Source organism: Desulfobacterales bacterium (assembly GCA_021647905.1).
Lineage (GTDB): Bacteria > Desulfobacterota > Desulfobulbia > Desulfobulbales > BM004 > JAKITW01.
This window is the reverse complement of sequence record JAKITW010000009.1, coordinates 1-55,669: the sequence shown is the minus strand read 5'-3', so window position 1 is coordinate 55,669 and position 55,669 is coordinate 1. Positions and strand designations below refer to the sequence as shown.

Here is a 55,669-nt window from a genome sequence, read left to right as displayed (position 1 = left end):
ACGAGGAGACGGTACCCCCCTATGCTTTATCTAAAGGCATTACTGGTTTTTATCACCCTTCACCCTACACTGGCCTACGGGGCGATTTTCCTGATCTCCCTTGCCGAATCCCTGGCCCTGGTCGGCTTGATTGTTCCCGGCACGGTTATAATGTTCGGCGTCGGCGCGATTGTGGCCACGGGCAGCCTGGGGCTGAAGCCCGTCCTGTTGCTGGCCGTGGCCGGGGCCATTGCCGGAGACGGCATCAGCTACTGGCTGGGCCACCACTTTCAGGAAGAGTTGCGGCGGATATGGCCTTTTTCCCGCTATCCCGGCATGCTGCAAAAGGGAGAGGCCTTTTTCCATCAACATGGCGGCAAAAGCATCCTGTTCGGCCGTTTTGTCGGCCCGGTACGGCCGCTAATCCCGGTTGTGGCTGGAATGCTGGGCATGGCTCCGCTCCATTTCGGCGTTGTCAACGTGTTATCGGCCATCGGCTGGGCCCTTGTCTATATACTGCCGGGGGTCTTTTTCGGGACCTCGCTGGCAGTGGCCGGCGCGGTCAGCACCCGCCTGGCCGTGCTCATTTTCATTCTCCTCGCCGCCATCTGGGGCTTTATCTGGCTCAGCCGTAAGCTGGTATTACTGGCCGGACATCAAGGGCCGATCCAACTGGCCGCGCTCAAGGACTGGGTTGCCGCGGACAGGCCCGTCCATGGAGTGGCGCTTCCCGTAAAACGGCTCCTCTCTTATCTGTTCCTCCGTCAGCAGGGAGAGGAGTTGTTTCTCGGGTTTCTGCTCCTGATGCTTTTTGTCGCAGGGTGGGGATTCCTGGGCGTTTTGCAGGATGTCCTGGCCAGGGACCCGCTGGTGATCGCGGATCAGGCGGTTTACCATTTTTTTCAATCTCTGCGAACCCCCTGGGCGGATCATATACTGGTGGCGGTCACGGAACTAGGCGATTCTTTTGTCAACATTTGCCTGTCCGGCGCGGTGTTGCTCGTTCTCCTTGTCAAACGTTGCCACCGCACCGCCGGCTTCTGGGTCTTGACCATACTCGGCGGTTCACTGGGCGTTCAATTGCTGAAATGGCTGATCCATTTGCCGCGGCCCGTGGCCCTTTACCATGGGGCCTCGGCCTATGGATTTCCCAGCGGCCATACAACCATGAGTGTTATTATTTATGGCTTTCTCGCTATTTTGATTTCCCGGGGGCTTTTCAGCAGACTGCGCTGGGGATTTTTCGTCACCGTCTTTGTGCTTTCCTTTATTATCGCGATCTCCCGCCTTTACCTGGGCGCCCACTGGCTCTCCGATGTCCTGGGCGGCTTTCTGATCGGCACAAGCTGGATTGCCCTGCTTGGAATCGCCTACCTGAAGGGGCCTGCTGAAACCGTTCCCCGGCGTTTACTGGGGCTTGCGGCCCTGCTCGTTATCGTGATCGCCGGTGGTTGGCATGTGGCCCAACGCCACGAAAAGGACCTTGCCTTTTACGCCCCCCGCCACAACGTACAATCCATGCCGCTGAAAAAATGGCTGGCCGATGGCTGGCGCGAACTGCCCGCCTGGCGGATTGACCTGGCCGGCGAACGGGAACAGCCCCTCACCATCCAATTGGCCGGCTCCACCGAAGACATGGCAAAAGACCTTTTGCTAAAAGACTGGCGCCGCCCGTTGTTGTTGAACCTGAAAAATTTCCTGGGGATGTTCTCCCCGGACACGCCGATTGAAGAATTGCCTGTTTTGCCGCGTCTTCACGATGGCCGGGTTGACATCCTGCGCCTTGTCCGCCAGGTCAATGGCCAACGCTGGGTGCTGCGCCTGTGGCCCGCGGATGTCAAGATCGCTGGAAATAATATACCCCTTTTCGTGGGAACAACAGAGGTGCAGCATCGCCGTCACCTGACCGGGTTGATCACCGAGGCAAGGGACACGGGCGAGTACGACCGTCCCCTGGGGGCACTGGAGCAGGAGTTCGATAATCGATTCGCCGTAAAAATGGTCAGCCGGACAAGCAATGAGATTCAAGTCAACCACGAGCAGCGCCGGTTACGCTGGCAGGGCGGGGTGTTGCTGGCATGGGAAAACATCGTTGGCCGATGAACATTTTTGTCGGTCTCGCAACAACCGCTCAACGGACGTGATTCGTCTTGTAACTGGTACTGTTCGAGCAGGCCAGGTAAGCGAGGCACGAGCCTCCGAAATTGGCGAAGATGAGATGCTGGTGAACGTCCCTTAAAAGAGCATTGCCTGGATAAACTGCCGGTCAAACTCGGGGTGGGAGACGAGATCCACGGTCAGGACCGAGCGTCCCAGCCCTGCCGCCTCGTCCCGGAGCCGCCGGTTCAAAAGCACCAGCATGGCCCCCACCTTGGCGGTGTTGCCGACAAAGACGATGCGATCATGCCATTCCCGGGGCAGGAGGCCGATCCTGGTCAGGGAGGCGGGCTTGAGGTGATAACCAAAGGCCCCGGCCACCCAGACCCTCTTGACCGCCTCCGGTCCGATGGCCGCCTCCTTGAGCAACAGGTTGATCCCGGCCCGGCAGGCCCCCTTGGCCAGTTGGACCTGGCGGATATCCTGCTGGGAGATGTAGACCTGCCGGCCGCGGTCTCTAAAGAGCAGGAAGGACCTCTTGCCGTTCCGGTCCCGGAGGTATGGCCGCAGGGAGGGGGCCGCACAGTCGGCGGCGATTCGTCCCCTAGGGTTGATCAGCTCCTTTTCCCGGAGCTGGGCCACCACATCAATCAGGCCGCTGCCGCAGATGCCCTGGGGGCGGCCCTGGCCGATTACCTTGAGCCGGGGACCATCATTTTCAATCCGGACCGATTCGATGGCCCCGGGCTGGGCCCGCATGCCGCAGGCGATGTTCATGCCTTCAAAGGCCGGACCCGCGGCCACGGAGCAGGCAAATGTCTTGTTTTCAGTTACCAGGACCACCTCGCCGTTGGTGCCGATATCGATAAACAGGGTGGGTTTCGGGCCGCCGGCCAGGTCAGTGGCCAGGATGCCAGCGGTGATATCACCGCCCACAAAGGGGGAGATGGGCGGCAGGATGTAAAGATGGGCCCGGCCGAGAGACTTGAACCCCAGCTCCGTGGCCCGGATATAGATACTGCCCTTGATCCGGGAGGTATAGGGCGCCAGGGCCAGGACCACCGGGTCCAGGCCCAGGAGGAGATGCATCATGCAGGTGTTGCCGGCCACGGCCGCTTCATAGATCCGGGCCGGGGAAATGGAATGTCTCTGGCAAAGCGCCCGGCCGAGCCGGTCAAGTTCACGGACCAGTATCTCCTGCAGATGGTGGAGACTTACCTGCCCGCCCTTGACCTGGGTTATCCTGGTAAGCACATCATGTCCATAGGTCACTTGCGGATTCAGGGCGGAGACCGTATCAATCTCGCGGCCGGAAATGAGATCCACCAGCGCAACCACCAGGGTGGTGGTCCCCACGTCAACGGCCAGGCCGAAACACTCGGCCCGGGTATCACCCGGTTCAACCAGATCCACCCTGCCGTTTCTTGACACCGCGGTCAGCACGCCCCTGGCGCCATCTTTTTCAAGATCTGCCACCTCCAGTTCCAACGCTACCGGCTGCCCGGTTTCGGCAAGGGATTTTTTTACTGATTCCAGCAAGGAACTCCCGGCAGGGATGACGGGTGGCAGGAGTTTTTTGCTTATATTAGGGTTGAGATCGGTTTGCCTCTCCGTGCCACTGACAAGGATACCGGATGCCTGCAAGGTCTCGGGCACGATTATCTCGGCCGGACCCCTGATCCGGCTTTTGCAGGCCAGGCGCTCCCCCTGCCCGATCTTTTCCAGGCCCAGCAGTTCCAGTTCCACGGCAGTGGGCAATGAGAGCATGCCCTGGACCTGCACCCGGCAGGCGCCGCAGTCACGATGGCCGCCGCAAGGCAGCTCCAGGTCCAGACCGGCCTCCTGGATTATTGTGGCCAATACCTGCCCGGCCCTGGCCCGGATCGATATTTTTTCCCCCTTAAAGAGGAGGGTTATCAGAACCTTCATCAAGAATATTCCCGCAGCTTTTGATAGACCCCGACCACAACATCGACCGGGGTGTCATCCGCAAGGCCGGTACTGGAGCCGAAGATAAAGCCGCCGCCCGCGGCAGTGTCCGCAACAATCTTCACGGCCCGGGCGCTCAACTCCGGCGCTGTTTTCCGGGGATGGGCCGTAAACTCCATATTCCCCCACAGGGTCAATCCGCGGCCATACTTCTTTTTGATCTCGTCCATCCGCATGCCGGCCGAGGGCTGCAATGAGTGGATCCCCGCAAACCCCATGGCAACAAGGTCGGCAAGAACCGCGTTGATATTGCCGTCCGAGTGAAAAAAGACCGTGGCCCCGGTCCGCCTGATCGATTCCAGGCCTTGCTGCAGGAACGGAAAGATAATTTTTCGTAAAACAGCCGGCGAGAGCAGGGTGTGGCGCGAGCAGGCAAGATCATCACCAATGATGATCCCGTCCGCCCCGGCCCGCACACAGCCTTTCGCCAGCCGGACCAGGTCCCGGGCGGCCCGGCGGGAAAGTTCAAGGACCTCCTGCGGCGCCTTCAGGGTCAGCCGGCAGTAATGCGCAAAAGGAATACGGTCGAGTCCGCCCCGGAAGGGGCCGGTGACCTGGGCCAGGATGTAGAGATCGGTCCGTTGACGCCACCATTCTATCTCCCGGATTGCCGGTTCCGGCCGCAGACCGCCGGGCAAGGCAGGGTCAATGGTCACCACCACCAGGTCAAGGCCCAGGGCGAGAATGGTCTCAAGTTTATCCGCCGGGCCCTGGCAGGGCCGGCCCAGGAGTTTCTCGATAAAACCGGGGCAGATACAGATCTCTCCCTTGGGCGGGACCGGAGAGTGCTGATGGTTAATGGCCCGGCGGACAAGTTGACGGTGGTTCATGTGCCAGCCACCGCTCCGGTCAGGGCCCTGATGTTTGCCAATGGGGTTTTGGGGCTTATCCCGCAGGCCGGCGCCAGGATCTCAACGCCTTTGGCAAGACAGATCCGGGCGAGTTTGCGGACCAGCTCGGGCGGGCCCTTTTCAAGCACCGAGGTGCTGACGTTGCCCATTAAGACCCGGGGCCCCATCTCCTGTTTCAACCTGGCCACATTAACCAGTGAGTCAAAACTGAAGGCGGCGACCGGGTTGATATTGCTGATGGCCGGGGCGATCAGCCGGACATTGCCGCAGATATGGACGATCACCGGCTTTCCTTCCCTTCCCAGGCCCTGGCAAAGCCTTTCAAGATAGGGTTGGGAAAACTCTTTAAAAAACCTGGGGCCGAGGATCTCACCGGTGGCAGTGGGGTCGGCCACGGTTATCAGGTCAGCGCCGGCCGCAAACTGTGCCCGGCCCAGGCGGATCAAAAAGTCGGTGATAAAGGTCAGGATTTTGTGGATGGTCCGGGCCTCCCGACGCATGGCCCGGAAAAAGGTGGTGGGCTCGACCAGGGAGGTGGCCAGGCTGATGGGACCGACCAGGTTGCCCATGACCGGCAGAATGGAGTTGTTTTTTTTGAGCAGTCGCAGGGCCTTGAGCAGAACGGGCAAGCGGCCGTGCCTTTCCGGCTCGGCCGGTGAAAGATGGGCGAAATCGGCCAGGGTGGCGCAGGGATATTTGATTACCGCTGGTTCCCGCTCAATATCGCCGAGATCCACCCGGGCCCCGAAACTCTCGGCCTCAACCGTCATGCAGAACGGAACCCCCACGTTTTCAAAGCCGCTGATCCCGGCGATCCGCTCGGCAATGGCAGCCATTTTCTCCGGATTGCAGTGGGCGTCATGGCCGCTGAAACCGGCACTGGCCATGATTTCACTGGCAGACACCGCCATCATGCCGCCCGGACAGAGCACCGGCGGCCGGTCAATCGTCTTGCCGGCAAAAGTTCTTGCCAGCCGTTCCCTTGGCTCCATTTTTCCCTCTCTTATAGCAACTGCTTGATCTTCTGCCGGTCAAGGAGTTCGCCGATAAAGACCAGCACCGGCTCCGGGCCCCCGCACCTCTCCAAACGCCAATTTTTCCCGGAAAAATCCACATAAAAAGACCCCCGGTCGGTGCGAACAAAGCCTTTTATGCGCGCTACCCGGCCCAACCCGCCCTGTTCGGCCGTTTGTAACAGACGTTCAATCCTGGCCAAAGGCAGTTCCGGAGACGGAAACAGGGTGATGGTTTCATAGGCCGGACCTTCTTCTCCGTCCGTGGCAGGGAGAGACGGCCGGGGTCGGGGCCGGAGATGGAAGACCGTTTCCAGGGGGACCCTGGCCTTGGTCGTGCTCCAGATCAAGGCGTTTTTGTTCCTCTTGCCCAGGTCTTTTTCTATCCCTTCCAGCTGATCCGGCTGGACGAGATCGGTCTTGTTGATAATCAGGTGGTCGGCTGTTGCTATCTGTTCCTCAAAAAACATGCCCAGGCAGGCAAGGCCATCGAAATAGGCAGGCCCGTCGATAAGGGTAATAACCGACGTTGCGTCCATCCCGATCCGCTTCTTGACCCCATCTAAGGCGGCCAGAATCTGGCCGGGCTCGGAAATACCGGAAGGTTCGATAAGAAGCCGTTCAGGGGCAAACCGGTCGACAAGGGCGGGCAGCATCTTGCTCAGTTCCCTTTTTAGAGAGCAGCAGATGCAGCCATTGGCAAAGGCATACACCGAGCCGCCGGCCATCTCCAGCCGTCTGCCGTCAATGTCCACCTCGCCGAAGTCGTTTACCACGATAAGGATTGTCTCGCGGGCGGCCCTCTCTTGGATGACCCGTTTGATAAAGGTGGTCTTGCCCGCCCCCAGAAAACCGGTTATCACAAGGACCCTGATCGTTTCTGCCATTGATCTACCCGCCCTTTGCAGCAGATTGCTTGTGAGAAATGCGGGTCAAGCCTGCGGCCGGTAACTTCTGGCCGCGTCAATCATGGCATGAATGTTTGCCGGCCGGGTGTTGATCGGGATCTCGCAGCCGCTTGACAGGATAAACCCGGCCGGATTATCCCCGGCCTTGGCAAGACACTCCCGGGCCTCCCGGTCCACGTCCTGGGGACCGCCCTTGAGCATGGTTTCCGCCGGGTTGACATTACCGATCAGACAGACCCGGGCGCCGATCTTTTCCTTGGCCTCGGCCAGGTCGATCACGTCAAGGCTCAGGGCGTTGGCGCCGGTATCGGCCATCAGCTCCACGATCCTGGCGGTCTTGCCGCAGATATGGAGGATGCACGGCAGGCAGGCCTGCCGGATCTTTGCCACGATCGGCTTGAGATAAGGCAAGGCGAACTTCTTGAACATGACCGGGCTGATCAGGCTGCCGCTGGCCACCGGCTCCACCAGTACCGGGATGCCGCCCGTTGCCAGGATGGCATCGACAAAGATAAGGGCGTTGTCCATGGCCAGGGTCAGGAGTTTATGGACCAGTTCGGGATCTTTGTAGGTCTCCTTGATAAAGTCTTCCGTGCCGCGCAGGGCCGCGGCAGTGGTGAACGGCCCGGAAAACACGCAGCCGACAAAGACATCCTCGCCGATCCGGTCACAGCAGAGCCTGGTGGCCTCAAGATACACGGGCAACCGCCCGTCCCGTTGCGGGTCCACGGTCCTTACCCTGGCCAGGTCGGCCGCGGCCCGCACCACCGGCTCTTCCACCCAGGGCGCGTCATCATCGGGAAAGAAGAGCCTGGTCCCCATGGCCTCGGCCAGGGTCGAGGTGGTGGAGAATATAAAGATAAAGTCATGGCCGTATTCTTTAAAGGCAGCCACGTGGGCCGCGCCCATGGTCCCGCCGTCCTGGTTGTACTCGGAGATCCTGACCCCGGAAATCCGGGCCGCATGGTTGAGGATCAGGGGCGCGCAGGGGGGCCGGTCCACCTCTTGTCCCTGCAGGAAGCCGGCCATCCTCTGTTTGGGGGTCATCCGGTCGCTCAAGGTATTGGTCATCATACGGTCACCCTGTTCTCTATGAGTTCGTTGGCCTTACGCACTGCGGCGGCGGCATTGGCGGCGTAGCCGTCAGCGCCGATGGAATCGGCAAAGCTCTGGGAGATGGGGCCGCCGCCGACCATGACCACAAAGCGGTCGCGGATACCCTTTTCCTCCAGGATATCGATCACCTTTTTCATGCCGTCCATGGTGGTGGTCATCAGGGTGGAAAGACAGATCAGCCGGGCATCTATTTCCAGGGCCTTGTCGACAAAATCGTTAAGGGGAACATTCCGGCCCAGGTCGTAAACCTTGAAGGCCGCGGTCTCCAGCATCATCTTGACCAGATTTTTACCGATATCGTGGGTGTCGCCCGCAACCACTCCGATCACCACCCTGGCGCGATGTGACGCGGTCTCGGTTTTGAGGCGGGGTCTGAGGACCTCCAGGCCGGCATACATGGCATCGGCGCACAGGAGTATTTCCGGAACAAAATATTCCTCGTTCTCAAACTTTTCATTGACTATTGCCATGCCCATGGTGAGACCGTCGGTGATCGCCTCATAGGGATCAATTCCGGCCCGGAAGGCATGTTCGGCCAGCGTGGCCGCCGCCTCCTCGTCCATTTCCACCACTGCCTGCGCCAGTTGTTGCAGGATCTCCTGTTTCTCTCCCATATATCTCTCTCCTTCCTGTTCTTAAATTCATGACGGACAAAAATCCCATCCACCTTCGGCGGTGGCAATGGTCATGACCAGAATCGTCTGTTAACCGATTGTCTTTCCGGGAAGGTAATTGCGGCGCTCCGCCACGGACGCCATTGATGATGAAAACTAAATTAAATGCAACGATCTGCCAAACAGGAAATACCTATGGAAAAAGAAAGAAATATTGCCACTCCTGAAGGGAACAGGCCGGCCCTCATCCTTATGACTGGTCTTTTCTATGCAGGGGCGCCCGAAGTCATGGAAACAGGGCAAGGCACTGCCCGGACATGGGCGGCATCGGGCAACTGTTGTCACCAGCCGCAACAACCTCGTTGAACGCTTCTTCCGGTCGCGCGTGGGTGGGGAAAGACAGGACTTCAGGACGAACCAGCATGGCAGGACCATAACTTTTGGGCCGCGGCCACAACCAACAATGAAAATCTCCCCGGACAGCGGGCTTCGTCCGGCCCGACTTTTATATTAAAGATGCGGGGCAAGAGGGGGCCGCCGGACTGCCTGGTTCTCCCGGCGACAGAATCCAGCCCTTAAGACAAAACATCGGTTAAGGTTTTATTCAATTCCTCCAGCAGAAAAGGTTTGGCAATTGCGGCCTTGAATCCATATTGCCGATAGTTGGCCATGACCGGATCATTGCCATAGCCGCTGGATACAATAACCTTGGCCCGCGGATCGATTTTCAGTATTTCCCCTATCGCCTCCTTGCCGCCCATGCCGCCGGGAATGGTCAGATCCATGATTATGACATCAACCGGTTTGCCGCTTTGGCGCTGTCCGGTGAATATTTCGATTGCCTCCCTGCCGTCGGCGGCATGCAATACCTCATGCCCGAGAATAACCAGCATCTGTCCGGCAATATCCTGGACAAGCTGCTCATCATCCATAATCAGTACCTTGGCCCTGACAACATCGGCCGGTTTATCGGCCTCCTGGTCCTGATCACGGACGGCCTGCTGTTCAGAGGCGGGCAGATATATGCTGAAGGTGGAGCCCTTGCCCATTCTGGACTGGACGGCAATGTGGCCGTTATGCTTGTTGATTATTGAGTGGGAGATGGACAGACCCAGGCCGCTGCCCTCCTGCTTGGTGGTGAAATAGGGATCAAAGATCTTTTCAAGATATTTTTCAGCGATACCGCAACCATTGTCCTGCACAGTGATTTTAATATAGGCCTTGCCGGGCAGGCTGAGGGGTGTTTCAGAACCGATGTCCGTGATATTGGCGCAGGTGATGCTGATCTCTCCACCATCCGGCATGGCATGCTTGGCGTTCATCACCAGATTTTGAATAACCTGGCTTATCTGCCCGGCGTCAATATCAACCAGCCACAGGTCGTCGGGAATGCTGAGCCGGCAGAATACCGGGCTGCCATGCAATACAAAATTTGCCGATTCAGTGATGACCTTGCCAATGGAGGTGGTTTTTTTGACCGGATCACCGCCCTTGGAAAAGGTGAGCAACTGCTGGGTCAGGTCTTTTGCCCTCAGGGACGCCTGCTTTGCCCCTTGCAGGAGGGGATATGCCTTGCTGGTGGGATCAATGGACATTCCCGCCAATTCGATATTGCCGAGGATGGCGGCCAGGATATTGTTGAAGTCATGGGCAATACCGCCGGCCAGAATACCTATTGACTCAAGTTTTTTTATCTTGATCAGTTCCTGCTCCATGCGGAGTTGGGCCGTGATATCCCGAAAAACCAGGACAACGCCGATGATCTTGCTCTCCCTGTCCCGGATCGGCGCGCCGCTGTCGGCAATACTTATTTCCCGCCCATCCCTGGAGATCAGGGCGGTATGGTTGGCCAGTCCGATAATCCCCCCGGTGACCATGACCTTTTCCACCGGATTCTCGCAGGGCTGCCTTGTTCTTTCGTTAATAATATTAAAGACCTCGGCTAAAGGCCGCCCAACCGCGTCGGCGCTGCTCCAGCCGGTCAATCGCTCGGCGACCTTGTTGATAAGCACGACCCGGCTGTGGGTATCAGTGGTGATAACCCCGTCTCCAATGCTTCGCAAGGTAACTGCCAGCCGTTCCTTCTCTTGCGCCAGGGCCATTTCCGCCTGTTTGCGCTGGGTAATGTTGGTGGCGATCTCCATCCGCACATAATGTCCGTCCGGCCACCGGATGGCCTGGTCCCGGCATTCATACCATTCATTGTCAACGGTATTCTGCAGTTCCCAGACATGGACCCCCCGCGGCTCGCCCTTGTCATCCAACAGTTTTGCATTGGTACAGAACTCACACGGACCGGTCTGGCCGGCCTGGAGCGCCTGCCAGCAGGTCTTGCCAACGACATTCCCCCAGATTTTTTGACCATATTCATTGATGAAGAGAAGTTCGTAGGTATCCATATCCGCGACATAAACCAGCGAGTCCAGGCTGTTCAGCAGCGTCCGGAATCGTTCCTCGCTGCCCCGTAACTCTTCGGTCCGTTCCCGCACCCGCAGTTCCAGCTCGTCCCTGGATTTTTCCAGATCAGTTGTGACCCGCATGGTGATCTTTCGCGAAAAAACAATAACCACCAGGCTCACAAAGGAAAAAACAAGCGTTATAACAAAAAATTGGCGCCAGAAGTCACGTTCCGTCCGGGAGACGTCCTCGGTCAGCAACACGCTCAGAAGACCCGCTTTGTCTATCTCCGGCAAAAAGGTAATGAAGGTTGACTTCTGCCGCAAAGAAGCGTCGGTCTCGGGTTTGCCGCCCAGGGTCAGGTACTCCCTGCCCTGATAATAGAAATGCAGGGCCGCCTGGTGATCATGGTAGAGATAGTTGAATTCGGCCAGGGTGGACCTGGTCAGATATCGTCCCACCACAAGAAAACCGATGGGACCATAATTGCCCTCAATACGTTTCAGGGCAACCAATGCCAGTTTCCCGCCATGGACAAGGGCCGCCGGATGAATATCCGAATCGCTCTTCATCCCCCCGAGCAACGGGCTTATATCGTCCCGGGCCCCGAACCGGCCGGGATTTTCCGCGCAGGCCAGCAGAACACCGTCTGTGTCATAGACGTTTATGAAGTCAACGCTCTTGTAGACTGTAAAAGGGACTACCTGGTCAAGGAGTTCCGTGCTGGTCCCCAGGGCGACACTATCAATGAACGACCAGTTGTTGGCGAGAAAATCCACCAATCCCCGGTTATTGGTCTGAACGGCGAGCAGCCGGCTCTGCACCTCATGCTCAAGCTGCAGGGTCGTCTGGGCCGAACTCGCCTGGAAAGAAGAGTATTGCTGGTAGGAGATATAGACAATCACCCCGAGACAGAAGGCAACCACAAGAACCGTTGGGACAAAGAGTTTTATGCGTAACTTATTCATGGAAGGGGTAGCCGAACGGCTAGTCTTGTTCTCCGGCCGCCTGTTCAACGATCACCCGGACAGTATCGTAGAAACTATCCGGCCGAACCGCAAAACCATCTGCCGGCAGCCCTTGCAGCAGGGCGGGATCAATTGTCGGCAATACCTCCTGGATCTTCTGCTGAATATCCAGGGGCAACGAGGGATGCGCCACAATGGCCAGGTTGGGAATGGGCGGTGGCGCGTAGATTATCTTAAAGACATCCCCGTGTTTCCTTATCGCCTGCTCCAGGTTGAAATCCCAGGTGGCTCCCGCATCGATGCTGCCGGCAACAATGGCATCGGTGACCCGCGGATGGCTTCCCAGGAAATAGACCTTGCCGAAGAATCTCGCCGGGATGATCCCCTGTTCGCGCATCAGGGCGTTCGGATACTGGTAGCCGCTGGTCGAGTGGATGTCCACAAAGGAAAATGACTTGCCCTTGAGATCGAGCAGCCCGTTCAAGTCGTCCCGCGTCTTCAGGGCGACGATATAGCCATGATAAACATCGACCAGCCTTGATTTGTCCCGGTTCCACTTCAATTCGGTCAGCAGCAGCCGCAGGCCGGGATTTTTCTTTTTTGCCTCAATATAGGGTACCGGGCCAAGCCCGGCCACCTGTACCCGGCCCGAGGCGACCATGTCGATCATATCTTCATAGCTGTCCGCGCCGATAAAATCAAAATAACAGCCCACCTGTTCCCCGAGCCAGGACAGCATTGGTTTGTACAGACCACGTATCTCGTCAACGGTCTGGCCCTTCTGATACGGCGGGATGCCGAAATGGTATTTCTGAAGAGAGCGACCCGCTTGAGCGGTTGATGTGGTCAACAGAAAAACAACGGCAACAAGGAAGAGAATACAAAGTAAAGCTAATCGGACTCCCTTTTTGTTTGTTTCTGATTCCATTATTAACTCCTCAGCGAGTTCTATCTGCCCGTGAAAATTCTTGATCGGAATATCTTCGGCAGGCAGGCTCGTTTGCTTGATATGAAGATTACGCGTACTACCCAGAAAATCAACCTCAATATTGTTGTCGATATCTCCAAGGATGTCCACAAAGAGATCCATGTGATTTTCGGCTCCTCCCCAGCGGAACATTCTGCAACAGGCTCACACATGTTGACTTCGGTCCCCGTACTTCCGAGTCAAGATGGTCGTAACTTGGCATGAACAGACCATAAAGTATCATGTCAGGCGGTTCGCATAAATATTGCACCTTTTCTGATTAGTGGTAAATTTGATGAACTCGTAACAACCCGAAAGGCTTCAAATGCCACCCAATAAAATCAACAAGTTACAAGACGAATCACGTCCGTCGAGCGGGTTGTTGCGAGACCGACAAATTTGACCATATCAGTTGAGCCTGCTGGAGGAAACATGGAAAAGTTATTACCCCGGAGTGAGCATACCTTTCACATCCCGGTGATGGGCACGGGTTTTACAATCGACACCCCGCTGCGGGTGGCAAGATACGGGATTTCCTCGGTGATTTCACTGGTGGATGATGTTCTCATTGAGCAGATGCGTAAATTTCACTGTCAAGGTGAGGGGGAACCATATGAAAAAATTTCCAGCCGTGCTGAAGATGCCCGGGCGCGCCGCATAACCGCCTATCTGGACCTTATCGATCTCCTGGTCCGCCGCCAGGTCGAGGAATTACGGGCTTCTCCCTTTCAGGCCGGCAGCGATATAATGCGTTATTTCGAGATGCTGCCGGCAACGCCGCTCAAGCAGCGCTTTCACGACATGCTTGCCGCAACCGGTTCCAGGGAAAAGACCCGGCTGGAGAACCTGCTCCGCGGACATGTTGTTCCCGGCAGTATCGACGTGAACATCATGACCAAGCTTGATCGTGATATTTACCGCAACGGCAAAAAACTGGCGCCGGAGTTTTCCGACGCCCTGGCGGCCTTGCGCGGTTACGCCAACAGCGCCCTTTGTTCCTCCATCATCTTCTCGGCCGGCATCAATCAACGACTCTACAACTATCTCGCCCGGTTTGACGATTTTTTCCCGGACAAAAACGGGATTATCAAGAAGAAAATCGTGCTCAAGGTGAGCGACTACCGTTCAGCCGAGATACAGGGCAGGTTTCTTGCCAGGCACGGCTTGTGGGTGTCTGAGTATCGCATCGAGTCGGGCCTCAACTGCGGCGGCCACGCCTTTGCTTCCAAGGGCCTGCTGCTCGGTCCGATTCTGGAGGAGTTCAGGCGGAAAAAGGAGAAACTCGTGGCCAGGCTTTTTGCCGCTTACTCCAAGGCCTTTTCTTCCATGGGCCGGCCTGGGCATGACATTATCCCCAACATCCGGATCACCGTGCAAGGCGGCATTGCCACCGCTGGCGAGCATGAGTTCCTGCTGAAATATTTCGAAGTCGACTCCACTGGCTGGGGAACTCCTTTTTTGCTCGTGCCGGAGGTAATCAATGTTGACGATGCGCACCTGGAAAAACTTGCCAGGGCCACCAGCCATGATGTGTACCTGAGCAACAGTTCTCCGCTGGGCACCCCCTTCTGGAACCTGCGGACATCCGCCAGCGAGGAGGCCCGCCGTTGCCGGATCCGGGAAGGCAGACCAGGGAGTTCCTGTCCAAAGGGTTTTGTTGCGTCCAGCACGGAATTCACCCGGCGGCCGATCTGCGTTGCCTCCCGGGCCTACCAGAAACGCAAACTGCAACACCTGCCAACCGAAGGATTCCCGGCAAAAAAGCTCTCCCTGATCCGGGAAGATGTGCTGGCCAAGTCCTGTATCTGTCACGACCTTGCCGGCAGCGCAACTTTAAAGAACCGCATTGATCCGGATGCAACCCCCGCTCTCTGTTGCGGCCCCTCCATTGCGGATTTCTCCAGAATCGCCACCCTGAAAGAGATGATTGACCATATCTATGGCAGGCTGTCCCTGCTGACAAACCCGGACCGGCCGCACATGTTCATCCGGGAACTCAACCTTTACGTGGACTACCTGCGGGACGAAATCGACAAGTTCTCGGCCGGGCTTTTATCCCGCGCACCAAGGTACTTCCAGGAATTCAAGGAAAACCTGCTCAAGGGCATTGAATACTACCAGGGCCTGGCCGACCAGTTCGCCGAAGAACAGCGGCAACGCTTCCTTAATGACCTTAAGAGGCTGCACGAGGCGATAGAGCCGATTCGATCCGGGAGATGACGGTAAGGGGTTAAGTTGCGATCCGTTTTCTGTTAAAGCTCCCCTTCCTTATGGTACACCATCCGATACCTTTTCCAGAAACCGCCGCACCCCGTCGGAATAATGCGGGCCGGACAAAAGAAATCCCTGGTTGTGGTCGCCCCGTAGTTCCAGAAACTGCTTGGGCGGCCTGGCCGCGTCAAACAGCCGGCGGCCGTGGCTGTAGGGGATAATGTCGTCATCCCGGCTGTGCACCACCAGGACCGGGCAGGCGACCCCGGCCAGCAGTTTGCGGATGTCTAACTTATATTTACTCAGCCAGCGCACCGGCAGAAAGGGATAGAGCGAAGCGGCGATGTCCGGCACCGAGGTGAAGGCGGACTCGATGATCAGGGCATGGGGCCGGCGGCCACGGGCCAGGTGAGTGGCGATCGCCCCGCCCAGGGAGCGGCCGAAGATCACGATATCGCGGGGGGCATAATTCCGGTCCCGGGTGAGATGGAGCCAGGCCGCCTCCCCATCAAGATAAAGGCCCGGTTCGCTGATTGTGCCCTCACTTTGGCCGTAGCCCCGGTAGTCGATGATCAATACCGCGAGACCGAGGTCATGGAATATCCTGATCGAATCGAGCCGGTGGGAAATGTTACCGGCATTGCCGTGAAAAAAAAGAATCACCTTGGAGTCGGTTGCCCGCAGAGGGGCCGGCACGAACCAGCCGTGCAGCTTCACCTTGTCCGGAGTGAAGAGTTGGACCTCCTCGAAATCAAGGTTGATCCGGGCCGGGGTTGCGGAAAGGCTCCGGGACGGCAGATTGGGGTAGAAGAGCAGCCCCTCCTGGGAGAGATAGACCACCAGCATAACGGCCCCGTACGCGCACAGGCCGAGACCGATGAGAACGAATAATCCCTGCAAGATTGGTCCTCGTAGATTCATTTATCCATCTGCCCGCCTTGTTCGTAACCGGCAGGCAGCCCCGTGATCAGGTGGTGAACAAAAAATAACCAAAAGAAAATGTAAACATTCAGTACCCCCCTCCTGTCGGGAAAGGGGTTTTCTTCTACCAACGGCCGCTCCATTGAAAAGGGCCGGCTGTTCATAAACAGGCTATCAAGCAGGAACTCGCTTCGCCGCAACGGCGATTCGGAAGCCATAAGCATATCATGCCGAAGTTGTTTCAAATTCCGCTTTTGCCGTCACAGCCGCGGCTCAGGGTCCGCTACACCGTTCGGTATAAGAAAACCCCTTTCCCGGTCCAACCTCAAACGTACGGGGTTTACCGAAACCTTACAAGAAAATGTCTGGAGAAAACAATGGACACACCCTACGATGAAATAATCGCCTTCCACGGCCACAGCTGTCCGGGCCTGGCAATCGGCTATCGAATGACGCTGGCAGGCCTCGGATTCTTGTCAGGGATCAGGGCCGAGGATGAGGAACTGGTGGCAATTGTCGAGAACGATGCCTGCGGCGTGGATGCCCTGCAATATCTCAGCGGCTGCACCTTTGGCAAGGGCAACCTTATCTTCAGGGATTACGGCAAACAGGTCTACACCCTGTTCCAGCGCAGTACCGGCAAGGGGGTGCGGATTGTGTTCAACAACGACTCGGTCCCCCCGGGGCTGCGCCGGGACCGGGACCGTTTCGTAACCTGGCTGCTTGGTGCCCCGGACAAGGAGATCATCGGCCTGCGCAAGGTCGATATCAAGGCCCCGGCCCGGGCCAGGATCAGGAATTCGCTGACCTGCGATTTCTGCGGCGAAAAGGTGATGGAGACCAGGACCCGGAAAAAAGCGGGCCGGACGGCATGCATCCCCTGTGCCGAGTAAACAGACCACCGTCTGAAGACGGTGGGTTAACTTAACGACTGAAAGTCGGGATACGGGTCCAAGACCCGTTTTTGCCGTGCTCGTGAACGTGAACGTACTCGTACACGAACATAAGTGCCTTTGGCGAACGACAAGTCCAGTTATCGAGCGACTCTCCTTGATAATCCATCCTGCTTGCTCGCAACATATTTATTTTTTTCTTGTCTCGATCACGTTTACGTTCACGAGTACGTTCACGAGCACGAAGTAAAAAAACTCTTCCCTTCCAACCGGATTCCATTGGAAGTGATAAATCTACCCGCCTGAAGGCGGGGGCTTTAACCTTAACTGTGCCGAGTAAACAGACCCGTGCGGAGCGAAGCGAGACAGACACTAATCTAACTGAAAAGAGTCCCGGCAAGCAATTTTTCCCGGATGATCTCCTTGAGTACCATCCCCTTCATCCTCAGCCCTGTCCGGCCGTACATCATGTTGGCCTCGATCAGGTTCCATTGTCCCTGGCCCTGGATAAGATCAAGCCCCACGTCATTGAATTTGCAGTTGCGGGCATATTCTTCCGCCAGGGCCACCGCCGCCGGAGGAATACCGTCAAAATCAATCACCCCGCCCTGGTGGGTGTTGGTGCGAAACTCGTTCGGGGCGCTCAGCCGCCAGTAGGCCAGCACGCATTGATAGTTGATCAGGATCACCCGCAGGTCGCGGTGATGGGGAAGGAACTCCTGGATATAGGCAACCTTGTTGTTTCGGGCAAGGTAGTTGTCAAGCTCCTCTGGCCCGCGGATCAGGTAGACCCCCCGGCCACAGGCCGAGGAGCGTGGTTTTTTAGCAACAAAGGGAAAGGTAAAATCGTTGAGAATCTGCTCGGCCCGGGGCCGGAAGTAGAACCGGGTGCGGGGATGGGGGATGCCCAGCATGGAAAACAGGGTGGTCTGTTTGATCTTATCATCGGGATAGAGATAGGTCTCGATGCTGGGAAAGATTTTTTTGTTAATGGTGGTGAAGAACTGGGCGTAATTCAGGGTGGGATAGAGAATCACCTCCGCCGCGGCCATCAATTGCCTTTCATCGGGCGAATAATCAAAAAAATTGGGCCGCACTCCCAGGGTGAGAACTTCGGGAAGACGACAAAGCCTGCTCCCAAGCGCGATATAGGGACGGTTCCCTTTGGCCATTGATATACAAAGCCCTCTGTTCAAGGTAACTGGTGCCCGTCCGGATATGCTCCTCATTTCCGAGCGGGCACCAGATAAGCCGCACCCCCTGGCCATGCTCCCCTATACCGGGTCCCGGGTGAAGTGTCAATCCGGAAATACCATGATCCACGAGTAGTCCCAGCCAACCGGGAGCAGGAGATCCCGGCCTGCCGGTGGTTACGATCAGACCATGAAGGTCCTTTCGTTCTCAGCCATCAGATCGATATATTCAGGGGCCGCCTTGAGTTCACAGCCGGTGATGAATTCATCGGGGTCAAGCAACCGCTTGTCGACACAGGCCTTGCAGACATAGAACATCACCCCGTTATTGGACAGATAGTCGACCATTTCCTTCATTTTCTCCCGGGTGGTGGTGATAAAATCATCGGTCATCCCGAACTGGGCCCAGTAGACCCCGTCTTCCAAAAGGAAGATGGTCACATCATGCCCCTTTTCCTTGGCCACCTTGGCAAAATGAAAGGCCCGGGCCACCATCTGGCCCCCCTCCATGCCCTTTGAGATCGTAAATAACATCTTTGCCATTTTGTTCCTCCCTGGGTGATAGGTTGTCTATTTTATAAATATCCTTTTTGTATCCGATATTATTGCCGGGCAGCCGGCCGGGGCAACATAACCACTCACAGGCTAAGCCGCCGGACTCCGGGTTGCCTCCTGCCTGGCAAGCGCTTACTTCATTTCCGCCTAGGTACTTACCAGGTTTATCCCGTTATTACAATGCCAAGCGCCTGTTTTTTTGTCGCCCATCTTATCGAAGTTCTGTTATTATTACCACCTTGTGGTACCCGGAACCGATTTGTGTCCCAGCTATCTGCCGATAGGTCCATGCTTATTCTCCAGTAATGCTCTTGCCAATCCGTTCCAGGCCGCCAGAGATAATTTTTTCCCCGCTGTTACGGCGATCACCCCGATCACCGGCGATCAGGTCGGCATCAAAAGATCCCAATTGACAATTGTCCGCCCATGTCATAGATTCTCCTACTCTTTGCCAAAGAATATCCCGCCGGTCCGGCCGGCGGGAAGCAATGAAAACAGAATGGAAGGAGCAGTAACCAATGGAATATACAATCACCCCGCTGCTGGTCGGCATCCGGCGGGTGGACCACGGAATCATGACCTACCAACGCAAGTACGGACAGCGCATCTGGCTGCCGATGTGGTCCTTTCTGGTCCGGGGAGATGGCCGCAACATCCTGGTTGACACCGGCCTGGATGATTTCATCACCCCGCCGGAATTCACCGAAGAAACCGGCCTGGCCGAACCCCTGCCAATGGAAGAGGCCCTGGCCCGGCACAACTTGACTCCGGCTGATATCGACACGGTGATCAACACCCATCTCCACGACGATCATTGCGGCAACAATCTCCTCTTTACCAAGGCGGAGTTCTATATCCAGAAAAAGGAACTGGAATTCTGCCGGGATCCCCATCCGCTGGATTACCGGTATGAGCCCGACTTTCTTGAAGGTCTCAGGGTCAACCCGGTTGACGGTGAGCTGGAACTCTATCCGGGCCTGGAGTTGATCCTCTCCCCGGGACACACCCCGGGCAGCCAGTCGGTCAGAATCAATACCGCGGAGGGACATGTGGTGATCCCGGGCTTCTGCAGCAATAAAGAGAATTTTCCAGCGGCCGGGCCGGCGGTCTGCCCCGGGGTCCATTGCGACGCCTACCAGGCGTTCGACACGGCCCAACTGGTCAAGGAGATGGGAACGGGCGGGACGATTCTGCCGCTGCACGAGCTTGAGGTGGGACGATTCGGATTATAGCGGCCTTAAAAAAACTCAGCAGATACAGTCAACCCGGTGGCAGGCAAGGCAGTAGATGGTAAAATCAACGGCCAGTGAAAAAAAATCAGTGCCGTGTTCAGCGTCATACGCCCGGGCCCGGGCCAGGACCTCGACATCGCCGTCCGAGGTGTTGATGATCCCGGCCAGGGGAACGGTTTCCCGGAGGTAACGATCTTTTTCCTCTTCAGCAAGGGTCTTGAGATAATCCTTATAACAGGCCCGGATCCTGTTTCTTTTTTTTGCGCTCTTTGTGGTTTTGGCTGACATTCTGATTTGTTACGGGGTCATCAGGGTTAAGAAAATAAAAAAAGCCGGGATCATCTGATTCTATCCGATGATCCCGGCTTTTTTGTTGTCCTGTAGTGGTTAAAAAGAGCTGCTATTTTCCGATCATATCAATCCGCTTTCCTTCAAGCTGGAGGCCTGGAGGTCCAAGCCAGGTGCCTGAAAGAAGGAGATTCCAGTATACCCATTTGAACATCAGTTTGGAGATATGATTCATCTCGGTATTCTCCAGCAACCCCATCGGCCCGATAGCAGGGAACGGATATTTGCCAACAACCGGTTCGGTGGTGTAGTTGAAATCGATAACATAGGCTTTCCCGAAGCCTGATTCGATGAATCAGAGGGCGTGCCCGTCTGACCGGGCATGTTGTGCCTCTCCATTGATATAGGCGAGAATGTTCTCGTGCAGGACATCGGCCTGGAAATGGGCCACCGCCCCGGCCTTGGAGGTGGGCACATTGGTGCCGTCCCCCAGTACCCAGACATTGTCGCGACCTTCCGGCTGGAGGGTATGCTTGTCCACCGGGATGTAGCCCATGGGGTCGGCGATTCCGGAATCGATCATCACCTGGGAGCCGAAGTTGGGGGGGATCGAGACCAGCATGTCATAATCCACTTCAGTGCCGTCGAACGCGGCAATGGTTTTCTTCCCGGCATTAACCGAGCCCAGGCTGAAGTTCGGGGTGATTTTGATGTTCTTTTCCTCACAGGCACTGGTAAGAACCCGGGTGGCCACCGGCTTGGTAAAGGCGCCGGACAGCGGGGTGACAAACTCGATCTCCACCTTGTCCCGGATCCCGCGCTCGGTAAAATGCCAGTCAGCCAGAAAGGCGAACTCCAGGGGCGCAACCGGGCACTTGATCGGCATCTCGGCGATGTTGACCACTATCTTGCCGCCCTCGAATTTCCGCAGGGCCTTTTTCATATCCTGGCAGCTCTCATAGGTATAGAAGCCAAAGGCGTTTTCCCCCCAGGCATCCGGCAGCCCCTCAATCTCTTCGGGCCTGATATCACAGCCAGTCGACATCAGCAGGACATCGTACTTGAATTTGCCCTTGGTCGCGGTGGAGACTTCCTGCTTGTCCCAATCCACATTGACCAGTTCGGAGATTACGAAATCAACGCCGGTGGGCAGAAACTCCCGCTTGCTCTTCCTAATCTCCTTGGGTGAGTTGATGCCAAAGGGAACAAACAGGAATCCCGGCTGGTAGTAGTGGATATTATCCTTGTCAATAATGGTAATCTTCCACTCGTCGGAATCCAGATCCCTCCGCAGCTTGTTGGCCATCATGGTGCCAGCGCAGCCGGCACCGAGAATGACTAGTTTTTTCATGTCGCGCCTCCTATCCGCTTTTTCTTTAGTGTGGCCACTCCCCCAGCCACATGGCCACAGGATGCCCTTTTTTAAAAAAACCTCTTTCAACCTGGTTGCTGGTAACCGATGCCCGTTGCGGATACATCAAGACCGGTTACCGGCACCAGCGGTGCTTCATCAGGCGGCGGAACAAACGGTTAATTACCCACCGTCATACCCGGGAACTCTTCCGGATAGTCTTCCGCTACCTGGCGGAGCCGATTGGCCCGCAGACAGCAGCCAACAGCCCTCATTATTTTAAACGCGGCTCCCAGGGTCTCCTGGACATTGGGATCACGGATCTCGTTGACCATGTCAAACGGCCCGACATAACTGGGTTTGCCAAGCTCAATGTCCTTGACCGCCTCGCAGATCATCTCCATCTGGGTCGGGCTGCAATGGAACTCCTTGACCACCTCGCCGAGGCTCGACAGCACCCGGAAGAATCCCCGTTGCTCCAACTCGTAAAGGAACCTGCTCAGCTTGCTGAACACGTCGTACTGCCGCATAATCCCGCCAACCTCATCCACCAGTTCGGTTGCCGGCTTGATCAGGCTCATTAACTCGCTGAACGTCTGTACGTTAAGCAGGAACTGCCGCAACAGGTCCTCGAGGTGCTCCGCCTTGAACTCCCCTTCATGGAGATCAGCCATGAACGACATGACCTTGGGCCAGCCCTGCTTGACCACCGGACCCATGTCGTCCTTCAGCTCCATACCCGCCTTGAGCATATCCAGGGCAGAGTTGAAATTGTCAAGATTGGACAGGGTCTTGCGCATCAGGGCCACCAGTTCCTGGCCATCGAACTGGCCGTCCAACTCGGCCATGAACTCGGTGAGCTTGGGCAGTCCCTGCTTGACCACCGGACCCATGTCATCCTTCAGCTCCATACCCGCCTTGAGCATATCCAGGGCAGAGTTGAAATTGTCCAGGTTGGACAGGGTCTTGCGCATCAGGGCCACCAGTTCCTGGCCATCGAACTGGCCGTCCAACTCGGCCATGAACTCGGTGAGCTTGGGCAGTCCCTGCTTGACCACCGGACCCATGTCGTCCTTCAGCTCCATACCCGCCTTGAGCATATCGAGCATGGTGTTCAGGTTCTTGATATTCAACATGATGTTCTTGAGCAGCGCGGCCAGTTCCTCGTTACTGTACTCACCTTCCACGTCGGCAAGAAAGTTCATCACATGCGGGCTGGCCAGTTGAACCACCGGCTGCAGATCGCTTTTCAACTCATCCAGCACCCCGGACTTCAGAGATTTTATCTCCGCGGAGAGTTCATCCAGTTTTGCCAGTATTAAGGATTCATCCATTGTTGATGCCCCCGTAAGGTGTCGAAACTGCCTTCATAGCTTTCCCTTTACTTTTCCATACTCAAAAAAAATTTCGTGCTGCGGTTCAACCTAGCGTCAGGACCGAGTTTATCGCGGCCGTTATCAGACAAAGAACGCCGAGATCATCGCGATCAGCAGGGCAAAGCCGATGAACACGAAGGTCCAGCCCACGACCCGGGCAAAATTATTCATCCACAGCGGCGGCCTGGTGGTTTGAATCTCACGCAGAGAACCATCCTCCCGGCGCAGGGCGAACTCTTTCGGCCGTTCGTGCCGCATTTCCTCCTCATCAATTCTGCCGGTAAGAATGACAGGATCAAGGGGAAATTTCTCCACCCGCAAATGGGTGTTGTAAAAATGGATCAGGAAGATAAAACCCGCAGCCAGAAGGGCCTCATCCGAATGAATGATCCAGGCGAGGTTGATCACCTCGCCCGGCAACAGGCGGGTAAACAGCTCAGGCATCCAGAGCACCAGGCCGCTGAAGCCGATGAGCGCAACCCCCCAGAAGACCGCCAGGTAATCAAATTTTTCCCAGTAGGTGAACCGGCCGAATTTCGGCTTCGGACCCAGGCCGAGGAACCACTTGAAATTGCCGACCAGTTCCACTGCATCGTTGGGCTGCGGCACGATCGAACGGGGTCCCCATAAGATATCACGAACCCGCATCTTGCCGCTGATCGCCAGGTAGGCGACATAGCCGAGGTGCATGGCAAAATAGCCGAAGGTGACCGCGCCCATCATCCGGTGGAGAATCCCGCAGACCTCATATCCACCCATCAGATGGGCCAACCGTTGGGCCCAGGCATACTCGTTGAACTTGAGCGGCAGCCCGGTCAGCGTCAGGGTCACAAAACTGGTGAATATCAGGAAATGGGTGACCCGGTGGTAATAATTAAACCGGAGGAAATAGCGGCCAGTGGGATTGCCGAGACGCGGGGGGCCCTGTTTCTTAAGCTTTTCAAACATCGAGCGGATGAACCACATCAGGGTGTGAACGCTGAAGAACAGGAACGTATTGAGCAACAAGGCGCTCATCAGGCCGAAAACCACCGTTTCCACGGGAAATTTTTCCCTGTCGTGGTGATTGAGATGCGGGGCAAAGCCGGTAAACTTTTCCCGGGCGCTGGGGTGACATTTCCGGCAGGTGTTCAACCGGTTCTCGGCGCTCATCATCGAGGCCGGGTTGTCAGAGGGCAGGATATTATGGGCGCCGTGGCAATCAACACATTTTGCCATCCGGCCGGTAAAGCCGAGACCGGTAATCTGGCCGTGATACGAGGCCCGGTAGGTTATAAAATCCTCATGGTGGCAGCTGCCGCAGGTGCCCACCATTCCAAGTTGAAAATCCTGTTTATCCACCCGGCGGGTGTCATGGGGATTATGACAATCGGCGCAGGTGGGCGCCTCCTCGTCTCCCTTGCTCCGGGCAATGCCATGAATGCTCCGGCTGTAAGCGGTCATCGTCCCGGCGTGACATTCACCGCAGGTGGCGACAATGTTCTTCCGGTTGGCAGGTGACCTGGAATCGGAAACAGCCAGCACGGCATGGTTGCCATGGCAGTCGGTGCAGATTGCCGCGCCGAGCATCCCCTTACTGGTTGCGACACCGTGCCGCCCTTGCTCGTATTGGGCCGAAACCGCTGCATCGACGCCAACCTTGCCGGGGTCGGAATGACAGGTCCCGCAGGTGGCGGGAACGTTGAGCGGATATATGCGTGACTGTGGGTCGGCCGCCCCCAGAATATCATGGGTGCCATGGCAGTCCGCGCACCGCACCGCCCGGCCGCCGGTCTTGAAGTTGCTGGCATGGATACTGGCGGCAAACAACTCGCCCGCCCCGTCGTGGCAGCTTCCGCAGTCAACCGGTTGCAGATCCTGCCGTTCGTCCGGATGCTCGTCGGATGCATCGGTGTGGCAGTCAACACAGTTTATTTCATTGGCACCGTGAACCGAGGCGCTATATCCTTCAGCGCTGACATGGAGCGAAACCTCATGCCCGTCCCGAATTGTCGATAAACCATCTTCGCCATGGCATTCCAGGCAATCGGAATTCTCCATGGCCGAGGCGTTCACCACCAATAAAGGGTTCAGAGGAACAACTCCCCCAAAGAATAAAATCAAAAAAAAGATGCGAATTGTTGTCATCTTCACCCGTCTCAAAACCCTCTATGATCCCCCCCGCGAAGCTGCTGCCGCCAATTATGCCGGGCCGACTCACCCGGCGGGGGTCACATATTTCTGGTTAGTATGGACGACAAGAGGAGTCGAATTCTTGACCCTTATCACTGCCCCCACATACGCACTGAAACGCTCTCTTGTTGGTTATATGGATACCCGCTGGCGCCGGAGACCACGGAAAAACCAACGGGCCACAACCATTCAACATCAAGGCCACTGTTTCCGTTTCCCGCCGGGCAATACCCGTTTTGTCAATGATGTTCATGGCACGTCCCCATCGCCGGCAGCCAGTTGCCTTTGCTCCACAACAAATCCGTCCTTCTTTGGTCTCGAAGGACGGCAGCTAGCCGCCGATGAGAAGCGCACCTCCGATCATTGCCCCCAGAATCGCGAGTACAAGCAACACCACGACCTGATTCACCTTGTCTTTCGCGCTCCAATCGTCCTTCATTGACTTAAAAAGAAGCGAGAAGGTGGCAAGCAGCGAGGCGACCAAGAAAATGTAGCCAAACCAACCAGTCAACGAAATCCCCATTTAAAAACCTCCTCCATGTTTAAGATGACAGTATTTTTTATCTTACGGCCTAACGCTGTTTCCGAACTTCCTCGTGTTGGCGGTCCGCCGCGGCATGGCCGCCGATATCCACACTTTGATGATCAATGACCTGCCCGATCTCAAAACGGGCCATTATCTTTCCGATACCGGAGTGACCGGTACGTTTGTCCGGCAATAAAAAAACCGTGCTCACCAGCAGCGCGCAGCCGAACACTACACAGAGAAGACCGCCGCCGATCTTCCGGTAGCTCAACCGGTACTTCCTATCAATCTTGATCCGGGACTCCTCGGTGAGTACCGGTTCGCTGATATGTTGCGGAGAATAACTGTCCAGGGCCAACATGACCCCGATAATGATGGTGGCCCCGGAGGCAAGTCCCAGCCACACCCTGACCAGCCAGGCGGCCACGAAAAATTGAGCGGATCCCTCGCCCCCCCCGGAAGCGAAAAGAAGCTGGGGAAACAAAACCGCTGCCGTGGCACTGCCGGCGGCCACGCTCACAACCGGAAGGGATCGAACCAGTATGGATGGCAATCTCATAACTAGCCTGTGCTGTGATAATTACTGAGGCGGCACTTTTCAATGCCCTTCTTGGACAACAAACGGCTCATGCGACGGCAGGCGATCATCTCCGATAACTTCTATCGCAACAACCCGGCCCTGAGGCGAAAAACGGGAAGGAAAAACAGGAGGTGAATGAGCGACCATTCATTATCTATGGAGTGACTTATAATAAATAACTACCATTGTCAATGGGAAACAAGCATCTTCTTGCTCCTTATTCACTTTTTTTTTTCATGCTCGCACGGGCCCGGTCCGGCAAAGACGTAACATTCTGTTTTTCTTTGCCAAAAAAATGGCCCTTGCGAAATGACGCGCAAGGGCCCATACTACGTTGTGACAAATAATGGCCGGTCCCGAGTCATTGACCGGCCCGGGCAACGAAACCGCCGAATCGAGACAAGGAGATCCATGATGGTTGCTCCGATCCGCAGGTCAAGCGTTCTTCTCTCGGTTATCGTACTTCTCTTCATCCCCTTTCTTGTCAGTCATTTCACCATCCGGCCGGCAACGGCCGGCCATGGCCGACTCAATGTGAACACCGCCACCGCGGCGGAGCTGGAGCTGCTGCCTTTTATCGGGATCAAAAAGGCCCGGATGATCATCGACTACCGGAGCGCCCACGGTCCGTTCACCAGCCTTGAGCAGCTTCTCGAAAGCCGGATGATCGGTCCTGAAACCTTCGCCGCAATGGCGCCCTACCTTAAAATCTCCGGCCCCTCCGACCCTGATATCCGCAAGGACTCCGGTGCAGCCGGACATGGACCATCCCGGCTGCGCCGCCTGGTTCTCACCCGGCCCGGTCAGATCAGGATCCTCCCTGACCGCGAGTATTTTGAACTCCTCCTCCCCATGATCCAACGCGCCCGGCATAAGATCCGGTTGACGATGTTCCTGTTCAGGACCACCGACTCACCGAACAACCTGGCCACGGCCGTGGCCAAGGCGCTGATCAAGGCCCGCCGGCGGGGGGTGGCGGTGCGGGTGCTGCTGGAAAGATCCGGTTTTGACGACAGCATCAACAGCGCCAACAGGACCGTGGCCGCAATGCTCCACAAAAATCACATCCAGGTCAGGTTCGACTCCCGGGCGGTAACCACCCACGCCAAGCTGGTGGTGATCGACCAGCGATACGTCTTTGTGGGCAGTCATAATCTTACCCATTCCGCCCTGACGACCAACCACGAGTTCTCACTCCTGGTCGACAGCCGGGACCTGGCCGCGGAAGTGCTGGACTATCTTGATTCCATCGAACTCGGCCGTGGCCGGGATCATAAAAAATAAACTGGAAGCAAGGACTGTATCCGATTAAATTACAGAAGATCGACAAACCTGAGGGAGAGGTTCGCGCGGAGACAGGGTTGTTTTTTATTCAGGAACGAACCGGAACGAGGGGCAAAGGAGGGGCCGATGGCCGACAGACGGAATTTTCAACGGATAAAATTTTCCACCACCAGCATGCTCAAGGTGGGCGACAGCCCGTACCAGGGAGACCTGCTGGACATTTCGCTGAACGGCGCCCTGCTCCGGTTCGACACCTTGCCGCCGGTTCACCGGGGAGAGATTTGTGATCTTGAAATCCGCCTGCCCGCCTCTGAGATCTCCATGAATTTCAAGGTGGAACTGGTCCACTCCGACGACGGGAACGAGTACGGGTTAAAATTCATCAGCCAGGATATCGAGACCATTACCCACCTGCGCCGGCTGGTTGAACTCAACATGGGCGACAGCGAGGAATTCAACCGCGAATTTTCCCATTGGCTCAAGACCTGACCCGGAGTAATATCAGCCTCGAGACCGCGACCTTGTTTACTCTTTAGGAGAAAAGCCATGCCGTTAACCCTTTTCCCCCAGGCAAGGACACTGCTTGAACTTCAAAAGCTTGAAGAACCGGGCGATCCCGCTCGATTCCTCAGAACCCATGTCCCCTTTTCCGGCGCGCCGCGCCAGCATCCCTACGACAAGAAAACAAAAGTCATCCTTGTCGTTGACCCGGGCAGCAGCAGCACCTCCTACCTCGAGTTCAAGACCGCGGACATCGCCCGGGTGGAAGAGCTTGCCAATATCGTCACCCCCCAGGGCGTAACCATCCCCATGGTCCGGATCTGGATAAAGAAGAGAAGCATTGCCATCCGCTGTACTCCTTTTGTGGTCGAAGACACCTCCAGTTCCTGAACAGACCGGCTTGCCGCCCGCCAACGCCCCGGGTTTGTAACCGTTCACCAGGGGCTACAGATTTACGGAAACCACCGGCCGGTAAGCGTTTACCAGCACCTGGAGAATAAGGTCCTCGGCCACGTCGTCGGTGATCACCACCTTGCCGATGGTGGTGGGCAGGACAAAAAAGGTGCGACCGGCCACGGTTTTCTTGTCGGTTTTCAGAAAGCCGATAATCTGCCGACAATCATACTCCGGCGGAACGGCCACCGGCAGACCGTAGGCCGAGATCAACACCCGGATCCGCTCCGCCTCAGCCGCGGCAAGCAGTCCCTTGTGCCTGGCCAGTTCGGCCGCGGCAACCATGCCGATGGCCACGGCGGAACCGTGGGCCAGGGTGTAGTTCGAAGCCGCCTCCACCGCATGGCCGATGGTATGGCCGAAATTCAGGATCCGGCGCAGATCGGCCTCCCGCTCGTCGGCCTCCACCACCCGGGCCTTGATCGCGCAGCAGGTCTTTATCACCTCTTCCAGCATCGGCAGTTCCCGGGCCAGGATCGCCTCCCGCTTTTGATCGAGAAAATTAAAAAAATCACGATCCTTGATCACCCCGTACTTGATCACCTCGGCCAGTCCGTTCAACAGTTCCGCCTCAGGCAGGACATTAAGCGCCCGGCTGTCGATGTACACCGCCCGGGGCTGATAAAAGGCGCCTACCAGATTCTTGCCCTCGGGGATATCCACCCCGGTCTTGCCGCCGACCGAGCTGTCCACCTGGGCCAGCAGGGTGGTCGGCACCTGGACGAAACCAATCCCCCGCATGTAGATTGCCGCCAGGAAACCGGTGATGTCACCGGTCACCCCGCCGCCCAGACCGATCAGGCCGTCACCCCGGTCGAACCCGAGTCGGGCCAGACGGCTGGCCAGTGCGGCGACAGTGGCCAGGTGTTTGCTCGCCTCGCCATGGGGGAAGGTGATCAGTTCGGCCGGGATATCGGCATCGGCCAGGGAAGAGATCAGCGTCTCGCCGAAAAGCCCGGCCACCTGGTCATCGGCAATCACCGCATAGCGCTTGGCCACTGGATTATTTTTCAATTCCGACCCGACCCGGGCCAGGAGACCCTCTTCAATTTTTATGGGATAGGCCCGGTCTCCCAGGCCCACATGGAGTTCCTTCATCAGCAGCGGTTCCTCAACTAAATTTTTGTCAATATACCCGGTTCCGGACAACGGCTTTCCGGGGAGCGAGATAAAACATTTCTAACCAAGGGTGTCCACATAACGCTTCAGGTCTTCATGGAACTCTTCGGCAGTATCGTAGAAAACCGGACTTGCCGTGGAAAAGTGGAGAAAGATGTCGTTCAATTCCTTGGAGATGTAAGGAAAAAGTTTCCGCAGGTTAACGACCTTGTTCCTGGACAGCAGGGACATGTCATCCGGGATGATGGTATCCATGACCCGCTTCCCCATTTCCGGATGGGCGAGAACATCGCGGGAATAGTAGTTGCCGCGTCCCACCAGGAACATCAGCAGGTTGCCCAGTTCAAGCACGTCCAGGACAAAAGGCCGTTCCGGGAGATAAAAATCATAATCAAAATCAATCCACTTGAAGGTATTGGTCCCATACTCGACAAAGATGTGGTCCCGCCGGATGTCGCCGTGCCGCAACCCATTGGCGTGCAGCATGGCGATGGCCCCGGTGCAGCCCAGGAATTCCCGCAGTATGCCGGGCAACTCCTCCTCATGGTACTGCCGATGGAGCGCGTTGCTCTTATAGATATACTTGTCCAGCCGCCGGCCGACAATGACATCAAGGACGCGGACCAGGTTGCCGCCGGCGTCCCGGACGCCGTAGCCCTGCATGAAACGGCTGTTGCCCCGGACCATTTCGAGAATCCGCGCCTCTTTTTCCGGGTTCCGGAAACAGGGGATCGTATAGCCGCCGACGGTTATGGAAAAGGTCTCATGAAAGACCAGCTTGAGAATCAACCGCTGGCCGCTGGCCAGGTCCTCCACCCGGGGCACCCATTGCTTGGGCTGGTCGTCAACCCCGAACCGCCCCTCCCGGGTATAGCCGGTGACCAGGAAATAGCGGCCGTCCAGCAGGATGATATCGCCATAGTCGATGGCGGTAAAATCCGCGGTATCGGTAAACAGCCTGGGCTTGCGGCGGATACTCCGGATCACCGGATGGTCTGCCAGGCGGGCGGCGATCTGCTCTGGTAACTGTTCCATGGCAAGGGCCTCGGCCGGGCCAGACGTAAACTCTCACAGGCAGCGAATCCGTTTTGTCATCGGCCCGGACGGACACTGGTTATGGTTTCGGCCGGGAGTAATACTCGGCAAGGACCCGCAGCACCTCGGGCCGGCTGAACTCCTCGGGCACCTCGCTGGTTTTGCCTTGCCGCAGCAGCTGGCGGAGCTTGCTGCCGGAGATGAGCACCCGATCGGCCGGATCATCCACCGGACAGGTCTTGAGCGAGGCCATGCCCTTATTCCGTTTTGACCAGAAGGCCCAGTCGATCTTGAGCGGCTGGATCTCAAGGGCCCCGGGCCAGAGGCGGTCAAAGATCGTCTGGGCCTCGAACAGCCCGTAAAAATCACCGACCCCGGCATGATCCCGGCCGACCAGAAGGTGGGAGCAGCCGAAGTTCTGCCGGAATATGGCATGGAGCAGGGCCTCCCGGGGACCGGCAAAACGCATCTCCAGCGGCGAGACCGCGAGCACGGTCCGTTCCCTGTTGAAATAGCTGCTGACCAGGGCCTGACAACAGGCAAAGCGGACATCGGCGGGCACTTCGTCCGGGGCCGGCGCGCCCACCACCGCATGGATAAGCAGACCGTCCGACACCTCCTGGGCCACCTTGCAGATGTATTCCTGGGGCCGGTGCATGGGATTCCTGGTCTGGAAAACCGCCACCTCGGACCAGCCCAGATCCTCGAAAATGCTCCGGGCCACGGCAGGATGCATATAGGCATTGCCAAAGGTCCGGCGGAAATTCTTCTCGCTCAGCACCCTGACCGGGCCACCGGCATAGTAGCGGCCCGAGGCCATGACCTGCCGCACCCCGGGATGTTCCTCCATCGCAATCCGCCAGAACTCGTCAACACTCTTGGTGCCCTGGCCCACGAACACCGACTCGCATTCCCTTTTCTTGTCCGGCTCAAAGATCTCCTCCACCACCATGGTGGCCAGCAGGCTGTCCTGCTCGAACAGGGCAATCTCCTCGCCCTCCTTAAAAGAAGGCGCCTCCACGGCCAGGGTGACCGGCAGCGGCCACAGGACTCCGGGGTCGCTGCCGCGCAGCCGCATCTCTTCCAGCACCCCCTCGTAGTCCGCCCGGCCCATGAACCCGGTAAGCGGCGCAAAGGCGCCCATCCCGAGCATCATCAGGTCCCCGGCCTCCCGGGCGCTGATCTGCACCCGGGCCATTTTTACGGCCTTTTTTTTCGCCTCTTCACCGGCCGTGCCGGTCACCAGTCGCGGGGTCAGCTCTTTCTTGGAACCATGGGGCTTTACCAGGGCCATGCCGGTACCTCCTGCAAGAAGTGATCAAAAAAAATCAACCGGTTCTTCTAATGAAGTATTGGTACCTGGCCGGGACCGAGGAAGCAACAAAAAAATCGGGGAGATGCCCATGGGCATCTCCCCGATATAAATCAGGACGTTCTTGCCTTACGGCAACGCTTACTACATTGCATCACCGGAGGCGGCGCCCTGCATCTTGACCTCGACCTTCTCGGTCAGGCCACTATAGTACTCACGCAGGATTGCCAGGACCTCTTCGCGGCCGAAGTGATCCGGAATCTCGGCGCCCTCGGACAGGGCCTTGCGCAGCTTGGTGCCGGACAGGATGACCCGGTCTTCCTTTTTGTGCGGACAGGTCCGGAGGGAGACCATGCCGTCACACTTGAAGCAGTAGAAGGTCCAGTCGATCTTCAACGGCCGGCACTGCAGGGCCTTGCCCGGATCGTCCGGGCAGGGGATCTCGTCAAAGATATCCTGGGCATCGAACAGGCCGTAGAAGTCACCGACCCCGGCATGGTCACGACCGATGATCATCTTGGAAACTCCGTAGTTCTGGCGGAAGGTGGCGTGGAGCAGGCCCTCGCGGGGACCGGCGTAACGCATGTCAAGCGGGTAACCGGCCTGGATCACGTTGTCCTTGACAAAATAATTCTCAACCAGGCAGTCGATGGCCTTGACCCGGACATCGGCCGGAATGTCACCGGGCTTCAGGTTGCCGATCAGGGAGTGAATCAGCACGCCGTCGCACACCTCGATGGCGATCTTGGCCAGGAACTCGTGGGAACGGTGCATGGGATTACGAAGCTGCAGGGCGGCAACATCGGACCAGCCCCTTTCCTCGAACATGGCCCGGGTCTCGGCCGGGGTCAGGTAAACACCCTTGTACTCCTCGGGGTACTCGCCTTCGGACAGGACCTTGACCGGACCGGCGATGTTGATGTCCTTCTGGGCCATGACCATTATGACACCGGGATGATCTTCCATGGCGATTTTCCAGAATACGTCATCAGCAGACTCTTCACCTTTGCCCTTAAAGACCTTTTCGCATTCCCACTTCTTGTCAGCCTCGGTCATCTCAAATTTTTCAGTGACCTTCATGGTTGCGAAGATGATACCGCCGTTCTCCAGGGCAATCTCGTCGCCCTTGGAGATATCCGCGGCATCTTCCTTGGAAATATCCAGGGTGATCGGTACCGGCCAGAAGGTGCCGTCGGCCATGGTGAAATTCTCGCATACGCCTTTCCAGTCAGCCTTGGTCATGAAGCCTTCAAGCGGGCTGAAACCGCCGATGCCCATCATGATCAGGTCACCCTTGGCCCGGTCACTGACCTGAACTTTCTTGAGACCGGCTGCTTTTTCCTGCTCGGCTATCAACTCCGAGCCGTGCAGCAGACTACAAACCAACCCTTTACCACCATGAGGTGCAACTAGTTTCGACATGAGTTTCCTCTCCTTTACGCTGCTGTATTTTTTATATGTTACGGGATGAACCGCTATTCATTTCCGACACGTTCTTATATTAGAGGAAGGCCTGTATTGTCAAGGAAAAAAACAGCGATTCCAATATCGGACCGCCCTGTTTTCGACCTTGATCGCCACTCGCGCCGCAAGGTCATTACGGCGTAAACCGGCGTTGGCCGGGATGTCGCGCCTATTTCCCCCTTGACAAGGCAGGAGGCCGATTGTATGTACCTTGATGCAAGAGTAACGGAACAATAAGGCAATCATAACAATTCCCCCGGGCCGGCCGGAGGAGTGCGGCGATCCCCCGGCAAACTCCCCATGAAAAAAACAGCCTCCCTTTTTTTCCTGCTACTCCTGATCTGGACCATATTTCCGGCCTTGCCCGTATCAGGCGCGGTTTTCAAGGGAACCGACCTGCCGGTGACCCTGTCGCCGACGCATCGATTTCAGCGGTTATTCAAGGTCTTTTCGGTCACCGAGCCCCTGCATCTGGTCCTGGTGGAAAAAAAACAGCAGCGACTGCTGGTTCTCCGCCATGACGGCACCCTGAAGCTGATCGCCAGCTTTGTCTGTGCCACCGGCGAGAACCCGGGCAGAAAAAGGGTGAGCGGCGATTCCCGCACCCCGGAGGGGATCTACTTCATCACCAAGATATTCAAGGACAACAAGATCACCATCTTCGGCAACCGGGCCCTGCACCTTGACTATCCCAACATCTTTGACAAGCTCGCCGGCAACAACGGCGACGGCATATACCTCCACGGGACCAACAAAAAACTTAAGCCCAACAGCACCAACGGCTGCATCACCCTGGCCAACGACGATCTCAAGGAACTGGTTCAGTATATGGATATGATGGTGACCCCGGTGGTGGTGGTGGATGATCTCGAATCCCTGGACTCGCTGCTGGCCACCCGCGGGATCGACAGCGCCCGGCTGGAAAAGAGCCTGCTCCCGGCGAGCTTCGACCCCCGGCGAACCAGGTTCGATTCTCTCTACCTGATCAACTACGGCGGCAGGCAGGCCGTGGCCGTGGGCGAATTCAGCCAGCGGCGCAACGACGCCACCCGCCGGCGCGGCTACGGCCGCAGTTATCTACAGTTCAGGGATGGAAAGGACTGGCAGATCATGGAACGGATTACCAACACCACTCCGATCCAGATCTATCCCCTCTACCCGATGAAGATTGCGGCAAGCCCTCTTTCCCAGCTGTCCCGGGACCGGGTCGCCAAAGCCTCGATTCCCGCACCAGACAAGGGGTCTGCCCCTCCGGTCCCGGGCCCGCCCGCCAAACAGGTTGAACCGCCCTCTTCCCGGTTGACCCTGCTTACTCCGCTGTCCCTGAAACAGCCCCCCGAGCCATCCCCGCTGCCAAAGCCCAAGACAGCGGCTGAAATTGTTCGCCAGCCGCTTGCCGAACCATCATCATCCCCACCAGCCGAACCAGGGCCGGCGACGGCCACCGTTGTCGCAAAAAAAGCAGCACCCCACCCCCCGGTTCCGGCTGTCAAGGAGGCTCAACCGGCCCATCCCCGGGACCGGCGGGAGATCATGGCCTTTATCGAGGCCTGGCGGACGGCCTGGTCGAACAAGGACCTTGACGCCTATATCGCGGCCTATCATCCCGGCTTCCGCCAGGACGGCATGAACCTCGCCGCCTGGCGGGCCCACAAGGCCCGGCTCAACCGGACCTACAAGTTCATCAAGGTGACCATCAAGGATATCCGGATCAAGTGGACCGGATCCGGGGCCATTGTCTCCTTCCGGCAGGGATATCGCTCGGACCGTTATGTTGCGGACGGCACCAAGACCCTGCACCTGGATCATACCGGCCCGGGCTGGTTGATAAAACGAGAACTGTGGTCAAAGGCCAAGAGGACCGATCGATGAGAAACCGGCTGTTCTTCCTCTGCTGGGGATGGTGTCTGGTCATTCTCTTCGGCCTGACCGGCACGGCCGGGGCCCAGATCCGCCACGAAGTTTTCCTGGCCAACACCGAACACGAACTCAACGTATACCGGATATTCGGCGAGGAGTCGGGCAAGACGATCATGATTATCGGCGGGATCCAGGGGGATGAACCCGGCGGTTACCTCACTGCTGATCTCTACGCCGACACCCACCTGAAAAAAGGCAACCTGATCGTGGTGCCCCGGGCCAACCTCTACTCCATCCTGTTAAACAGCCGGAACGGTCTGACCGGGGACATGAACCGCAAGTTCGCCCGGGAGACCGATCAGGTCACCCACCTGGACGAGGAAATAGTCTCCATTCTCAAACACCTGATCGCGGAAAGCGACTGTCTGCTCAACCTCCATGAAGGGTCGGGCTACTACTCCCCCACCTGGATAAACGATATGGAAAACCCGGGACGCTACGGCCAGTCGATCATCTTTGACACCGACACCTACCAGGTGCCGGACAGCGACAAGGTGGTTGAACTCGGTTCCCTGGCCCGCCGGGTAATCGCCCGGGTCAACCAGCAGATCCCCAACCCGCGCTACCGGTTCCGGGCCAACAACCACGACACCTTCGCCACGGACAGCAAGCATAAGGAACAGCGCAAGTCCGCCACCTTCTATGCCCTGACCCGGGCGCATATCCCGGCATTCGGCGTTGAAACCTCGAAGATGATCAAAAAGCTGGAAACCAAGATCCAGATGCAGAAACTGGTGATCAACACCTTTATGGAGGAAATGGGGATTGTCCTTGATTCGCCGGGCCTGGTTCTCGACCAGCCCCGGCTTAATTATCTGCTGGTCAAGGTCAATGATTCCCATCCCGTGGCCCTGGCCAACGGCGCCACGCTTTTCATCACCCTTGGGGACGAGATCACGGTCACCGACATCCTCGCCAATTACCCCCGGGGGGTGATAGCCGATATCGAGAATATGGGCACCAAGAACGACACCAATATCCCGTTCAGGGTGTGCAAGCCGACCAGGATCATCATCCGCAAGGATGCCGAGGAGTGCGGCTGGGTCCTGGTGGTGCCCAGGGAGGAGACAGCGCCGGTTTCTTCCTCCCCCCGGCCCCGGCTCACGGTGGATCAACTCAAGGCCGAACAGCTCCTGGTCCGGGTCGGCGACCAATTACAGACCCTGGCCGAGGGAGAGGTGCTGTCAATGCCCAGGGGCGCGCGGCTGAGTCTCCAGGGGATCCGCACCAACATCCCGGGCCTGGACGAGGAGGTTTTCGTCAATCTCAAGGGCTTTGCACCGCCCAAGTCCGTTAACGACGGCAATGATCTCGGCTACACGGTCTATACCGGCCGGGACCTCTGGACCCGTTATTCCAAGAACAAAAAGGGCCGCTTATATCCCATCGAAGCCACCCATAAGGATAAGAAAATCGGCCTGTTCTGGGTGGAACTCACCGACTGATCCGCATCCTGAACGATATTATCCGGCCCGGGGTTGACACCGTTGACCGGGCCGCTAAAATGAGACGTTCCATGGCTGATGGCTGCGCCGGGAGCGCAATAAAAATAATATAAGCGTTTACAGGCCGGTGGTTTCCGTAAATTTGTAACCCCTGGTGAACGGTTACAAAATAATTGTTACTTGTTGGTCAAGGGTTTGCTCAAAGATAAATTCGCAGATTCGGCGCGCCACGATCCCTTGACGGGCAGGGCAATTCCCATGCGACTTCTTCTCATCTTTTTCTGTGTTCTGACATTTTCCATTCCTCCGGCCCAGGGCGCCGGCCTGGCCGATCTGACCGCGGCCGCTGAAAAAGGCGACCCCACGGCCCAGACCACCTTGGGCGAGCGTTACGCGACTGGGCGGGGCGTAAAAAAAGATTATGGTACTGCGCGACGCTGGTATGAAAAAGCCGCGGCCCAGGATCACGCCAATGGGCTCCGGGCATTGGGGGTGCTGTACGAGATGGGCCGGGGAGTCAAAAAAAATCCCGCCAAGGCCGCTCAACTCTATCGCCGGGCCGCGGATCTCGGCATGGCCAGGGCCCAGGTCAACCTGGGCTATCTCTACGAGCACGGGCTTGGTGTCAAACAGGATTATGGCCAGGCCCTGGTCTGGTATGACAAGGCGGCGGCCCAGGGCTACCCGCGCGGCCAGGTCTATCTCGGGATGCTCTACGAACAGGGCAAGGGGGTGGCCCGGGATTACGGCCGGGCCCTGGATCTTTACCGGCGGGCAGCCCGGTCCAACTATTCCCGGGGCCAGTATCGGCTGGCGGCCCTCTATGAAAAAGGGTTGGGGGTGGCCACCAACCTGGACCAGGCCCGGGCCTGGTATAAAAAGGCGGCCGGCCAGGGCCTCCCCGCGGCGCGCAAGGCACTGGCCCGGCTTACCCGGCGGTTGGCATCTGAGAAGAAAACCGCCTTGGCACCGGAAAAGACCGCCTCTACTCCAGCGGCCGATACCGGCAAAGCCGTGCCCACACCAGCAACACCCCCGGACCTGGTGCCCGATCTGCCCGGGATCATGGACAAAAAACCGGTTGCCGAAAAGTCTTCGGAGCGACCATCCGCGGAAACTGTCCCTGACAAAAAGCCACTGGCCGGCACACCTCCCGAACCGGAACCAGGAACCACGGCATGGTATCTTTGGGCCGCCAAACAGGGTAACGACGATGCCCAGAACACCGTGGGACTGATGTACCTCCATGGAGAAGAACTTGAGCAGGATTTCGGCCAGGCGGTCCGTTGGTTCAAGAAGGCGGCCAAGGCCGATAATAACGCGGCCCGGAACAACCTCGGGCTGATGTATGCCCAGGGCCAGGGGGTTGAGCAGGACTATGTCCAGGCGGCCCGCTGGTTCCAGCTGGCGGCCGCGGCGGGCAATGTCCCGGCCCAGAACAACCTCGGCCTGATGTACACCAAGGGCCGGGGCGTGGCCAGGGATCCGGTGACAGCGGCCTATTGGCTGGAACAGGCGGCCCAGGGCGGCCATGGCGTGGCCCAGAACAATCTCGGGGTAATGTATGCCAACGGCCAGGGGGTGGTCAAGAATCTGCAACAGGCCCTTTACTGGCTGGAAAAATCCGCGGCCCAGGGCAACGACCGGGCCCGGGTCAACCTGGAGATCGTCCGTAACGAGCTTAAATCCGCGCGCCTGCCCGGGCAGGCCGGCGACCCGGCCCGGGCACCTCTTTCTCCGGCGGCCGGTCCCGGGCAGGCAGATGAACCTGCCATTGGTCCGGAAGAGGAAACGGTCCACTCGGCGGTGGAACATTTTCACTTCGGCAACCTCTATGCCAGGGAGGGCAAAATCGACCAGGCCATCGGCGAGTACAACCAGGCCGTTGCCCTTGACCCGGACAACGCCAACACCTATGAAAACCTGGCCATTGTCTATGTCAAGTCCGGTCGGACCAGGGAGGCGATCAAGGCGATGCGCATCGCCATCCAGCTGAGACCCACCGATGCCGCCAAATACGCCACCCTGGGCATCATCCACCAGGCCAATCAGGAACCGGACAAGGCCTTGACCCAGTATATCTATGCCGCCAGACTCAATCCCGGGCTTGACTGGCTGTTCTACAACATGGCCGCGATCTACCTTGACCGGCAAGACCTCGGCCGGGCCTGGAAATGCGCCACCATCGCCCAGGCCCTGGGCTATCCCGATGAGACCATTATCAAGGAGTTGAAAAAACTGGCCCCGGAACTGAAAAAGGTCTGGCAACCGGATATTGACCAAGCAGGCCTGCGCCGGATCGTGGTTAAAACCAGACAACAGGCGGACCGGGTCCGGACCCGGCTGGCCGGGGGCGAGAACTTCTCCCAACTGGCCGACAAGGTCTCGATTGTCCCCCGGCCGGTAAACGGCGGCTATATCGGCCCGGCAACAGAGGCCCCGGAGTTTATCGCCAATGCGATCGCCGATCTGCCGCTCCTGGAATTGAGCCCGGTAATCAGCAGGGAAAACAGATATCATCTCTACCAGAAAATTCCGCTGGCCAAAGAACTGCTCGAAATTCCCGGAGAGTAAAAAAAACTTCTTGCCATGGTGCTGATCTTTCCCTTTGAAAGATCAGGCGCTATCGATTAAAAGGATGGTAATCACGATGCACCCGGCTTCCTGGCCAGGCATCGCAACCTCTCACCACGGGACAGGGAATATTATGGCTCGAGTATTCACCGGGGCAAGCAGCGCCACCGACAAAACCATCCGGGCGATCGACCGAAAACGGGAGCAGGAAAGGCGCTATATGCTTTCCCTGGCATACAAGAGATCAGAGGAACTGGCCACCAGTCTGGTTCAACGGTTGCTTGATCAACACATCATCGAAATCACCTCGGAACAGGATGTGCGGGAAGCATATGCCCGGCAGCTCAACCTCCTGTCCGATATGGAGGAGTTCGATATCCAGTTCAAGATAGCCCCGCTCCGGACCCTGACCCCGGACCCGAACTTCATCAGTCTGTTTCTTACCCAGTACACCATTGAAGAGTTGGTTGACCATCCCAAGGTGCAGGATGTGTTCGGTGACGATCTGGACATCTACACTGCCATTGATTCGGTAATCGACAGTATCCGCCCCAAGTAAGCAGCCGGCCGCCCTGCCTGACAAGCCGCTTGCCCGCAGGCCGCCCCCCATGTCCCGACCCCAACCCCATCCCGATACGCTGCCATCGCTGGTCTATGCCAACCGGGCCGGCGAGATCAAGGATTTTCCCGGCCTGGCCATGGCCGGCCGCAGTTGGGATCAATTTGCCCCCCCTGACCTGGCCGATCTGATCCCGCTGCCGGTTGGCAGCGAACTCTTTACCCTGCCGGACCGGCTGCCCGTTGGTATCGACCCAGGCACCATGGAACCTCTGCTGGTGGAGCAGAGCCCGGACGACCCCAAGGAGGGCATCCGGGCGGTTGCCGCCTTCATGGCCCCAGCCCATACCGCCATCCATACCGCCGCCTTCCAGAGGAGTTGCCCCGATCAGCCCCCCCTGCCCCTGTTCGCCTACACCGCCGTGGGCTGGCATAACGGCCGGTTCTGGGTCTCGGCGTTCCGCAGCGATCCCGACCCCCGCCAGGACGCGGACCGGTTCGATCCCCGCAAGATCATGACCAGGACCAGGCGTCAACTCAAGGCCCATCGCCAGAACCGCCTGATCCAGCATCTGGGCGAATGCTGCCTTACCTACGGATGCCCGGCGGCGCGAAACTATTTCCTCGGCAGATGGGAAGCGCCGCTGCCCACCTCGCCTACCTGCAACGCCGGCTGCGTCGGCTGCATCTCCCTGCAGCCCCCGGGCCGCTGTCCCTCGACCCAGGAGAGAATCCGGTTCGTGCCAACTGCAAAGGAAATCGCCGGGGTGGCGGTGCCGCATCTGGGCACGGCGCCGCGACCGGTGGTCAGTTTCGGCCAGGGCTGCGAGGGCGAACCGCTGCTCCAGGCCGGGATCATCGAACAGGCGATCCGGACAATCAGGGAACACACCGACATGGGCACCATAAATATCAACACCAACGCCGGCCTGCCCGAGGCGGTGGACCGGCTGGCCGATGCCGGCCTGGACAGCATCCGGGTAAGCATGAACAGCGCCCGTCCCCTTTACCATCGCCGCTATCACCGGCCGCGCGATTTTACCATGGCCGAGGTCCGCGGCTCGATCCGGGTAATGAAAAAGCACCGGAAATTCGTGTCGCTGAACTACTTCATCCTGCCCGGTTTCAGTGACGATCCCGAGGAACTTGCCGCCCTGACCGGACTGATCGACGAGTTGCGGCCCGATCTGATCCAGTTGCGCAACCTCAACATGGATCCGGACTGGTATATCGAGGTCATGGATATCAAGGCCAAGTCGCCGGGTATGGGGATCAGAGCCTGGCACCGGGAGTTGCGCCGCTGCTTTCCCAATCTGCGTTTCGGTTACTTTAACCCGCCCTTGCGCTGATTATGGATTCAGTGTTAATTGCTTATCCAGCATAAAATTCTTGCTATCCGGGGAGATTGATTATAATATCCAACAGAGAATTATTATCAGAAAGATGTCCTGGGAAGGACAGGAGGGAAATGCGGGATGGAAAGTTTGGCAAAAACAATGCGGATCACCAGTCAACGCCAGGTGATCCTCGAGGAGTTGAGAAAGGTTACATCGCACCCCACTGCCAATCAAGTCTATGAGATGGTCAGGAAAAGGCTGCCCCGGATCGGCCTGGGCACCGTGTACCGTAATCTCGAACTCCTGGCTGATTGCGATATCATCAAAAAACTGAAGGTGGGCGGTGAGCAGAAACGGTTCGACGGCAACCCCGCGCCCCACTATCACATCCGCTGCAGCCAATGCGGCCGGGTTGACGATGTGGACGTGGAGCCGAACCAGGACCTGGAGCAGAAAGCGGCTTTAAGCAGCGGCTACGAAATCCTCGGTCACCACGTGGAGTTCACCGGCCGCTGCACTGCCTGCCAGGAGCAGAAAAGACCGGACTGATCTTTTTTTCTCTCAGCGGAACAGCACCCGACAGAACCTCCTTTTCCCCACCTTGAGGAGAACCTCGCCCTGTCGCCGGACCTCGCGGTCCACGTCAATTACCCTGGCGTTGTCCAGGGAGACCGCCTGCTGCTTGATCAGCCGACGTCCCTCAGAGGTTGAAGTAATAAGGCCCGCATCCACCAGCAGCCGCGGCAGCCAGATATCCTCGCCGCCGGCCTCCAGCTCCAGTAGCGGAATATCTTCGGGCAGGCCGTGGTGTTTGAACACCTGCTCAAAGTTGGCCTCGGCCTTGACCGCGGCGTCGGCGCCGTGAAAGCGGGCGACCAGTTCCCTGGCCAGTTGCTGCTTGACCGCCTTGGGATGAACGTCCCCCTGTTCCATCTCCCGGGCCAGGGAGTCAATCTCCCGGCTGCTCAGGTCGCTCAACAACTGGTAATACCGGAACATCAAGGTATCGGAAAGGCTCAACACCTTGCCGTAGATAGCATCGGCCGGTTCGTTGATCCCGATATAGTTGCCCAGTGACTTGCTCATCTTGTCCACCCCGTCCAACCCTTCCAGCAACGGCATGGTGATGACCACCTGGGGCTCCTGTCCCCAGGCGCGCTGCAGATCACGGCCCATCAACAGGTTGAAAAGCTGATCCGTGCCGCCCAGTTCCACGTCCGCCTTGATCGCCACCGAGTCATACCCCTGGATCAGGGGGTAGAGAAACTCATGGATACTGATCGGCCGCTGGTTTTCAAAACGAACCTTGAAGTCCTCCCGTTCCAGCATCCGGGCCACGGTGAGTTGCGAGGCCAACCGGATAAAATCATCGGAAGTCAACCGACTCAACCACTGGCTGTTGAATACCACCCTGGTCCGTTCCGGGTCGAGAATTTTAAAGATCTGTTCCTTATAGGTCTCGGCGTTTTGTTGTACATCTTCGCGGGTGAGCGGTTTCCGGGTCTCGGATTTGCCGGTGGGATCGCCGATCATCCCGGTAAAATCACCGATCAGAAAAAGAATCTCATGACCAAGCTCCTGGAAATGTTTCATTTTCTGGATCAGGACCGTATGGCCCAGATGGAGATCCGGGGCCGTGGGGTCAAAGCCGGCCTTGATCTTCAGGGGCACCCCGGTTTCCTGGAAACGCCGCAGTTTCTTCTTCAGCTCTTCCCGGGAAATGACGTCAACCGCCCCCCGCTCAATCAGTTCAATCTGGGCATCAATGGAGGTACTCATCTTTCTATGGAAACCCTCGTTGTTAAAAGAAGACAAACAAAACAGTTCGTGTAGCTGAATCACAAGGTAACTCTACAACACCATTAGCCCCAAAGCTGGTAAACGGCACAAGTGCCGCAGGTTCGTGCAAGCGCTCCTGTTCGTTATAGCTAAGCTAAGCTATACGGACAGGAGCGATCGTGCGAAAATGTGGTGCTTGTGACGTTTATCTGGCGTACTCAACCGCTCTGGTCTCCCGAATCACCGTCACCCTGATCTGGCCGGGATAGGTCAGCCGTCCCTCGATCTCCTTGGCCACCTCCCGGCTCATCAGAAAGGCATCCTGGTCGGATATCTTGCCGCTGTCAACGATGATCCGCAGGTCGCGGCCGGCCTGGATCGCATAGGATTTTTCCACCCCGCTATGGCGGTTGGCGATCTGCTCAAGGTCTTCCAATCGCTTGACATAGGTCTCAAGCATCTCCTTCCGGGCCCCCGGCCGGGCGCCGGACAGGGCATCGGCCGACTGGACCAGCACGTCAAGCACGCTTTCCGGGGCAACGTCCTCGTGGTGGGCGGCAATGGCATGCACCACCTCGGATGACTCCCCGTACTTCCGGGCCAGGTCGGCGCCAATGGTGGCATGGGACCCTTCCACCTCATGATCCACGGCCTTGCCGATATCATGGAGCAGCCCGGCCCTCCGGGCCTGTTTCACGTCAAGGCCCAACTCCGAGGCCATGATTCCGCAGAGGAACGCCACCTCCACCGAATGCTGGAGCACATTCTGGCCGTAACTGGTCCGGTACTTCAACCGGCCGAGCAGCTTGATCACCTCCAGGTGGACGCCATGGACCCCCACATCAAAGGTTACCTGTTCCCCGGCCTCGCGCATGCTCACCTCCAGCTCCTTGGCAACCTTGGCCACCACCTCCTCGATCCGGGCGGGATGAATCCGGCCGTCGACAATGAGCTGCTCCAGGGCCTGTCGCGCCACCTCGCGCCGGACCGGGTTGAATCCGGAGAGAATAACCGCCTCCGGGGTATCATCAATGATGATATCAATACCGGTGGCCGCCTCCAAGGCCCGGATATTGCGGCCTTCCCGGCCGATGATCCGGCCCTTCATGTCCTCGCTGGGCAAGGACACCACGGACACGGTCCGCTCGGCCACATAATCGCCGGCATAACGGGAGATGGCCAGGGCCAGGATATTCTTGGCCTTGCGATCGGCCTGGATCTTCATCTCGTTCTCTATCTTCAGCAGCTGCTTGCCGGCCTCCATCCTGGCCTCGCTCTCAATACTCTCGATCAGCATCCGCTTGGCCTCGTCCAGGGTAATCCCGGCAATGGTTTCCAGCTTGAGCCGCTGCTCTTCAATCAGGGCATCGATCTGCTTCCTGTTCTGTTCCAACCCCTTTTCCTGCTTGACAAGAACCTGTTCACGGCGAAGCAGATCGGTCTCCCGTTTATCCAGGGTATCGATCTTGGCCTCGATCTGGTCCAGCTTCTTGCTCAGCCGTTTCTCCTCGGCCAGCACCTCGGCCCGGTGCTCATGGAGATCCTTTTCCAGGGCCTGCTTGATCTGAAACGCCTCGTCCCGGGTCTGCAGCGAGGCCTCTTTTTTGATCCGTTCCGCCTCGCTGATGGCGTTTTCGATCAACTGCCGGCTCTGGAACTCGATATTCTTCCGGTGTCCTTCGGCCAACAGCTTGCGAAGATAATAACCAACCGCGCCGCCGACCAACAGGCCGACCAGTAAAACCAATGCTATCTGTGTAGAAACGTGCAAGATATTCACGGAGCACCCCCCCTGCGTCCTTCCCCCTGCCCGCCAATCCGATCCCGGAGAGAGGAGAGATTTTATATAAACAGCCAGGGCCGTCCCATCAGGCCCGAAGCAAACCCGGCAACTCCGGGCCCTATCGAACCGGACGGGAAAACCCGACCGAACAACAGCACTACCAAGATCTGAAAAAAAACCGGGGAACGCGAAGAACGAAAAAGAGGGGGGCGGAAACCGAACCAGAGAGAACCGGACAGGCCGCCGGTCACAGGTCAATGCGCCGGGCGATCATTGCCAACGGTGGGTTCTGCTCGCTTTCCTGATTTTGATTGACGCAATCGGCCAGGACCACAGCGGCCAAAACCGGCCGCGCTAAACAGCTGGTTACGATCAGCGTCGCTCATGCACCCAAAAGGGGGGGACGACCAAGATTCCCGGCAGGCCGTTGCTGCTGCCATTCTCTCCGCAAGCCGAGCGTGCCGCTATATGAACCTGAACTTCTCAGGGTTGATATCATCTGCAGTTTCCCCCTGCCCTTTCCAAAGTCGTAACTACTCCGCGTTACTCTATATTATAAAGCACCATGCCGCGATCAAATACGGGAACAGTGCGTTTTTCATGTAATGAAAATCCCCCACCCTGCCGTGCCGGAAGGAATTACAGAACCTAATCAAGTTAGGTGGGCAAAACTCATATCCCATTGATGGAATTGGCCTTGACAAGGCCGATTCCTCTCCCGGAACAGCGGAGGAGCCCTTTTGTTAAGAGTTGGCTCTAAACATTCAGCCGACACCAACAGCGCAGGGGAAATCCATCTCGTCGTACTCCCCTTTTCCCGGCCGGTATCGCACCGGCCCTGCGGGAAAGCCAAAGAACAAAATCAATCGGGCCGCAAAGGCCCTTGTTACGTATCATCCCGGGGCAGAATCACCTCTATCTTGCTGCTCAGCCGTTCCATATGCCGGGCCATCGCCTGTTTATACTGCTCGAACTCCCGTTTCAGGCTCACATACTTGCCGGCCATGTTCAGGCTGGTCAGCACCGCTGCCTTGCTGGTGGGCAGCAGACTGGTGGAGGCCTGACCCTGCTGCCCCTCGATCTGCATCCTGACCAGTTGAAGGATCTCTTCAAGGTCCTCCTCCGGGGCATCGGTATACAACGGGTATTCCTGTCCGAGCACCTCAAATTTGACCAGCCGTTCCAAGGATACCCCCTGCCCTCGCACTACCTGATCGGTCCGGCGCCAAAAGAGCGGCCCGCGCCGGACTTTCTTCCTGAAGTCACTGGCCTGCCGGTGATTCGCCTCCCTGGGAAGCGCCCATGGAAAAAATCGGCATGCTGTCCTCAACAGGTTGGTCGTTGCCAGCGGCCGGGTCCGCATCGCCCTGCCCTGGTCCGCCTTGCTGTTCCTTTTCCCAATCCATGACCTTGTCGATCAGGGTGGTGACCCGGCCGTGCATCATCTCCCGGTCATTGCGCAGGCCCTCCACCTGCTCCTGCAGTTCGCGGTTACTCTGTTCACTCTCCCGCAGGCGGGCCTGCAACTCGTTATGTTCGGCCTTCAGCGTATCATAGCTGGCCAGCATCCGGGTAACAACCTGCTCCAGCCTGGCGAGTTTCTCTTCATGCCCCATGATTCGTCCCGTCTCCTTGATCTCCTGTCCCAACTCCACGCCGCTGTTTAAAACACGGGGCCGGCGGCCCCGAACCCTGGCGGACGGCCGAAGGAACTCGTAGCCAAGCGGTATTTCCCAGTTTTTAAAAACTATAATCTGGCCGCAGGGACAACGCAAGCGGTTTGTCTCGGGGTGGCGCAACCGGAACGGCTTACCGCCGCACACATGACCAGCCCTTGAGACGCCCCTGCGCATAGGGCATGTAGCCATGAAAAATCCCGGGATGATCGTCAAAAACCAGGGGCAGGAAACAGCGGTCCCCTTCCCACATCGGCAGTTCATTCAGCCCGGCAATGGGCTTCCAGAGAAGCTCGCCCTCTTGGTTCTCCGCAAAAGGGACGCCGCGAAACCGGTCTATCCGGAAGATGAACCCCAGCCAGTCCTCGCCGCCGGGCCCGAAACCGGGCCAGTTGATGGTGCCGCGCAGGGAAATATCAATGCACTCGATCCCGGCCTCCTCCCGGATCTCCCGCTCCATGCAGGTAAACACATCCTCATCGGCCAGCATCTTGCCGCCCAGGCCGTTGAACTTGCCCAGATGCTGGTCGTCCGGCCGCCGGTTCCGGTGTACCAGCAGGACCTGCTTTTTATCGGGTGACACCACGAATCCCAGGGTTCCGATAATCGGGGTATACATTCAGGCTCCTTTCGTGTGCTCACAGGATGGCGCGACCACCTGTCGAGTACACTCCTTGCCCTGTAAGACACAGGGTGCCGGAGATGCAAGGCATCGCCAGGTGGGCTATACATCGGTATGCGAACCTGCCGATGACAAAGCAGGGAAGCGAGCCTGCGAGACTCCGGGTTCAATGCCCGGTGATCGCTTACCCCTGGCCACCATTTCATAATAGTCGTTGCCGGCCAGGTCGTTGATCACCACGGCCGGGAAGTTCTCCACCTCGAAACGGAACATGGCCTCGGGCCCGGCATCTTCAAAGGCCACCAACTCGCATTTGCGGATGCAGCGGGCCAGATAGGCCCCGGCCCCGCCGACGGCGGCCAGATAGACGGCCCCGTGCTTGACCATTGCCTCGCGCACCGGCCGGGAACGGGCCCCCTTGCCCATGGTGGCGGCCAGTCCCAGTTCGAGCAGCCGCGGGGTATAGGGATCCATCCGGTAACTGGTGGTCGGCCCGGCCGCGCCGATCACCCGGCCGGGCCGGGCCGGGCTCGGGCCGACATAATAAAGGAGCTGGCCGCCCAGGTCCACGGGCAACGGCTCGCCCTGATCGAGCAGGGCGCAGAGCCGGCGGTGGGTCTGGTCCCGGCCGGTATAGAAATAACCGGTCAGGCTGACCAGATCACCGGCCTTCAGGGTGGCAAGTACCCCGGCTGCAAACGGTACCTGGATCTGCTTGACATTTTCGGACAGGGCCGGCCGGCCGCGCATTAAGGACATGACGGTTCACCTGCTAGAGTTCAATTTCTTTATGACGGTGCGCATGGCACTGGATATTGACCGCCACCGGCAAGCTGGCGATATGGGTGGGATAGGTATCCATGTGCACGGCCAGGGCGGTGTTGTTGCCGCCCCAGCCCTGGACGCCCTGGCCCTCCCTGTTGATCCGGGCCAGGATCTCCTGTTCCAGTTCCGCCACCTCGGTCCGGGGGTTGGCCCGGCCCAGGGGCCGGAGCAGGGACTTCTTGGCCAACAGGGCCGCCATCTCAAAGGTGCCGCCCATGCCGACCCCGACCAGCACCGGCGGGCAGGGATTGGAGCCGGCTGCCTTGACCCGCTCCACCACATAATCGACCACTCCCTCCAGCCCGGCCGAGGGCGGCAGCATGACCAGGCCGCTCATGTTTTCGCTGCCGCAGCCCTTGGGCAGAAAACCGATCCAGAGCGTATCACCGGCCACGATCTCGTAATGAATCACCGCCGGGATGTTTGTATTGGTGTTTTGCCGGGTCATCGGGTCGCACACCGATTTGCGCAGATAACCCTCCTCATACCCGGCCCGCACCCCTTCCTGGATCGCGGCGCCGAGATCGCCCCGCACCCGGACCTCCTGGCCGAGCCGGACAAAGACCACTGCCACGCCGGTATCCTGGCAGACCGGGATCTGCTCGCGGGAAGCAATATCAGCATTGAGGATCAGGACCTCCAGGGCGTCCCTGGCCAGCGGTGAAGTCTCCCGGTCCCGGGCCGCCACCAGGGCGTCGAGGATATCCGGTTCCAGGTGAAAACCCGCCTCCATGGCCAGCTTCTTAACCGCCGCGGTAATAACCGTACTCTCTAACTGCCGCATGTTTTCCGTCCTCAGGCCTCCGCCTTCAGTCCTCAGTCCTCTATCCTCCGCCCTCAGTCCTCAGTCCTCCGCCCTCAGTCCTCAGTCCTCCGTCCTCCGCCCTCCGTCCTCAGTCCTCTGTCCTCAGCCCTCAGTCCTCAGTCCTCAGTCCTCAGTCCTCAGTCCTCAGTCCTCAGTCCTCAGTCCTCTGTCCTCTGTCTTCTGTCCTCAGTCCTCAGTCCTCAGTCCTCTGTCCTCTGTCTTCTGTCATCAACAGCAGGTACATTCCGCCTTTTCCCTGCCCTTGAGCCAGGTCTGGATGATATAGGAGGCGCAGCCCACCCCCGGAGTCACGGAGATGGCCCCCACCGCGCAGTTGGTGGCGCAGGCCCCGCACTCCATGCAGCCGTCCCGGTCCCGGAGCCGCGCCTTACGTCCCTCCATGGCAAACACCCCGTGCGGGCAGACCTTGGTACACATCCCGCAGCCGACGCAGGCATCCTCATTGAATTGCAGGGTGGTCACCCCGGGCAGATACCGTAATGATTCCATATCATTCTCCTATGCAATAAACCGGGACCCGACCCAGGCCGCGGCAGCAACGAACAGGGCCAGGATCTGCACCGGGATCCCCTGGCGCATCTCCTTTTCCACGCCGGTCGGCGAGGTATAGGGGGTGGCCCCGGTAAAATTCATCGCTGTATAGGAACTGGCCGCCATGGCCAATAATATCAGGGCCGCGGCCTCCAGGCCCCTGATCCCGGACCAGTTGAAAAAAACGACCAGCGCGCCGCCGGTCAGACCGGTCATCAGGCCCTTGATGTAAAAGGCCCGGCCGGGAAGCCAGGGCAACAGGGCCGGCACCGCCACCGCGCCGGCAACTATCCCGCTCAGATAGGCGGCCGCGGCAATCGGACCACGCTGCCACACGGCGGCAACGGAAAACAGGCCGTGCCCGATCCCGGACAGGATAAGAACGGCCAGCAGAACCCACAGGCTGGGTTTCAATACCAGGGAGATTTCCACTGGGACCAGGAGCAGCCGTTCCGCCAGGGTGAAGGTCACCTGCCGCATGGCTGGATCGGCCTTGAGCCCGTTGTTGAGAAACTTTTTAATATCCCGGGCCTGGACCGGTCCCCAGACCGCCTCGAACCCGCAGCCTTTTTTGAGCTTATGGGCCGCGATTCCGGTGGCGCCCAGCTGCGGCAGGATAAGCCGGCGATGACGAACGATCCGCTCCAGCCCCACCGACTTCACCCTGGCGATCACCTCGGCAGTGGACAGGGTACCCTTGCCGGCCGCGCACCAGACATTGATCCCCCGGGTATCGAGAACCAGGATCCAGGCGTTGACATCGTCAAGCTCGCGGCGCAGCGTGTCAAAGCTGAGCTTGTAGTTGGCCGTGACCAGCACCGGCGAATCCGGATCCGGGCTCCCCACCCCGTACAGTCCCGGCGCCACCCGGTAATCGTTGCGGCCGATATTGAGCCGGGCCCCGATGGTTGCCAACCGATCGGCCGGGTTGAGCCTGGTCCGGACCAGGGGCACCGGTCCCATGGGCGTGTCACGAAATCCGCGGACAAACCCGCAGAGTTGGTAGCCCGGCCGTTCATGGGGACTGCTCGGCGGCCCCGGGGGCGGCCCGCAGCAGGGTTCATCATCCTCCACCGGTCCGGAGGCCATCGGCAGGCCGGTGAGCGGCCGGGGCCCGCAGGACCCTTCACCGGACGAGCCGGCGCAACAAGGTTCGGCATCGTTGTCTACATGTTTCAGTTCCATGTTTCTCTCTTGTTTCTTCCGCTGTTCAGCCTGTCAACCGGGCCGCCATCCGTAAAAATTCCGCAAGCATCTCATGGTCAAGGCAGTAGCAGGTACGGGGGCCTTCCACCTGGCCCCGGATCAACCCCGCCCGTTTCAGTGATCGCAGGTGCTGGCTGACCGTGGACTGGGCAAGGGGGAGCAACTCGACAAGCCGTCCGCACTGGCACCGATCCATCCCCTTGAGATACTGTACGATTTTGATCCTGACCGGATGGGCCAAGGCCTTGCATAACCGGGCAAAGGCATCGGGATCCGGACCTGTTTCCGTCAAGGGCTGTCTTTTCATCGTAAACTTACGATAAGCCTGGCGGAGCCGGGTGTCAACCAAAAATCCGCCGCTCCCTGTTGCCGGCCCCGCGGTCCCCAGATCCTCCATGGACAACACCGTGAATTTCGAGTAAATATATGGCCGCACGATGATGAAGCACCATGATCTCCCTCAATGTAACCACTCACAGGGTAAGCCGCCGGACTCCGGGTTGCCCCCAGCCCTGCAAGCGTTTACCCCTCAACCCACGACACCATGACAAACCTCAAACGCCCATTCCTCTCTCTCCTGCTTGGGTTCATCGTCCTCTTTGCCCTGCCCCGGCCGCTCCTGGCCGGGAAGGCGACCATAAGCGAAATAACCGTTGCCAACTCCGACACCGAACTGCTTCTTTTTTTCACTGTCAAGAACTGCTTTACCGATGAAATCGTCGCCGGCATCCATAACGGCATCCCGGCCACCTTCACCTTTTATGTGGAGCTGTACCGGATCAACAGGGGCTGGCCCGACCGGAAGATAACCACCCACACCTTCAACCATACCCTGACCTACGACAACCTGAAGGAAGAATACCGGATCGTCCTGAGCGAACGGAACCAGGAAATCGTTACCACCGCCCTGCTGCCCGCCCAGAAGCAGATGGCCGAGGTCAACGGATTCCGGGTAATCACCCTGAAGCAACTCGTCCCGGACACTGCCTACCGTCTCCGGATCAAGGCCAAACTTGCCAAAAAAACACTGCCCTTGTACTTTCATTATCTTATTCCCTTTTCCTCGTTATGGGATTTTGAAACCAGTTGGCACAGCCTGGAGTTCAGCTACTGAACGGCCCGGCCGCCATGTCCGGTAAAGCCGGGCAGGGCCCCTGAGACCTGATAGGCGAACCACTCGAAACCGACCCGGAGCTTTCATGGCAGTTTCCAGAGAACAACAGGCCCGCAAAAAACAGCGGATCCGGCAGGTCATCCTGATCTGCCTCTGCCTTATTCTCGGCCTGACCATCCTTGAGACCAGGGTCTCGCAACTGGGCGAAATTCCCTTCCCGGTAAGCGGCAACGTTCTCGTCTTTGTCCTGATCAACATCAATGTCCTGCTGCTGCTGCTGATAATCTTTCTCGTCCTCCGCAGCCTGGTTGAACTTATCTTCCAGCGCCGGCAGCGGATTCTGGGGGCAAAACTACGGACCAAGCTGGTCATCTCCTTTGTCTCCCTGTCCCTGATCCCCACGGCCCTGCTCTTTTTCATCGCCCTCCAGTTCGTCTCCACCAGCATGGACTACTGGTTCAACTCCACGGTGGAGCAATCCCTGCAGGAATCCCTTAACGTTGCCAAGGACATCTACCAGGAGGCGCGCCGCCGGGTAAACCGCCAGGGCCAGGCCCTTGCCGCCCGGCTGGCCGCCCGCCCCTACCGGCCCGCCCAGCTTAAGGATCTGGACTCCTTTTTTAACAACACCCTGGCGGCCCAGGGGCTGGAGGGGTTGGAGCTGTTCACCGACCAGCGCAAACCGGTGGTCAGGGTGTTGGGCGAACAGCTCGACGGCATCCAGCTTCCCGAGTTCCCGCCCGAGCTGTTCCGGCTGGCATTGAACGGTGAGCATGACCAGATCGCCATCCAGCGGATCCCGGCCGGCGAACTGGTCCGCGGCGTGACCCCGGTACTCATCAACGGCAACAACAACACCCCCTTTCTCCTGGTCACCTCCTTTCTGATCGGCAACGACCAACTGGAACGGATGAACGTCATCTCCAGGGGCATCGAGGGCTACCGCCAGTTGATGCTCCTCAAGAACCCGATCAAGACCAGTCTGTTGGTGATGCTGCTGATTGTTACCCTGCTGATCATCTTCAGTGCGGTCTGGTTCGGCTTTTATGTGGCCCAGGGGCTCACCGGCCCCATCGGCAAACTTGCCGGAGCCCTCAAGCGGGTTGCCGAGGGCGAGCTTGATTTTGTTCTCGAAAAAGAGGCTGATGACGAAATGGGGCTCCTGGTCGACTCGTTCAACATGATGACCCGGGACCTGGCCACCGGCAGCCGGCAACTGGAGGCGGCCAACCGGGCCCTGCGGGAGAGCAACCTGGAGCTGGACAACCGGCGGCAGTACACCGAGACCATTCTCCAGAACGTGGCCGCCGGGGTGATCTCCCTTGACGAGTCCGGACGAATCACCACCATCAACCGCTTTGCCGAGGAACTGCTGGGAATTGACAAGAAACATTACCTCAACCAGGACTACCGCACCGTGCTTGATCCCGCGCACCTGGAGATCCTCACCGGCTTTCTCAAGGAGTTGACCGAATCAGGCAAAAAGTCCATCCAGCGGCCCATCCGGCTGACGGTCCGGGACGAGGTCTTCTCCCTGCTGGTCAACTTCACCAAACTGACCGACGAAAATCAGAACCCCCAGGGTATGGTGCTGGTATTCGACAACCTCACCCAACTTGAAAAGGCGCAACGAATGGCAGCCTGGCGGGAGGTGGCCCGCCGGATCGCCCACGAGGTCAAGAACCCCCTTACCCCGATTCAACTCTCGGCCCAGCGCCTCCGGAAAAAATACATGGAACGACTCGGGGAGGACAGCGAGGTTTTCGATCTCTGCACCCGGACCATCATCAACCAGGTCGATGAACTCAAAAGACTGGTCAGCGAATTTTCCAGCTTCGCCCGGATGCCGGCAGTGGAAAAAACGCTCAACAATCTGGCGGACATGGTCAGGGAGGTATTGGTTCTCTACGGGGAGGCGCACGCTGAGATCGAGTTCATCTTCCAGGCGACCGGGGAGGTTCCGCTGTTCCCCTTTGACCGCAAACAGATGAAACGGGTCCTGATCAACCTGTTGGACAATGCGGTGGCAGTGCTCCCGGACGGCGGGCGAATCGAGATCCGGCTCAGTTGCGATACGGCCGGGAAGGCGGTTTTTATCGAGGTCCGGGACAACGGCCCCGGGGTGCGCGACCAGGACAAGCCCCGGCTGTTCGAGCCCTATTTTTCCACCAAAAAAACCGGCACCGGCCTCGGCCTGGCCATTGCCAGCACGGTGGTGGCGGACCATGACGGCTATATCCGGGTGCGCGACAACGAGCCCACCGGCGCCGTGTTCACCATCGAACTACCCCTGGCGCCGGTATAAGAGAGAATTCAGAATTTAGAACAACAAATCTCGGAAGCAGAACGGAACACTTCGATATTCTGCGATGTTAAGTTATATTGTCAGCTATTGAACCATTTTCAGCCACAAGGAGAACAGCAATGATGTTTCCAGAATATCGACCGCGCCGGCTGCGGCGGAACGAATCCCTCCGGTCCCTGATCCGCGAGACCCTTCTCTCACCGGCCCAGTTCATCTACCCGCTCTTTGTGATGGAGGGCAGGGGCAAGCGCGAGCCGATTCCCTCCATGCCCGGCATCGACCGGATAACCGTGGACCAGTTGGCCGGGGAGGCCAAGGAATGCCTGGGCCTGGGGGTCAATACGGTGATCCTGTTCGGGCTGCCCGACAAAAAGGATTCAATGGGCTCCGGGGCCCACGCCAAGGACGGGATCATCCAGCGGGCGATCAGGGAACTGAAGAATAAGGCCCCGGAACTGCTGGTGGTCACCGATGTCTGCCTCTGCGAGTACACCTCCCACGGCCACTGCGGGGTGATCATCAAGAACCGGGTGGACAACGACACCACCCTGGAGATCCTGGCCCGGACCGCCCTGTCCCACGCCCGGGCCGGGGCCGACATGGTGGCCCCCTCGGACATGATGGACGGCCGGGTCGGCGAGATCCGGGCCATTCTCGATGAAAACGATTTCGCCGAGATCCCGATCATGTCATATGCGGTTAAATACGCCTCCGCCTTTTACGGACCGTTCCGGGACGCGGCTGACTGCGCCCCCCGGCACGGCGACCGGCGCGGCTACCAGATGGATCCGGCCAATGCCTGCGAGGCCCTGCGCGAGGCCACCCTGGATGTGGAAGAAGGGGCGGACATCCTGATGGTCAAACCGGCGCTGGCCTATCTTGACATCATCCAGCGGCTGCGCGAGGAGTTCGACCTGCCGGTGGCCGCCTACCAGGTGAGCGGCGAATACGCCATGATCAAGGCGGCGGCGGCCAACAACTGGATCGACGAGGCCCGGGTGATGGAAGAGACCCTGTTGAGCATCAAACGGGCCGGGGCCGACATCATACTGACCTATTTTGCCAAGGACATGGCCCGGCTCCTGCAGAGATAGGCAATGACGGACAACCATCACCCCACGGGACCGACCATGGACATTCAGCGCTACCTGAAGGACGCCTGCAGCATTACCATCAAACACCCGCTGCTGATGATCCTGGGCGGGCTGCTGATCCAGATCCTGAATCTGGTCTCGCTCAGCCTGCTGGCCGGACCCCTGTTCGCCGGCTATCTGCTGATGGTCATCCTCTACCTGCGAGACGAGCGGCCGCCCGCGTTCAAGGACCTCTTTTCCGGATTCAAACGCTTTGCCGGGCTGTTCCCCTACTTCGGGGTGATCCTGCTCATTGTCACCGGGCTTTTTCTGCTCATTGTCCCGGGCCTGATCTTTGCCACCTGGTGGATCTACACCCTGCCGCTGATGGCTGACCGGAAAATGCGCCTGGACGATGCAATGCGGCTCAGCCGGCAACAGGTGAAACAGAAGGGTTTTTTCATCCACCTGGCCTTTCTCCTGATGATCACCTTTATCCCGGCCATGCTTCTGAACCTGCTCAGCACCATGCTGCCGCTGCTCAACCTGTTGAAAATCCTCCTGCCGCCGCTCCAGGTCGGCTGCCTGGCCGGACTCTATCTGGACACCTTTGCTGATCTGGAGGAGGAACAGACCGAAGAAAAACCACTGCTTCCCGGTCCGCAGCCACTGGAACCGGACGCGGAGCCGTCTGTCAAGGAAGAGATATTCACCCCGGGGGAATGAAGTC

49 protein-coding genes and 1 other RNA gene are annotated in these 55,669 nt (G+C 58.2%); 17 read left to right on the top strand and 33 right to left on the bottom strand.

Annotation, left to right across the window (positions count from 1 at the left end; translation table 11 throughout):
• The coding region (locus tag L3J03_03000) for a VTT domain-containing protein (GenBank protein ID MCF6289958.1) at positions 1-2,082 on the top strand (2,082 nt) is incomplete at its 5' end.
• A 132-nt stretch (positions 2,083-2,214) separates the two neighbouring features.
• Here the strand turns inward: L3J03_03000 and L3J03_02995 are convergent.
• The 8 genes from L3J03_02995 to phnD all read right to left on the bottom strand — a co-directional run bounded on the left by L3J03_02995 (position 2,215) and on the right by phnD (position 13,022).
• Positions 2,215-4,005 carry an ASKHA domain-containing protein gene (locus tag L3J03_02995; GenBank protein MCF6289957.1) on the bottom strand — a complete coding sequence of 597 codons (1,791 nt, stop codon included), beginning with the start codon at positions 4,003-4,005 and terminating at the stop codon, positions 2,215-2,217.
• Positions 4,005-4,895, bottom strand: coding sequence for a hypothetical protein (locus L3J03_02990; GenBank protein MCF6289956.1), 891 nt, complete (start codon positions 4,893-4,895; stop codon positions 4,005-4,007). The genes L3J03_02995 and L3J03_02990 overlap by 1 nt, the downstream gene beginning before the upstream one ends.
• Positions 4,892-5,908, bottom strand: a complete 1,017-nt coding sequence (locus L3J03_02985; protein ID MCF6289955.1) for an MtaA/CmuA family methyltransferase — start codon at positions 5,906-5,908, stop codon at positions 4,892-4,894. Before L3J03_02985 ends, L3J03_02990 begins: the two co-directional genes overlap by 4 nt.
• 11 nt (positions 5,909-5,919) lie before the next feature.
• The gene (locus L3J03_02980) at positions 5,920-6,816 is read right to left on the bottom strand and encodes a GTP-binding protein (protein ID MCF6289954.1); all 897 of its coding nucleotides are present in this window, start codon (positions 6,814-6,816) and stop codon (positions 5,920-5,922) included.
• A 45-nt stretch (positions 6,817-6,861) separates the two neighbouring features.
• On the bottom strand, positions 6,862-7,911 hold the full coding sequence (locus L3J03_02975; protein MCF6289953.1) for a uroporphyrinogen decarboxylase family protein: 1,050 nt from the start codon (positions 7,909-7,911) through the stop codon (positions 6,862-6,864).
• Complete coding sequence (locus tag L3J03_02970) at positions 7,908-8,567, bottom strand: corrinoid protein (GenBank protein ID MCF6289952.1); 660 nt, start codon at positions 8,565-8,567, stop codon at positions 7,908-7,910. The genes L3J03_02975 and L3J03_02970 overlap by 4 nt, the downstream gene beginning before the upstream one ends.
• Positions 8,568-9,142: 575 nt before the next feature.
• Positions 9,143-11,932, bottom strand: coding sequence for an ATP-binding protein (locus L3J03_02965; GenBank protein MCF6289951.1), 2,790 nt, complete (start codon positions 11,930-11,932; stop codon positions 9,143-9,145).
• Between the two features lie 19 nt (positions 11,933-11,951).
• A complete protein-coding gene (gene phnD / locus L3J03_02960) occupies positions 11,952-13,022 on the bottom strand; it encodes a phosphate/phosphite/phosphonate ABC transporter substrate-binding protein (GenBank protein MCF6289950.1) in 1,071 nt (356 codons plus the stop codon).
• A 309-nt stretch (positions 13,023-13,331) separates the two neighbouring features.
• On the opposite strand from phnD, the gene L3J03_02955 reads away from it, so the two are divergent.
• On the top strand, positions 13,332-15,119 hold the full coding sequence (locus L3J03_02955; protein ID MCF6289949.1) for a hypothetical protein: 1,788 nt from the start codon (positions 13,332-13,334) through the stop codon (positions 15,117-15,119).
• 48 nt (positions 15,120-15,167) lie between these two features.
• Here the strand turns inward: L3J03_02955 and L3J03_02950 are convergent, their stop codons facing one another.
• Together L3J03_02950 and L3J03_02945 are read right to left on the bottom strand one after the other, a co-directional pair.
• Positions 15,168-16,010, bottom strand: a complete 843-nt coding sequence (locus L3J03_02950; GenBank protein ID MCF6289948.1) for an alpha/beta hydrolase — start codon at positions 16,008-16,010, stop codon at positions 15,168-15,170.
• Between the two features lie 17 nt (positions 16,011-16,027).
• Positions 16,028-16,249 carry a hypothetical protein gene (locus L3J03_02945; protein ID MCF6289947.1) on the bottom strand — a complete coding sequence of 74 codons (222 nt, stop codon included), beginning with the start codon at positions 16,247-16,249 and terminating at the stop codon, positions 16,028-16,030.
• A gap of 159 nt (positions 16,250-16,408) precedes the next feature.
• Between L3J03_02945 and L3J03_02940 the strand changes: the two genes are divergently transcribed.
• The gene (locus L3J03_02940; protein ID MCF6289946.1) at positions 16,409-16,924 is read left to right on the top strand and encodes an FmdE family protein; all 516 of its coding nucleotides are present in this window, start codon (positions 16,409-16,411) and stop codon (positions 16,922-16,924) included.
• A gap of 377 nt (positions 16,925-17,301) precedes the next feature.
• On the opposite strand, the gene L3J03_02935 is transcribed toward L3J03_02940, so the two are convergent.
• Positions 17,302-18,096, bottom strand: coding sequence for an ATP-grasp domain-containing protein (locus tag L3J03_02935; GenBank protein ID MCF6289945.1), 795 nt, complete (start codon positions 18,094-18,096; stop codon positions 17,302-17,304).
• A gap of 204 nt (positions 18,097-18,300) precedes the next feature.
• Positions 18,301-18,660, bottom strand: a complete 360-nt coding sequence (locus L3J03_02930; GenBank protein MCF6289944.1) for a DsrE family protein — start codon at positions 18,658-18,660, stop codon at positions 18,301-18,303.
• 530 nt (positions 18,661-19,190) lie between these two features.
• Between L3J03_02930 and L3J03_02925 the strand changes: the two genes are divergently transcribed.
• A complete protein-coding gene (locus tag L3J03_02925; GenBank protein MCF6289943.1) occupies positions 19,191-19,904 on the top strand; it encodes an N-acyl homoserine lactonase family protein in 714 nt (237 codons plus the stop codon).
• 15 nt (positions 19,905-19,919) lie between these two features.
• Here the strand turns inward: L3J03_02925 and L3J03_02920 are convergent, their stop codons facing one another.
• The 6 genes from L3J03_02920 to L3J03_02895 all read right to left on the bottom strand — a co-directional run bounded on the left by L3J03_02920 (position 19,920) and on the right by L3J03_02895 (position 26,176).
• Positions 19,920-20,192, bottom strand: coding sequence for a hypothetical protein (locus L3J03_02920; GenBank protein MCF6289942.1), 273 nt, complete (start codon positions 20,190-20,192; stop codon positions 19,920-19,922).
• Positions 20,193-20,547: 355 nt separating this feature from the next.
• Entirely contained in the window at positions 20,548-21,543 is a 996-nt protein-coding gene (locus tag L3J03_02915; GenBank protein ID MCF6289941.1) for an NAD(P)/FAD-dependent oxidoreductase, read from the bottom strand.
• Positions 21,544-21,722: 179 nt separating this feature from the next.
• A complete protein-coding gene (locus L3J03_02910) occupies positions 21,723-22,877 on the bottom strand; it encodes a DUF1641 domain-containing protein (protein ID MCF6289940.1) in 1,155 nt (384 codons plus the stop codon).
• Between the two features lie 123 nt (positions 22,878-23,000).
• A complete protein-coding gene (locus tag L3J03_02905; protein ID MCF6289939.1) occupies positions 23,001-24,959 on the bottom strand; it encodes a cytochrome c3 family protein in 1,959 nt (652 codons plus the stop codon).
• Between the two features lie 463 nt (positions 24,960-25,422).
• Positions 25,423-25,614: a hypothetical protein gene (locus L3J03_02900; protein ID MCF6289938.1), complete on the bottom strand. Its 192-nt coding sequence runs from the start codon at positions 25,612-25,614 to the stop codon at positions 25,423-25,425.
• A gap of 49 nt (positions 25,615-25,663) precedes the next feature.
• The gene (locus L3J03_02895; GenBank protein ID MCF6289937.1) at positions 25,664-26,176 is read right to left on the bottom strand and encodes a hypothetical protein; all 513 of its coding nucleotides are present in this window, start codon (positions 26,174-26,176) and stop codon (positions 25,664-25,666) included.
• A gap of 432 nt (positions 26,177-26,608) precedes the next feature.
• On the opposite strand from L3J03_02895, the gene L3J03_02890 reads away from it, so the two are divergent.
• The 3 genes from L3J03_02890 to L3J03_02880 all read left to right on the top strand — a co-directional run bounded on the left by L3J03_02890 (position 26,609) and on the right by L3J03_02880 (position 28,372).
• A complete protein-coding gene (locus L3J03_02890; GenBank protein MCF6289936.1) occupies positions 26,609-27,481 on the top strand; it encodes a phospholipase D-like domain-containing protein in 873 nt (290 codons plus the stop codon).
• 126 nt (positions 27,482-27,607) lie between these two features.
• Entirely contained in the window at positions 27,608-27,970 is a 363-nt protein-coding gene (locus tag L3J03_02885) for a PilZ domain-containing protein (GenBank protein MCF6289935.1), read from the top strand.
• A gap of 57 nt (positions 27,971-28,027) precedes the next feature.
• A complete protein-coding gene (locus L3J03_02880) occupies positions 28,028-28,372 on the top strand; it encodes an inorganic pyrophosphatase Ppa (GenBank protein MCF6289934.1) in 345 nt (114 codons plus the stop codon).
• 54 nt (positions 28,373-28,426) lie between these two features.
• Here the strand turns inward: L3J03_02880 and aroB are convergent, their stop codons facing one another.
• The 4 genes from aroB to sat (L3J03_02860) form a co-directional block, all read right to left on the bottom strand.
• Positions 28,427-29,533, bottom strand: coding sequence for a 3-dehydroquinate synthase (gene aroB, locus L3J03_02875; protein MCF6289933.1), 1,107 nt, complete (start codon positions 29,531-29,533; stop codon positions 28,427-28,429).
• 81 nt (positions 29,534-29,614) lie between these two features.
• A complete protein-coding gene (locus L3J03_02870; GenBank protein ID MCF6289932.1) occupies positions 29,615-30,589 on the bottom strand; it encodes a hypothetical protein in 975 nt (324 codons plus the stop codon).
• A 79-nt stretch (positions 30,590-30,668) separates the two neighbouring features.
• Positions 30,669-31,883, bottom strand: coding sequence for a sulfate adenylyltransferase (gene sat, locus L3J03_02865; GenBank protein ID MCF6289931.1), 1,215 nt, complete (start codon positions 31,881-31,883; stop codon positions 30,669-30,671).
• Positions 31,884-32,045: 162 nt separating this feature from the next.
• A complete protein-coding gene (gene sat / locus L3J03_02860) occupies positions 32,046-33,323 on the bottom strand; it encodes a sulfate adenylyltransferase (GenBank protein MCF6289930.1) in 1,278 nt (425 codons plus the stop codon).
• Positions 33,324-33,665: 342 nt separating this feature from the next.
• Here sat (L3J03_02860) and L3J03_02855 point away from each other — a divergent pair, with 342 nt between their 5' ends.
• The 6 genes from L3J03_02855 (at position 33,666) to L3J03_02830 (ending at position 41,748) form a co-directional block, all read left to right on the top strand.
• On the top strand, positions 33,666-35,237 hold the full coding sequence (locus tag L3J03_02855; protein MCF6289929.1) for a L,D-transpeptidase family protein: 1,572 nt from the start codon (positions 33,666-33,668) through the stop codon (positions 35,235-35,237).
• Positions 35,234-36,730 carry a M14/M99 family metallopeptidase gene (locus tag L3J03_02850; protein ID MCF6289928.1) on the top strand — a complete coding sequence of 499 codons (1,497 nt, stop codon included), beginning with the start codon at positions 35,234-35,236 and terminating at the stop codon, positions 36,728-36,730. The genes L3J03_02855 and L3J03_02850 overlap by 4 nt, the downstream gene beginning before the upstream one ends.
• A 258-nt stretch (positions 36,731-36,988) precedes the next feature.
• Positions 36,989-39,304, top strand: a complete 2,316-nt coding sequence (locus L3J03_02845) for a tetratricopeptide repeat protein (GenBank protein MCF6289927.1) — start codon at positions 36,989-36,991, stop codon at positions 39,302-39,304.
• A 133-nt stretch (positions 39,305-39,437) separates the two neighbouring features.
• Entirely contained in the window at positions 39,438-39,863 is a 426-nt protein-coding gene (locus L3J03_02840) for a hypothetical protein (GenBank protein ID MCF6289926.1), read from the top strand.
• 49 nt (positions 39,864-39,912) lie between these two features.
• Positions 39,913-41,211: a radical SAM protein gene (locus L3J03_02835; protein MCF6289925.1), complete on the top strand. Its 1,299-nt coding sequence runs from the start codon at positions 39,913-39,915 to the stop codon at positions 41,209-41,211.
• Positions 41,212-41,337: 126 nt separating this feature from the next.
• Positions 41,338-41,748: a transcriptional repressor gene (locus L3J03_02830; protein ID MCF6289924.1), complete on the top strand. Its 411-nt coding sequence runs from the start codon at positions 41,338-41,340 to the stop codon at positions 41,746-41,748.
• A 12-nt stretch (positions 41,749-41,760) separates the two neighbouring features.
• On the opposite strand, the gene tyrS is transcribed toward L3J03_02830, so the two are convergent.
• The 11 genes from tyrS to L3J03_02775 all read right to left on the bottom strand — a co-directional run bounded on the left by tyrS (position 41,761) and on the right by L3J03_02775 (position 50,844).
• Positions 41,761-42,978, bottom strand: coding sequence for a tyrosine--tRNA ligase (tyrS, locus tag L3J03_02825; GenBank protein MCF6289923.1), 1,218 nt, complete (start codon positions 42,976-42,978; stop codon positions 41,761-41,763).
• A gap of 205 nt (positions 42,979-43,183) precedes the next feature.
• The gene (rny, locus tag L3J03_02820; protein MCF6289922.1) at positions 43,184-44,758 is read right to left on the bottom strand and encodes a ribonuclease Y; all 1,575 of its coding nucleotides are present in this window, start codon (positions 44,756-44,758) and stop codon (positions 43,184-43,186) included.
• Positions 44,759-45,370: 612 nt separating this feature from the next.
• A non-coding RNA gene (gene ssrS, locus L3J03_02815) (6S RNA) lies at positions 45,371-45,553 on the bottom strand.
• Positions 45,554-45,647: 94 nt separating this feature from the next.
• Positions 45,648-45,947 carry a cell division protein ZapA gene (locus L3J03_02810; GenBank protein MCF6289921.1) on the bottom strand — a complete coding sequence of 100 codons (300 nt, stop codon included), beginning with the start codon at positions 45,945-45,947 and terminating at the stop codon, positions 45,648-45,650.
• A gap of 76 nt (positions 45,948-46,023) precedes the next feature.
• Positions 46,024-46,416, bottom strand: coding sequence for a cell division protein ZapB (gene zapB / locus L3J03_02805; protein MCF6289920.1), 393 nt, complete (start codon positions 46,414-46,416; stop codon positions 46,024-46,026).
• Positions 46,417-46,570: 154 nt separating this feature from the next.
• On the bottom strand, positions 46,571-47,056 hold the full coding sequence (locus L3J03_02800; protein MCF6289919.1) for an 8-oxo-dGTP diphosphatase: 486 nt from the start codon (positions 47,054-47,056) through the stop codon (positions 46,571-46,573).
• Between the two features lie 105 nt (positions 47,057-47,161).
• On the bottom strand, positions 47,162-47,818 hold the full coding sequence (locus L3J03_02795) for a FumA C-terminus/TtdB family hydratase beta subunit (protein ID MCF6289918.1): 657 nt from the start codon (positions 47,816-47,818) through the stop codon (positions 47,162-47,164).
• A 13-nt stretch (positions 47,819-47,831) separates the two neighbouring features.
• Positions 47,832-48,668 carry a fumarate hydratase gene (locus tag L3J03_02790; GenBank protein MCF6289917.1) on the bottom strand — a complete coding sequence of 279 codons (837 nt, stop codon included), beginning with the start codon at positions 48,666-48,668 and terminating at the stop codon, positions 47,832-47,834.
• Between the two features lie 249 nt (positions 48,669-48,917).
• Positions 48,918-49,199 carry a 4Fe-4S binding protein gene (locus L3J03_02785; protein MCF6289916.1) on the bottom strand — a complete coding sequence of 94 codons (282 nt, stop codon included), beginning with the start codon at positions 49,197-49,199 and terminating at the stop codon, positions 48,918-48,920.
• A gap of 9 nt (positions 49,200-49,208) precedes the next feature.
• Positions 49,209-50,426 (bottom strand): hypothetical protein, encoded by a 1,218-nt coding sequence (locus tag L3J03_02780; GenBank protein ID MCF6289915.1) that lies wholly within the window; start codon positions 50,424-50,426, stop codon positions 49,209-49,211.
• Positions 50,427-50,451: 25 nt separating this feature from the next.
• Complete coding sequence (locus L3J03_02775) at positions 50,452-50,844, bottom strand: metalloregulator ArsR/SmtB family transcription factor (protein MCF6289914.1); 393 nt, start codon at positions 50,842-50,844, stop codon at positions 50,452-50,454.
• A 147-nt stretch (positions 50,845-50,991) separates the two neighbouring features.
• On the opposite strand from L3J03_02775, the gene L3J03_02770 reads away from it, so the two are divergent.
• From L3J03_02770 to L3J03_02755, 4 genes are all read left to right on the top strand, one after another.
• A complete protein-coding gene (locus tag L3J03_02770) occupies positions 50,992-51,561 on the top strand; it encodes a DUF4390 domain-containing protein (protein ID MCF6289913.1) in 570 nt (189 codons plus the stop codon).
• Positions 51,562-51,646: 85 nt separating this feature from the next.
• A complete protein-coding gene (locus L3J03_02765) occupies positions 51,647-53,866 on the top strand; it encodes an ATP-binding protein (GenBank protein MCF6289912.1) in 2,220 nt (739 codons plus the stop codon).
• A 119-nt stretch (positions 53,867-53,985) separates the two neighbouring features.
• Positions 53,986-54,960 carry a porphobilinogen synthase gene (gene hemB, locus L3J03_02760; protein ID MCF6289911.1) on the top strand — a complete coding sequence of 325 codons (975 nt, stop codon included), beginning with the start codon at positions 53,986-53,988 and terminating at the stop codon, positions 54,958-54,960.
• A gap of 3 nt (positions 54,961-54,963) precedes the next feature.
• On the top strand, positions 54,964-55,665 hold the full coding sequence (locus L3J03_02755) for a hypothetical protein (protein ID MCF6289910.1): 702 nt from the start codon (positions 54,964-54,966) through the stop codon (positions 55,663-55,665).
• The last annotated feature ends 4 nt before the right edge of the window (positions 55,666-55,669 follow it).

What these genes read in the sequence shown, in the direction of transcription:
- L3J03_02995 (MCF6289957.1), bottom strand. Translation starts at nt 4,005, where the DNA reads ATGAAGGTTCTGATAACCCTCCTCTTTAAGGGGGAAAAAATATCGATC.
- L3J03_02990 (MCF6289956.1), bottom strand. Translation starts at nt 4,895, where the DNA reads ATGAACCACCGTCAACTTGTCCGCCGGGCCATTAACCATCAGCACTCT.
- L3J03_02985 (MCF6289955.1), bottom strand. Translation starts at nt 5,908, where the DNA reads ATGGAGCCAAGGGAACGGCTGGCAAGAACTTTTGCCGGCAAGACGATT.
- L3J03_02980 (MCF6289954.1), bottom strand. Translation starts at nt 6,816, where the DNA reads ATGGCAGAAACGATCAGGGTCCTTGTGATAACCGGTTTTCTGGGGGCG.
- L3J03_02975 (MCF6289953.1), bottom strand. Translation starts at nt 7,911, where the DNA reads ATGATGACCAATACCTTGAGCGACCGGATGACCCCCAAACAGAGGATG.
- L3J03_02970 (MCF6289952.1), bottom strand. Translation starts at nt 8,567, where the DNA reads ATGGGAGAGAAACAGGAGATCCTGCAACAACTGGCGCAGGCAGTGGTG.
- L3J03_02965 (MCF6289951.1), bottom strand. Translation starts at nt 11,932, where the DNA reads ATGAATAAGTTACGCATAAAACTCTTTGTCCCAACGGTTCTTGTGGTT.
- phnD (MCF6289950.1), bottom strand. Translation starts at nt 13,022, where the DNA reads ATGGATCTCTTTGTGGACATCCTTGGAGATATCGACAACAATATTGAG.
- L3J03_02955 (MCF6289949.1), top strand. Translation starts at nt 13,332, where the DNA reads ATGGAAAAGTTATTACCCCGGAGTGAGCATACCTTTCACATCCCGGTG.
- L3J03_02945 (MCF6289947.1), bottom strand. Translation starts at nt 16,249, where the DNA reads ATGGCTTCCGAATCGCCGTTGCGGCGAAGCGAGTTCCTGCTTGATAGC.
- L3J03_02940 (MCF6289946.1), top strand. Translation starts at nt 16,409, where the DNA reads ATGGACACACCCTACGATGAAATAATCGCCTTCCACGGCCACAGCTGT.
- L3J03_02935 (MCF6289945.1), bottom strand. Translation starts at nt 18,096, where the DNA reads ATGGCCAAAGGGAACCGTCCCTATATCGCGCTTGGGAGCAGGCTTTGT.
- L3J03_02930 (MCF6289944.1), bottom strand. Translation starts at nt 18,660, where the DNA reads ATGGCAAAGATGTTATTTACGATCTCAAAGGGCATGGAGGGGGGCCAG.
- L3J03_02925 (MCF6289943.1), top strand. Translation starts at nt 19,191, where the DNA reads ATGGAATATACAATCACCCCGCTGCTGGTCGGCATCCGGCGGGTGGAC.
- L3J03_02920 (MCF6289942.1), bottom strand. Translation starts at nt 20,192, where the DNA reads ATGTCAGCCAAAACCACAAAGAGCGCAAAAAAAAGAAACAGGATCCGG.
- L3J03_02915 (MCF6289941.1), bottom strand. Translation starts at nt 21,543, where the DNA reads ATGAAAAAACTAGTCATTCTCGGTGCCGGCTGCGCTGGCACCATGATG.
- L3J03_02910 (MCF6289940.1), bottom strand. Translation starts at nt 22,877, where the DNA reads ATGGATGAATCCTTAATACTGGCAAAACTGGATGAACTCTCCGCGGAG.
- L3J03_02905 (MCF6289939.1), bottom strand. Translation starts at nt 24,959, where the DNA reads ATGGAGAATTCCGATTGCCTGGAATGCCATGGCGAAGATGGTTTATCG.
- L3J03_02900 (MCF6289938.1), bottom strand. Translation starts at nt 25,614, where the DNA reads ATGGGGATTTCGTTGACTGGTTGGTTTGGCTACATTTTCTTGGTCGCC.
- L3J03_02895 (MCF6289937.1), bottom strand. Translation starts at nt 26,176, where the DNA reads ATGAGATTGCCATCCATACTGGTTCGATCCCTTCCGGTTGTGAGCGTG.
- L3J03_02890 (MCF6289936.1), top strand. Translation starts at nt 26,609, where the DNA reads ATGATGGTTGCTCCGATCCGCAGGTCAAGCGTTCTTCTCTCGGTTATC.
- L3J03_02885 (MCF6289935.1), top strand. Translation starts at nt 27,608, where the DNA reads ATGGCCGACAGACGGAATTTTCAACGGATAAAATTTTCCACCACCAGC.
- L3J03_02880 (MCF6289934.1), top strand. Translation starts at nt 28,028, where the DNA reads ATGCCGTTAACCCTTTTCCCCCAGGCAAGGACACTGCTTGAACTTCAA.
- aroB (MCF6289933.1), bottom strand. Translation starts at nt 29,533, where the DNA reads ATGAAGGAACTCCATGTGGGCCTGGGAGACCGGGCCTATCCCATAAAA.
- L3J03_02870 (MCF6289932.1), bottom strand. Translation starts at nt 30,589, where the DNA reads ATGGAACAGTTACCAGAGCAGATCGCCGCCCGCCTGGCAGACCATCCG.
- sat (MCF6289931.1), bottom strand. Translation starts at nt 31,883, where the DNA reads ATGGCCCTGGTAAAGCCCCATGGTTCCAAGAAAGAGCTGACCCCGCGA.
- sat (MCF6289930.1), bottom strand. Translation starts at nt 33,323, where the DNA reads ATGTCGAAACTAGTTGCACCTCATGGTGGTAAAGGGTTGGTTTGTAGT.
- L3J03_02855 (MCF6289929.1), top strand. Translation starts at nt 33,666, where the DNA reads ATGAAAAAAACAGCCTCCCTTTTTTTCCTGCTACTCCTGATCTGGACC.
- L3J03_02850 (MCF6289928.1), top strand. Translation starts at nt 35,234, where the DNA reads ATGAGAAACCGGCTGTTCTTCCTCTGCTGGGGATGGTGTCTGGTCATT.
- L3J03_02845 (MCF6289927.1), top strand. Translation starts at nt 36,989, where the DNA reads ATGCGACTTCTTCTCATCTTTTTCTGTGTTCTGACATTTTCCATTCCT.
- L3J03_02840 (MCF6289926.1), top strand. Translation starts at nt 39,438, where the DNA reads ATGGCTCGAGTATTCACCGGGGCAAGCAGCGCCACCGACAAAACCATC.
- L3J03_02835 (MCF6289925.1), top strand. Translation starts at nt 39,913, where the DNA reads ATGTCCCGACCCCAACCCCATCCCGATACGCTGCCATCGCTGGTCTAT.
- L3J03_02830 (MCF6289924.1), top strand. Translation starts at nt 41,338, where the DNA reads ATGGAAAGTTTGGCAAAAACAATGCGGATCACCAGTCAACGCCAGGTG.
- tyrS (MCF6289923.1), bottom strand. Translation starts at nt 42,978, where the DNA reads ATGAGTACCTCCATTGATGCCCAGATTGAACTGATTGAGCGGGGGGCG.
- L3J03_02800 (MCF6289919.1), bottom strand. Translation starts at nt 47,056, where the DNA reads ATGTATACCCCGATTATCGGAACCCTGGGATTCGTGGTGTCACCCGAT.
- L3J03_02795 (MCF6289918.1), bottom strand. Translation starts at nt 47,818, where the DNA reads ATGTCCTTAATGCGCGGCCGGCCGGCCCTGTCCGAAAATGTCAAGCAG.
- L3J03_02790 (MCF6289917.1), bottom strand. Translation starts at nt 48,668, where the DNA reads ATGCGGCAGTTAGAGAGTACGGTTATTACCGCGGCGGTTAAGAAGCTG.
- L3J03_02785 (MCF6289916.1), bottom strand. Translation starts at nt 49,199, where the DNA reads ATGGAATCATTACGGTATCTGCCCGGGGTGACCACCCTGCAATTCAAT.
- L3J03_02780 (MCF6289915.1), bottom strand. Translation starts at nt 50,426, where the DNA reads ATGGAACTGAAACATGTAGACAACGATGCCGAACCTTGTTGCGCCGGC.
- L3J03_02775 (MCF6289914.1), bottom strand. Translation starts at nt 50,844, where the DNA reads ATGGAGGATCTGGGGACCGCGGGGCCGGCAACAGGGAGCGGCGGATTT.
- L3J03_02770 (MCF6289913.1), top strand. Translation starts at nt 50,992, where the DNA reads ATGACAAACCTCAAACGCCCATTCCTCTCTCTCCTGCTTGGGTTCATC.
- L3J03_02765 (MCF6289912.1), top strand. Translation starts at nt 51,647, where the DNA reads ATGGCAGTTTCCAGAGAACAACAGGCCCGCAAAAAACAGCGGATCCGG.
- hemB (MCF6289911.1), top strand. Translation starts at nt 53,986, where the DNA reads ATGATGTTTCCAGAATATCGACCGCGCCGGCTGCGGCGGAACGAATCC.
- L3J03_02755 (MCF6289910.1), top strand. Translation starts at nt 54,964, where the DNA reads ATGACGGACAACCATCACCCCACGGGACCGACCATGGACATTCAGCGC.